The sequence below is a fragment of the Krasilnikoviella flava genome (genome assembly GCF_900167525.1).
Taxonomy (GTDB): Bacteria; Actinomycetota; Actinomycetes; order Actinomycetales; family Cellulomonadaceae; genus Isoptericola; species Isoptericola flavus.
This window is the reverse complement of sequence record NZ_FUZQ01000001.1, coordinates 912,137-965,952: the sequence shown is the minus strand read 5'-3', so window position 1 is coordinate 965,952 and position 53,816 is coordinate 912,137. Positions and strand designations below refer to the sequence as shown.

The 53,816-nt window shown below is 73.2% G+C and carries 58 protein-coding genes, 1 tRNA gene and 1 pseudogene (2 of these 60 running past the window's edge); 29 read left to right on the top strand and 31 right to left on the bottom strand.

The genetic code is table 11. From position 1 onward, the window contains the following. Both B5Y66_RS04255 and B5Y66_RS04250 read right to left on the bottom strand, forming a co-directional pair. Positions 1–103, bottom strand: partial view of a hypothetical protein gene (locus B5Y66_RS04255; RefSeq protein ID WP_079571350.1) — the 5' portion only. Its footprint begins 95 nt before the window's first position; only the first 103 of its 198 coding nucleotides appear in the window; it begins with the start codon at positions 101–103; the stop codon falls past the left edge of the window. Beyond that, complete coding sequence (locus B5Y66_RS04250; protein ID WP_139820707.1) at positions 70–396, bottom strand: hypothetical protein; 327 nt, start codon at positions 394–396, stop codon at positions 70–72. Before B5Y66_RS04250 ends, B5Y66_RS04255 begins: the two co-directional genes overlap by 34 nt. 145 nt (positions 397–541) lie before the next feature. Here B5Y66_RS04250 and B5Y66_RS04245 point away from each other — a divergent pair, with 145 nt between their 5' ends. Continuing rightward, entirely contained in the window at positions 542–1,018 is a 477-nt protein-coding gene (locus B5Y66_RS04245; protein WP_079571345.1) for a GNAT family N-acetyltransferase, read from the top strand. 21 nt (positions 1,019–1,039) lie between these two features. Here B5Y66_RS04245 and B5Y66_RS04240 read toward each other — a convergent pair whose 3' ends face one another. Beyond that, positions 1,040–1,555 carry a DinB family protein gene (locus B5Y66_RS04240; RefSeq protein WP_079571342.1) on the bottom strand — a complete coding sequence of 172 codons (516 nt, stop codon included), beginning with the start codon at positions 1,553–1,555 and terminating at the stop codon, positions 1,040–1,042. Positions 1,556–1,709: 154 nt separating this feature from the next. Here B5Y66_RS04240 and B5Y66_RS23105 point away from each other — a divergent pair, with 154 nt between their 5' ends. Then, positions 1,710–2,639: a cold-shock protein gene (locus tag B5Y66_RS23105; protein ID WP_079571340.1), complete on the top strand. Its 930-nt coding sequence runs from the start codon at positions 1,710–1,712 to the stop codon at positions 2,637–2,639. Positions 2,640–2,688: 49 nt separating this feature from the next. Here B5Y66_RS23105 and B5Y66_RS04230 read toward each other — a convergent pair whose 3' ends face one another. Further along, positions 2,689–3,066, bottom strand: a complete 378-nt coding sequence (locus tag B5Y66_RS04230) for a TetR-like C-terminal domain-containing protein (protein ID WP_217700710.1) — start codon at positions 3,064–3,066, stop codon at positions 2,689–2,691. 140 nt (positions 3,067–3,206) lie between these two features. Between B5Y66_RS04230 and B5Y66_RS04225 the strand changes: the two are divergent. From B5Y66_RS04225 to B5Y66_RS04200, 6 genes and pseudogenes are all read left to right on the top strand, one after another. Further along, positions 3,207–3,647: pseudogene (locus B5Y66_RS04225) on the top strand (alpha/beta hydrolase); the annotation flags it as partial. 257 nt (positions 3,648–3,904) lie between these two features. Further along, positions 3,905–5,788 carry a molecular chaperone DnaK gene (dnaK, locus tag B5Y66_RS04220; protein ID WP_079571335.1) on the top strand — a complete coding sequence of 628 codons (1,884 nt, stop codon included), beginning with the start codon at positions 3,905–3,907 and terminating at the stop codon, positions 5,786–5,788. After that, a complete protein-coding gene (gene grpE / locus B5Y66_RS04215; protein WP_079571334.1) occupies positions 5,785–6,423 on the top strand; it encodes a nucleotide exchange factor GrpE in 639 nt (212 codons plus the stop codon). The genes dnaK and grpE overlap by 4 nt, the downstream gene beginning before the upstream one ends. Positions 6,424–6,550: 127 nt before the next feature. Further along, the gene (locus B5Y66_RS04210) at positions 6,551–7,567 is read left to right on the top strand and encodes a DnaJ C-terminal domain-containing protein (RefSeq protein WP_079571333.1); all 1,017 of its coding nucleotides are present in this window, start codon (positions 6,551–6,553) and stop codon (positions 7,565–7,567) included. A gap of 35 nt (positions 7,568–7,602) precedes the next feature. Next, positions 7,603–8,031, top strand: a complete 429-nt coding sequence (locus B5Y66_RS04205) for a heat shock protein transcriptional repressor HspR (RefSeq protein WP_079571330.1) — start codon at positions 7,603–7,605, stop codon at positions 8,029–8,031. A gap of 166 nt (positions 8,032–8,197) precedes the next feature. Continuing rightward, positions 8,198–8,506 carry a DUF1540 domain-containing protein gene (locus B5Y66_RS04200; RefSeq protein ID WP_079571327.1) on the top strand — a complete coding sequence of 103 codons (309 nt, stop codon included), beginning with the start codon at positions 8,198–8,200 and terminating at the stop codon, positions 8,504–8,506. 43 nt (positions 8,507–8,549) lie between these two features. Here the strand turns inward: B5Y66_RS04200 and B5Y66_RS04195 are convergent, their stop codons facing one another. Then, entirely contained in the window at positions 8,550–9,356 is an 807-nt protein-coding gene (locus B5Y66_RS04195) for a hypothetical protein (RefSeq protein ID WP_245806906.1), read from the bottom strand. A gap of 190 nt (positions 9,357–9,546) precedes the next feature. On the opposite strand from B5Y66_RS04195, the gene B5Y66_RS04190 reads away from it, so the two are divergent. Beyond that, positions 9,547–13,455 (top strand): sigma-70 family RNA polymerase sigma factor, encoded by a 3,909-nt coding sequence (locus tag B5Y66_RS04190; RefSeq protein WP_079571322.1) that lies wholly within the window; start codon positions 9,547–9,549, stop codon positions 13,453–13,455. Between the two features lie 27 nt (positions 13,456–13,482). Here B5Y66_RS04190 and upp read toward each other — a convergent pair whose 3' ends face one another. Beyond that, a complete protein-coding gene (gene upp, locus B5Y66_RS04185; protein WP_079571319.1) occupies positions 13,483–14,118 on the bottom strand; it encodes a uracil phosphoribosyltransferase in 636 nt (211 codons plus the stop codon). 58 nt (positions 14,119–14,176) lie between these two features. On the opposite strand from upp, the gene B5Y66_RS04180 reads away from it, so the two are divergent. Both B5Y66_RS04180 and B5Y66_RS04175 read left to right on the top strand, forming a co-directional pair. Further along, positions 14,177–14,722, top strand: coding sequence for a nucleoside deaminase (locus B5Y66_RS04180; RefSeq protein ID WP_322788687.1), 546 nt, complete (start codon positions 14,177–14,179; stop codon positions 14,720–14,722). 54 nt (positions 14,723–14,776) lie between these two features. After that, on the top strand, positions 14,777–15,790 hold the full coding sequence (locus B5Y66_RS04175; RefSeq protein WP_079571816.1) for a transglutaminase domain-containing protein: 1,014 nt from the start codon (positions 14,777–14,779) through the stop codon (positions 15,788–15,790). 26 nt (positions 15,791–15,816) lie between these two features. On the opposite strand, the gene B5Y66_RS04170 is transcribed toward B5Y66_RS04175, so the two are convergent. Beyond that, positions 15,817–17,409: a phytoene desaturase family protein gene (locus tag B5Y66_RS04170; RefSeq protein ID WP_079571316.1), complete on the bottom strand. Its 1,593-nt coding sequence runs from the start codon at positions 17,407–17,409 to the stop codon at positions 15,817–15,819. A gap of 113 nt (positions 17,410–17,522) precedes the next feature. Between B5Y66_RS04170 and B5Y66_RS04165 the strand changes: the two genes are divergently transcribed. The 3 genes from B5Y66_RS04165 to B5Y66_RS04155 are packed head-to-tail and all read left to right on the top strand — an operon-like array spanning position 17,523 to position 20,373. Beyond that, positions 17,523–18,875: a sensor histidine kinase gene (locus tag B5Y66_RS04165; RefSeq protein WP_079571314.1), complete on the top strand. Its 1,353-nt coding sequence runs from the start codon at positions 17,523–17,525 to the stop codon at positions 18,873–18,875. Further along, positions 18,863–19,525, top strand: a complete 663-nt coding sequence (locus B5Y66_RS04160) for a response regulator transcription factor (protein WP_079571311.1) — start codon at positions 18,863–18,865, stop codon at positions 19,523–19,525. Before B5Y66_RS04165 ends, B5Y66_RS04160 begins: the two co-directional genes overlap by 13 nt. Further along, entirely contained in the window at positions 19,522–20,373 is an 852-nt protein-coding gene (locus B5Y66_RS04155) for a DUF4097 family beta strand repeat-containing protein (protein WP_079571307.1), read from the top strand. Before B5Y66_RS04160 ends, B5Y66_RS04155 begins: the two co-directional genes overlap by 4 nt. A 16-nt stretch (positions 20,374–20,389) precedes the next feature. On the opposite strand, the gene B5Y66_RS04150 is transcribed toward B5Y66_RS04155, so the two are convergent. From B5Y66_RS04150 to B5Y66_RS04135, 4 genes are all read right to left on the bottom strand, one after another. Next, on the bottom strand, positions 20,390–21,298 hold the full coding sequence (locus B5Y66_RS04150) for an NAD-dependent protein deacetylase (protein WP_139820706.1): 909 nt from the start codon (positions 21,296–21,298) through the stop codon (positions 20,390–20,392). A 168-nt stretch (positions 21,299–21,466) separates the two neighbouring features. Further along, a complete protein-coding gene (locus B5Y66_RS04145) occupies positions 21,467–23,266 on the bottom strand; it encodes a carbohydrate-binding domain-containing protein (RefSeq protein WP_079571305.1) in 1,800 nt (599 codons plus the stop codon). A gap of 26 nt (positions 23,267–23,292) precedes the next feature. Beyond that, positions 23,293–24,123 carry a polyphosphate polymerase domain-containing protein gene (locus tag B5Y66_RS04140; RefSeq protein WP_079571299.1) on the bottom strand — a complete coding sequence of 277 codons (831 nt, stop codon included), beginning with the start codon at positions 24,121–24,123 and terminating at the stop codon, positions 23,293–23,295. Further along, a complete protein-coding gene (locus B5Y66_RS04135) occupies positions 24,120–24,728 on the bottom strand; it encodes a DUF4956 domain-containing protein (protein ID WP_079571296.1) in 609 nt (202 codons plus the stop codon). Before B5Y66_RS04135 ends, B5Y66_RS04140 begins: the two co-directional genes overlap by 4 nt. A gap of 607 nt (positions 24,729–25,335) precedes the next feature. On the opposite strand from B5Y66_RS04135, the gene B5Y66_RS04130 reads away from it, so the two are divergent. Then, the gene (locus B5Y66_RS04130; RefSeq protein WP_079571293.1) at positions 25,336–26,001 is read left to right on the top strand and encodes a PAS and ANTAR domain-containing protein; all 666 of its coding nucleotides are present in this window, start codon (positions 25,336–25,338) and stop codon (positions 25,999–26,001) included. 6 nt (positions 26,002–26,007) lie between these two features. Here the strand turns inward: B5Y66_RS04130 and B5Y66_RS04125 are convergent, their stop codons facing one another. Next, positions 26,008–26,580 (bottom strand): DUF2231 domain-containing protein, encoded by a 573-nt coding sequence (locus tag B5Y66_RS04125; protein WP_079571290.1) that lies wholly within the window; start codon positions 26,578–26,580, stop codon positions 26,008–26,010. Positions 26,581–26,819: 239 nt separating this feature from the next. Between B5Y66_RS04125 and B5Y66_RS04120 the strand changes: the two genes are divergently transcribed. The 4 genes from B5Y66_RS04120 (at position 26,820) to B5Y66_RS04105 (ending at position 29,200) form a co-directional block, all read left to right on the top strand. Next, a complete protein-coding gene (locus B5Y66_RS04120; protein ID WP_079571288.1) occupies positions 26,820–27,002 on the top strand; it encodes a hypothetical protein in 183 nt (60 codons plus the stop codon). Positions 27,003–27,093: 91 nt separating this feature from the next. Then, positions 27,094–27,804 carry a PAS and ANTAR domain-containing protein gene (locus B5Y66_RS04115; protein WP_079571286.1) on the top strand — a complete coding sequence of 237 codons (711 nt, stop codon included), beginning with the start codon at positions 27,094–27,096 and terminating at the stop codon, positions 27,802–27,804. A gap of 104 nt (positions 27,805–27,908) precedes the next feature. Next, complete coding sequence (locus B5Y66_RS04110; RefSeq protein ID WP_079571811.1) at positions 27,909–28,709, top strand: SDR family oxidoreductase; 801 nt, start codon at positions 27,909–27,911, stop codon at positions 28,707–28,709. Between the two features lie 44 nt (positions 28,710–28,753). After that, complete coding sequence (locus B5Y66_RS04105; protein WP_245806905.1) at positions 28,754–29,200, top strand: DUF6098 family protein; 447 nt, start codon at positions 28,754–28,756, stop codon at positions 29,198–29,200. Between the two features lie 54 nt (positions 29,201–29,254). Here B5Y66_RS04105 and B5Y66_RS04100 read toward each other — a convergent pair whose 3' ends face one another. Further along, positions 29,255–30,763: a glycerophosphodiester phosphodiesterase family protein gene (locus tag B5Y66_RS04100; protein ID WP_079571284.1), complete on the bottom strand. Its 1,509-nt coding sequence runs from the start codon at positions 30,761–30,763 to the stop codon at positions 29,255–29,257. A 145-nt stretch (positions 30,764–30,908) separates the two neighbouring features. Here B5Y66_RS04100 and B5Y66_RS04095 point away from each other — a divergent pair. Beyond that, positions 30,909–30,998, top strand: a tRNA-Ser gene (locus B5Y66_RS04095). A gap of 66 nt (positions 30,999–31,064) precedes the next feature. Here the strand turns inward: B5Y66_RS04095 and B5Y66_RS04090 are convergent. The 6 genes from B5Y66_RS04090 to B5Y66_RS04065 all read right to left on the bottom strand — a co-directional run bounded on the left by B5Y66_RS04090 (position 31,065) and on the right by B5Y66_RS04065 (position 36,978). Next, positions 31,065–32,477: a tyrosine-type recombinase/integrase gene (locus B5Y66_RS04090; RefSeq protein WP_176168772.1), complete on the bottom strand. Its 1,413-nt coding sequence runs from the start codon at positions 32,475–32,477 to the stop codon at positions 31,065–31,067. 237 nt (positions 32,478–32,714) lie between these two features. Beyond that, positions 32,715–32,942, bottom strand: a complete 228-nt coding sequence (locus tag B5Y66_RS04085; RefSeq protein WP_079571278.1) for a helix-turn-helix domain-containing protein — start codon at positions 32,940–32,942, stop codon at positions 32,715–32,717. A gap of 187 nt (positions 32,943–33,129) precedes the next feature. Beyond that, positions 33,130–34,590: a replication initiator gene (locus B5Y66_RS04080; RefSeq protein ID WP_176168771.1), complete on the bottom strand. Its 1,461-nt coding sequence runs from the start codon at positions 34,588–34,590 to the stop codon at positions 33,130–33,132. Positions 34,591–34,688: 98 nt separating this feature from the next. Continuing rightward, on the bottom strand, positions 34,689–36,179 hold the full coding sequence (locus tag B5Y66_RS04075) for an FtsK/SpoIIIE domain-containing protein (RefSeq protein WP_079571272.1): 1,491 nt from the start codon (positions 36,177–36,179) through the stop codon (positions 34,689–34,691). After that, positions 36,179–36,544 carry a hypothetical protein gene (locus tag B5Y66_RS04070; RefSeq protein WP_079571269.1) on the bottom strand — a complete coding sequence of 122 codons (366 nt, stop codon included), beginning with the start codon at positions 36,542–36,544 and terminating at the stop codon, positions 36,179–36,181. The genes B5Y66_RS04075 and B5Y66_RS04070 overlap by 1 nt, the downstream gene beginning before the upstream one ends. Further along, the gene (locus B5Y66_RS04065; protein ID WP_079571267.1) at positions 36,544–36,978 is read right to left on the bottom strand and encodes a hypothetical protein; all 435 of its coding nucleotides are present in this window, start codon (positions 36,976–36,978) and stop codon (positions 36,544–36,546) included. Before B5Y66_RS04065 ends, B5Y66_RS04070 begins: the two co-directional genes overlap by 1 nt. Before the next feature lie 161 nt (positions 36,979–37,139). Here B5Y66_RS04065 and B5Y66_RS04060 point away from each other — a divergent pair, with 161 nt between their 5' ends. Both B5Y66_RS04060 and B5Y66_RS04055 read left to right on the top strand, forming a co-directional pair. Next, entirely contained in the window at positions 37,140–37,907 is a 768-nt protein-coding gene (locus tag B5Y66_RS04060) for a GntR family transcriptional regulator (protein ID WP_079571264.1), read from the top strand. Positions 37,908–37,920: 13 nt separating this feature from the next. After that, positions 37,921–38,586, top strand: coding sequence for a YdcF family protein (locus B5Y66_RS04055; protein ID WP_139820704.1), 666 nt, complete (start codon positions 37,921–37,923; stop codon positions 38,584–38,586). Between the two features lie 21 nt (positions 38,587–38,607). On the opposite strand, the gene B5Y66_RS04050 is transcribed toward B5Y66_RS04055, so the two are convergent. The 5 genes from B5Y66_RS04050 to B5Y66_RS04030 form a co-directional block, all read right to left on the bottom strand. Beyond that, positions 38,608–39,417: a hypothetical protein gene (locus B5Y66_RS04050; protein WP_139820703.1), complete on the bottom strand. Its 810-nt coding sequence runs from the start codon at positions 39,415–39,417 to the stop codon at positions 38,608–38,610. Positions 39,418–39,838: 421 nt separating this feature from the next. Then, positions 39,839–40,597, bottom strand: coding sequence for a DUF3800 domain-containing protein (locus B5Y66_RS04045; protein WP_079571259.1), 759 nt, complete (start codon positions 40,595–40,597; stop codon positions 39,839–39,841). Between the two features lie 399 nt (positions 40,598–40,996). Next, complete coding sequence (locus B5Y66_RS04040) at positions 40,997–41,272, bottom strand: hypothetical protein (protein WP_079571256.1); 276 nt, start codon at positions 41,270–41,272, stop codon at positions 40,997–40,999. 426 nt (positions 41,273–41,698) lie between these two features. Beyond that, a complete protein-coding gene (locus B5Y66_RS04035; protein ID WP_139820702.1) occupies positions 41,699–42,262 on the bottom strand; it encodes a hypothetical protein in 564 nt (187 codons plus the stop codon). A 31-nt stretch (positions 42,263–42,293) separates the two neighbouring features. After that, positions 42,294–42,866 carry a GNAT family N-acetyltransferase gene (locus B5Y66_RS04030; protein WP_079571251.1) on the bottom strand — a complete coding sequence of 191 codons (573 nt, stop codon included), beginning with the start codon at positions 42,864–42,866 and terminating at the stop codon, positions 42,294–42,296. A gap of 128 nt (positions 42,867–42,994) precedes the next feature. Between B5Y66_RS04030 and B5Y66_RS04025 the strand changes: the two genes are divergently transcribed. From B5Y66_RS04025 to B5Y66_RS04015, 3 genes are all read left to right on the top strand, one after another. Then, positions 42,995–43,663, top strand: coding sequence for a Type 1 glutamine amidotransferase-like domain-containing protein (locus tag B5Y66_RS04025; RefSeq protein WP_079571247.1), 669 nt, complete (start codon positions 42,995–42,997; stop codon positions 43,661–43,663). Positions 43,664–43,747: 84 nt separating this feature from the next. Further along, positions 43,748–44,071 (top strand): hypothetical protein, encoded by a 324-nt coding sequence (locus tag B5Y66_RS04020; RefSeq protein WP_079571245.1) that lies wholly within the window; start codon positions 43,748–43,750, stop codon positions 44,069–44,071. Positions 44,072–44,132: 61 nt separating this feature from the next. Then, positions 44,133–44,843, top strand: coding sequence for a hypothetical protein (locus tag B5Y66_RS04015; protein ID WP_079571242.1), 711 nt, complete (start codon positions 44,133–44,135; stop codon positions 44,841–44,843). Here the strand turns inward: B5Y66_RS04015 and B5Y66_RS04010 are convergent. From B5Y66_RS04010 to B5Y66_RS04000, 3 genes are read right to left on the bottom strand one after another with little or no spacing between them, the layout of a single operon-like run. Next, positions 44,825–45,424 (bottom strand): dihydrofolate reductase family protein, encoded by a 600-nt coding sequence (locus tag B5Y66_RS04010; RefSeq protein ID WP_079571239.1) that lies wholly within the window; start codon positions 45,422–45,424, stop codon positions 44,825–44,827. The genes B5Y66_RS04015 and B5Y66_RS04010 overlap by 19 nt on opposite strands. A gap of 49 nt (positions 45,425–45,473) precedes the next feature. Continuing rightward, entirely contained in the window at positions 45,474–46,010 is a 537-nt protein-coding gene (locus B5Y66_RS04005) for a P-loop NTPase family protein (protein ID WP_079571236.1), read from the bottom strand. A gap of 41 nt (positions 46,011–46,051) precedes the next feature. After that, positions 46,052–46,411, bottom strand: coding sequence for a hypothetical protein (locus tag B5Y66_RS04000; RefSeq protein WP_079571234.1), 360 nt, complete (start codon positions 46,409–46,411; stop codon positions 46,052–46,054). Between the two features lie 254 nt (positions 46,412–46,665). Between B5Y66_RS04000 and B5Y66_RS03995 the strand changes: the two genes are divergently transcribed. Continuing rightward, a complete protein-coding gene (locus B5Y66_RS03995; protein WP_079571231.1) occupies positions 46,666–47,214 on the top strand; it encodes a hypothetical protein in 549 nt (182 codons plus the stop codon). 6 nt (positions 47,215–47,220) lie between these two features. On the opposite strand, the gene B5Y66_RS03990 is transcribed toward B5Y66_RS03995, so the two are convergent. Continuing rightward, a complete protein-coding gene (locus B5Y66_RS03990) occupies positions 47,221–48,285 on the bottom strand; it encodes a serine hydrolase domain-containing protein (RefSeq protein WP_176168770.1) in 1,065 nt (354 codons plus the stop codon). Positions 48,286–48,369: 84 nt separating this feature from the next. Here B5Y66_RS03990 and B5Y66_RS03985 point away from each other — a divergent pair, with 84 nt between their 5' ends. Together B5Y66_RS03985 and B5Y66_RS03980 are read left to right on the top strand one after the other, a co-directional pair. Further along, entirely contained in the window at positions 48,370–48,903 is a 534-nt protein-coding gene (locus tag B5Y66_RS03985) for a PadR family transcriptional regulator (protein WP_079571226.1), read from the top strand. A 98-nt stretch (positions 48,904–49,001) separates the two neighbouring features. Beyond that, a complete protein-coding gene (locus B5Y66_RS03980; protein ID WP_176168769.1) occupies positions 49,002–49,619 on the top strand; it encodes a PAS and ANTAR domain-containing protein in 618 nt (205 codons plus the stop codon). Positions 49,620–49,637: 18 nt separating this feature from the next. On the opposite strand, the gene B5Y66_RS03975 is transcribed toward B5Y66_RS03980, so the two are convergent. From B5Y66_RS03975 to B5Y66_RS03965, 3 genes are all read right to left on the bottom strand, one after another. Beyond that, a complete protein-coding gene (locus B5Y66_RS03975; RefSeq protein WP_079571221.1) occupies positions 49,638–50,345 on the bottom strand; it encodes a GAF and ANTAR domain-containing protein in 708 nt (235 codons plus the stop codon). Between the two features lie 82 nt (positions 50,346–50,427). Further along, on the bottom strand, positions 50,428–51,099 hold the full coding sequence (locus tag B5Y66_RS03970; RefSeq protein WP_079571219.1) for an ANTAR domain-containing protein: 672 nt from the start codon (positions 51,097–51,099) through the stop codon (positions 50,428–50,430). Positions 51,100–51,109: 10 nt separating this feature from the next. Then, positions 51,110–52,393 (bottom strand): glycosyltransferase 87 family protein, encoded by a 1,284-nt coding sequence (locus tag B5Y66_RS03965; protein ID WP_079571216.1) that lies wholly within the window; start codon positions 52,391–52,393, stop codon positions 51,110–51,112. 113 nt (positions 52,394–52,506) lie between these two features. Between B5Y66_RS03965 and B5Y66_RS03960 the strand changes: the two genes are divergently transcribed. Then, positions 52,507–53,816, top strand: the 5' portion of a protein-coding gene (locus B5Y66_RS03960; protein WP_407656362.1) for an Nramp family divalent metal transporter. It continues 58 nt past the right edge of the window; 1,310 of the gene's 1,368 nt are visible here — the first part of the coding sequence; the start codon lies at positions 52,507–52,509; its stop codon lies beyond the right edge, outside the window.

The following is a 53,816-nucleotide window of genomic DNA, read 5'->3' as shown; positions in this document are numbered from 1 at the left end:
TCCCGGGCCACGCGCGATGCACTCGCCAGGCCGTCACGACGGGGCTCGAGACGTCGCGACGACCGTGGATCAGCACGCCCGGCACGCCTGCGAGCCGGTCCATGCGGCCGAGGATCTCGTCGCCCCCGAAGCCGGAATGGGACGCCACCCGGGCCCCAGGGAGACGTGCACGTCCTCCCACATTCCCCAGGCCTCCGCCGCGCTCGCCCGGACCTCGGCCGCGGGGTCGCGCAGCGCGCGGGCGTACGCATCCACGACGCGCTCGCCGGGTGTGCGACCGACGGCGGCGGTGAACCGGTCCCACTCCTCAGGGAAGACCCGGCCCATGGCCTCGGTGATCCGCTCGACCTCGGCGGTCGAGGTGCTGGTGACGGCGAACAGCGCGATGCCGGTCACGCGCTCTGGATGTGCCTGGGGGTAGGCGAGGGCCAGAACGTCGCGCGGCCGGTCCCTGCCGCCGGCCTCCGGATCCTCGCTCGCTCGGTGCCCGCCGAGGCCGCCCGGGCCCCGTTCGTCCGCCGGCCTGTGCCAGCATGCCCGCATGACGACGGTGACGCTGCGCCCGATGACCCCGGCCGAGTTCGACGAGTGGCAGACCGCGCTCGCCGAGGACTACGCGGCGGAGCAGGTCGCGTCGGGCCGGTGGCCGTGGGAAGGGGCGGTGCGGCGCGCCCGCGACGAGTCCGCGCAGCTCCTCCCGCAGGGTCCCGACACCGAGCGGATGCTCGTCCGGCTCGCCGTGGGCGCCGACGGGGAGCCGGTGGGCCGCTCCTGGGTGGCGCTGGAGCCGCCGCACTGCCTGCCGGGGATCGCGTTCCTCTACGACATCGAGGTGCTCGAGCCGCGGCGCGGACAGGGCCTCGGGCGCGCGCTCCTCACGGCGACGGAGGACGCCGCCCGGCAGGCGGGTGCCACCGCGCTCGAGCTGAACGTCTTCGGGCGCAACGCCGCCGCCGTCGCGCTGTACGACTCCGCCGGGTACGCCGTCGTCACCCAGCAGATGCGCAAGGCGCTCTGACCGTCCCGCCGACGTGCACGGCTAGACCCCGGTCTGCCCGTCCACGAGCTCGCGCACGACGTCGAGGTGGCCGTTGTGGCGGGACGTCTCCTCGATGAGGTGGAGCATCACCCAGCGGAGGTCGGCGTGGCGGCCGTCGCCGAGGGGGCGCGCGGCCGGCGCGTCGAGATCGGTCTCGGCGACCAGACGGCGGTAGCGGGCGCTCTGCTCCTCGTAGTCGGCGAGCAGGGTGGGCAGCGGGACGTCGACGGCGAGCCGCATCTCGGGGTCGGGGTCGTCGTCCGTGGCCAGGGTGAGCGGCCCCTCGGGCTCGTCTCCCAGGAACATCACCTGGAACCAGTGGTGCTCCACCCATCGCAGGTGGCTGATCAACCCGCACAGGGTCATCAGGGGGGAGCCCGGGAGCGGGGCCCTGCGGGCGTCGTTCGGCGACGCTCCCTCGCACTTGGCCCGCGCGGTGTCGCGGGCGTAGTCGAGGTACGTGGCCAGCTGGGTGCGTTCGTCCCAGGTCGGGGGCGTGTCGGTGCGCGTCGTCACCGGGGGAGTGTTCCGCACCGCGAGGGCCGGTGTCGCCTCGATTCCCCGGCCCCCCGGACGGAGACGGGGCGCGGCAGGCTTCCGGACACACCGTCCGCTGATCTGTCGGGGACACTGGGAGACAGCAATGTCTGGCAAGACGAGGAGTAACAAGGTGCCCCAGGGAACTGTCCGATGGTTCGACGCCGACCGAGGGTTCGGCTTCATCGACCTCGGGAACGAGGCCGAGGACCTGTTCGTACATGCGTCCGAGATCGTCGGCGACGACGGACCGAAGCTGCTCCGCGAGGGGCAGGTCGTCGAGTTCGAGGTGGGCGAGGGCGACCGTGGCCCGCAGGCTCGCCGCGTCCGTGTCACGGGCGACCGGGCCGCCGACGCGCCCGTGGGCGTGCTCGGCACCGTCACCTGGTACGAGCCGGCCAAGGGGTACGGCTTCGTCACGCCCGAGGACGGTGGCGCCGAGATCTTCGTGCACAGCTCGGCCATCGTCGGCGGCGGTGTGATCTCGGAGGGGCAGCGGGTGGCGTTCCTCGTCGTCGACGGGGAGAAGGGGCCGCAGGCGGACCACCTGCTGCCGCTCGGTGCGGAGGTGGCACGGCCGGCGTCCGACGGCGCGGACGGCACGGTGGCCTGGTACGACGACACCAAGGGCTTCGGGTTCGTCACCCCTGACTCGGGTGGCGAGGACATCTTCGTCCACGTCCGTGCGCTCGGCTCAGGGTTGAGCGAGCTCGCCGAGGGTGCGCGCGTGACGTACGACGTCGTCGACGGCGACAAGGGCCCGAACGCCCGCAACGTGCAGCTCGTGCGCGGCTCCGGGAGCCCGCGCGCGGCCACCGACCGCGGTCGGACGAGCCGTCCCGCGGCGTCCGGAGGGCCGGTGCGCGGAGGCGAGGGCACCGTCGCGCGCTACGACGCGGACCGCGGGTTCGGCTTCATCACGCCCGACGGCGGGGGCGCGGACCTGTTCGTGCACGTGTCGGTCGTGCGGGGCGTCGAGTTCCTGGAGGAGGGCGACCGGGTCCGGTTCAAGGTGCGCCAGAGCGACCGCGGCCCGCAGGCCGACGGCGTCGAGCTGGCGTGAGCGGCGCCCCCGCCGGGCCGTCGGTGTGACGGTCGGGGCGCGCCTGGCCTCACGACGAGGGCTCGGCGCGCCCCTCGACCCCGTGGAGCACGGTGCGGACGATCTCGTCGAGCTCTGCTCCGGTCGGAGCCTCCCCGCCGCGGACGACGACGCGGAACCGGACGGCCCCGGCGAGGAGATCCATGACGGTGCGAAGGTCGACGTCCGCGACGGGGTCGCCCCTCTGGGCCGCCCGCTCGAGCACGGGCTGCTCGCGCACGAGGCGGTCGCCGAAGAAGGCGCGTGACACCGCGGCGAGTTCGGGTCGTTCGACGCCGGCGGACAGCAGTGCCGCGGCGATCGGCGCCGTCACCGGATCGGTCAGCAGCTCGGCGACCCGACCCGTGAGCGCACGCAGGTCTCCCTGCAGGGACCCGGTGTCGGGCACACCGCCTCCATGGCGAGGCCCTCGTACCCGCGCTCGACGAGCAGGTCGAGTGCCGCCCGAAAGATGTCGTGCACCCGTCGCGGGACGCCTGACCTCGACTCACCGGACCTCGACTTGCCTGACCGCCCGCACGGTGTCCCGCGGTGGCGATCGACCTCCCCGGCCATGGCGCGCACCGCGGGCAGAGGTTCTCGTTCGAGGCGGCCGGGGACCTGCTGCGCGACGAGATCGACCGCGTCGGTGGGCGGGCCGTCGTCGCCGGCCACTCGCTCGGCGGGTACGCGGCGATGGTGTACGCCGCGCGCGAGCCCGAGCGGGTCGCGGGTCTCGTCGTCGCCGGTGCCACGTGCGTGCCGACGTCGGGCGCGACCGCCCCGTTCCTGGTCGCGCACCGTGTCCTCTCGAGCTGGGCGGACGGCGGGGAACGGGTGAGCGCCCGCGTCCTGCGCGCCACGCTTCCCCGGCGCACGGCCGGCGAGGTCGCGCGCGCCGGCATCGCGTCGGAGGTGATCCCTGACGTCGTCGCCGCCCTGCGCGCGTCGCGGCCGCTCGACCACGTCGCGGCCACTACCTGCCCATGACGCGGCCGCGATCCTTCGCGCGCGAGCTCGACGTGTTCGCCTCTGTGGCATGACCCGGCCGGGCGACGCAGCGTTCGCTCACGGCGAACGGCTGGGCCTGCCTGCGGGAATGCCGGCGCCCCGAGCAATGTTGAGCCATACAGACTCAACTTTGGCGCCCGCGGTTTGCGAGGCGGGGACGCCGAGATTTACGTTGAGTGCAGTTGACTCAACCTCGGGCGCACAGGCGTCCGGACGTACGCATGGAGGCAGCACACATGGCTCGAGCAGTCGGTATCGACCTGGGCACCACCAACTCGGTGGTCACCGTCCTGGAGGGCGGGGAGCCCACCGTCATCGCGAACGCGGAGGGGTCGCGCACGACGCCGTCCGTCGTCGCCTTCTCCAAGACCGGCGAGGTCCTCGTCGGTGAGGTGGCCAAGCGTCAGGCGGTCACCAACGTCGACCGCACCATCTCGTCGGTCAAGCGCCACATGGGCACCGACTGGTCGGTCGAGATCGACGACAAGAAGTACACCGCGCAGGAGATCTCCGCGCGCGTGCTCGGCAAGCTCAAGCGCGACGCCGAGGAGTACCTGGGCGAGCCCGTCACCGACGCGGTCATCACCGTCCCGGCGTACTTCAACGACGCCGAGCGCCAGGCGACCAAGGACGCGGGCCAGATCGCGGGCCTCAACGTGACGCGCATCGTCAACGAGCCCACCGCGGCGGCCCTCGCCTACGGCCTGGAGAAGGGCAAGGAGGACGAGCTCATCCTGGTCTTCGACCTGGGCGGCGGCACGTTCGACGTCTCGCTCCTCGAGGTCGGCAAGGACGAGGACGACTTCTCCACCATCCAGGTCCGCGCGACCTCCGGCGACAACCGCCTCGGCGGCGACGACTGGGACCAGCGCATCGTGGAGCACCTCATCAAGCAGGTGAAGAACAGCGCGGGCGTCGACCTGTCCAAGGACAAGATCGCCCTGCAGCGTCTGCGCGAGGCGGCCGAGCAGGCCAAGAAGGAGCTCTCGTCCGCGACGAGCACCAACATCTCGATGCAGTACCTGTCGATGAGCGAGAACGGCCCCGTCCACCTGGACGAGAAGCTCACGCGGGCGCAGTTCCAGCAGATGACGCAGGACCTCATCGACCGCACCAAGGCGCCGTTCCACGCGGTCATCCGCGACGCCGGCATCTCGGTCTCCGACATCGACCACGTCGTGCTCGTGGGTGGCTCCACCCGTATGCCGGCCGTGTCCGAGGTCGTCAAGGAGCTCACGGGCGGCCGGGACGCCAACAAGGGCGTCAACCCCGACGAGGTCGTGGCCGTGGGCGCCGCGCTGCAGGCCGGCGTCATCGGCGGCGAGCGCAAGGACGTGCTGCTCATCGACGTCACCCCCCTGTCCCTCGGTATCGAGACCAAGGGCGGCGTGATGACCAAGCTCATCGAGCGCAACACGGCCATCCCGACCAAGCGCAGCGAGATCTTCTCCACGGCGGAGGACAACCAGCCGTCCGTGGCGATCCAGGTCTTCCAGGGCGAGCGCGAGTTCACCCGCGACAACAAGCCGCTGGGCACGTTCGAGCTCACCGGCATCGCCCCGGCGCCGCGCGGCGTCCCGCAGATCGAGGTCACCTTCGACATCGACGCGAACGGCATCGTGCACGTGTCCGCCAAGGACCGCGGCACGGGGACCGAGCAGTCGATGAAGATCACCGGCGGGTCGGCCCTCCCCAAGGAGGACATCGACCGCATGGTGAAGGACGCCGAGGAGCACGCCGCCGAGGACAAGAAGCGTCGTGAGGAGGCCGAGACCCGCAACCAGGCCGAGTCGTTCGCGTACTCGATGGAGAAGCAGATCGCGGACAACCGCGACAAGCTCCCCGCCGAGGTCGTGACCGAGGTCGAGGCCGACATCGCCGGCGTCAAGACCGCCCTGGAGGGCGAGGACGCCGACGCCGTCAAGGCCTCGTACGAGAAGCTCGGCGCGTCCTCGCAGAAGATCGGCCAGGCGCTCTACGCCACGGCCGAGCAGGAGCAGGCCGCGGGCAACCCCGAGGCCGCGGCCGACGACGCCGCCTCTGCGGCCGGTGCGTCCTCCGCGCCGGACGAGGACGTCGTGGACGCCGAGATCGTCGACGACGAGGACGACAAGAAGTGACGGACCAGAACCCGCAGGGGAACCCCGAGCCCACCGAGCCGGAGAACGACGCGGCGGGCTCGGGGGAGACCCCGTTCCAGTTCACCGACAAGCGCAAGGTCGACCCGACGTCGGGCGAGGCCCGTCCGGGCGAGCCGGCCGGCACCTCGGACGACCCGCTGGCGGCGCTCGACTTCGAGCCCGAGGGCGAGGCCGCCGAGAGCGCCGAGGTCCTGGCGGCCAAGGCCCAGGCGGCCGAGCACCTGGACGCGCTGCAGCGCGAGCGGGCGTCGTTCACGAACTACCGCAACCGGTCGCTGCGCGACCAGGAGGCGGCGCGGACCCAGGGCACGCAGGACGTGCTCGCCGCGCTGCTGCCGGTGCTCGACGACATCGAGCGCGCCAAGCAGCACGCTGAGCTGTCCGGGCCCATGGCGGCCATCGCGGAGAAGCTCGACGCGTCGCTGGCGAAGTTCGGCATCGAGCGGTTCGGCCAGGTCGGGGAGGAGTTCGACCCGACCGTGCACGAGGCGCTCATGCACAACGTCGACGCGGAGGCCACCTCCGCCACCGTCAGCCTGGTCGTGGAGCCCGGCTACCGCATCGGTGACAAGGTCGTCCGGGCCGCCCGCGTGGGCGTCGTCGGCCCCGAGTAGGCCCACCCGCCGCCGGTCGAGCCTGTCGAGACCCGGTCTCGGCAGGCTCGACCGGCGGGGCATCGCTCAACCAGCACCCGCACGACGAGGATGATGAGATCACGAGCATGACCAGGAAGGGGGCGTCGTGACAGGCCAGGACTGGATCGAGAAGGACTTCTACTCCGCTCTCGGCGTCCCCAAGGACGCGGACGACGCGGCCGTCAAGAAGGCGTACCGCAAGCTGGCCCGCAGGTACCACCCGGACCAGAACCCGGGTGACGCGGCGGCCGAGGCGAAGTTCAAGGAGATCGGCGAGGCGTACGCGGTCCTCTCCGACGCCGAGCAGCGCCAGCAGTACGACGCCGTGCGCGCCATGGCCGGCGGAGGTGCCCGCTTCGCGGCGGGCCCCGGCGGCGGGGGCAACGGCTTCGAGGACGTCTTCGGCTCGATGTTCGGAGGCGGCGGCGCCGGTCCGAACGTGCGGTACCAGCAGTACCCGCAGGGCGGCGCGGGCGGCGGCGGCTTCGAGGACATCCTCAGCTCGATGCTCGGCGGCCAGGGCGGGCAGGGCGGCTTCCGTAGCGGCGGTCGGCGCGCCGGCTTCACGACGCCGCAGAAGGGGGCGGACGTCGCGGCAGAGACCACGCTGCCGTTCCGCACCGCGGTCGAGGGGGCCACGGTGGAGTTCACGGTGGACGGCCGCAAGGTCAAGACCAAGATCCCGGCGGGCGTCAACGACGGCAGCAAGCTGCGCATCCGCGGCAAGGGCCGCCCCGGCTCGGGCGGCGGCGACGCCGGCGACCTCGTGGTCACGGTGCACGTCGCGCCGCACCCGGTGTTCACGCTCGACGGCGCCAACCTGCGCATGAGCGTGCCCGTCACGTTCGCGGAGGTGGCGCTCGGGACGACGGTGGAGGTGCCGACGCTGGACGGGCACACGGTGCGGCTCAAGGTGCCGGCCGGGACCCCGTCGGGCCGCGTGCTGCGGGTCAAGGGCCGGGGCGTGAAGACGGCCAAGGCGCAGGGCGACCTGCTGGTCACCGTCCAGGTGACCGTGCCGCAGAAGCTCAGCAAGAAGGCGAAGGAGGCGCTCGAGGCGTTCGCCGCCGAGAGCGACCACGAGGACGTCCGGGCGGGTCTCGCGCAACGCGCGGCGGAGTGACGCCGCGGACCGATGTCGGCAGGAGAGAGCGAGCGATGGTCACCGAGGACGCACCGGTGCTGACCGTGTCGCAGGCGGCCCGGCTCGCCGGGATGCACCCGCAGACGCTGCGCCAGTACGACCGGCTCGGGCTGGTCACGCCGCGCCGCACCGCCGGCCGGGGCCGCCGCTACTCCCAGCGCGACGTGTCGCGCCTGCTCGAGGTGCAGCGCCTCGCCCAGGTGGAGGGCATCAACCTCGCCGGCATCCGGCGGATCCTCGACCTGCAGGAGCACGTCGCCCAGCTCGAGAGCCGGCTCGCGGCGCTCGCGATGCAGCCGGGCGGCCGGGTGTTCGCCGCGGGCTCGTCGGGCGACGTCGTCGTCGTGCGGCGCGGCCAGCGCGTGCGCCGGGCCGACCGGGCCGAGCTGGAGGCGGAGGAGGGCGCGCTCGTGCTCTGGCGGCCCCTGCCCCGCCGCGACTGACGTCTTTCCGCAACGCAATTCTTCGCTAATTCGCGGAGCATTGGGTAAGGCATTCCTTATTTGATGCACGGGATATTCGACGGCGCATTCGCTGTGCATTTTCGTGCGAGAGGAATATCGTGGTCGAAGGCGGCGAGAGCCGACGTCGAGCGGCGAGGAGCGCACGATGAGCACCCTGATGGAGATGCCCGAGGTGACGGAGTGCACCGTCGAGGGCTGCGGTTACAACCACCACCACGACTGCCACGCGGGCGCCGTGACGATCGCCGGGCACAGCGGCGACGCGGCGTGCGCCACGTTCATCCCGCTGAGCGCCAAGGGCGGCCTCGAGAAGGTCGTCGCCCATGTGGGCGCCTGCCAGCGCGGTGACTGCATCCACAACACCGACCTCGAGTGCGCGGCGTCGGCCATCCGCGTCGGGCCCGGCATGGACGACGAGAGCCACGCCGACTGCCTGACCTACGCGCAGCACTGAGCCTTCGCCGGGCGAGTCTTTCTCCGGTCGAGCCTGTCGGACCTCAGCGCGCCAGCTGGCTCAGCAGCTCGACCGCGGCGCCGTGCGACGTCGGGAGGCGCTCCACCCACACCCGGGTGGGGCGCCTCAGTGCGTCCGCGAGCCCCATGAGCGCGGCGTTGCGCTCCACGACGCTGCGGGTGGCCTTGGCCAGGTCGGGCACCCCGGTCTCGCGCAGCGCGAGGACGGCGAAGACGCCGTCGGTGAGGGCGGCCATCGGGTGCCCCTCGCCGAAGACCTGCTCCAGGGCGCGCCCCACGGTCGCGGACCGTGCCGCGCGGTCCCAGGGGGCGAGCCCGTCGACCGCGACGTCGACGACGACGAGGCAGTGGGTGGTCGGCACGTCCCGGTCGGCGCCGACGGCGGCGCCGTAGGTCTCCCGCAGCCGCTCGGCCAGGTACTCGCGGGTCGGCAGGCCGGTGCCGGGATCGCGCACGGCGCCCAGCGTGGGCTCCGCGTCGCGCCCGCGCACCCAGCCGACGGACACCGCGCGGATCGCCTCGGGGTCGGGGTCGCGCTGGGCTGCGCGGTACAGGCACTCGACGTCGTCCAGCGTCTCCCCGAGCCCGACGCCGGCACGTCCGCGCGCGGCGCCGAGGCGGTGCGCCGCGGCGTGGGGGGAACGGCCCTCGTGAAGGGCCTCGACGAGAGCGTCGACGGCGGGGTGGTACCAGTCGTCCGGGCGCAGCCACACCTCGGCGAGGCTCGTCGCGCGCCAGCGGTCGATCACGTCCGCCGGGTGCTCGGGCGCGTCGGGAGGGCCGCTCGTGGACCGGTTCATGATGAAGAGACCGCCATGGACAGCCATCATGACGCAGTTGTGCGGCAATGACGCCGACGAATTGTTTCCGGAGAGCCCTCTCCGCTGCCCGGGGCACGAAAAACTGCGGAAATCCTAGGCTGATCCTAGGGAATTTCACCCCTGAGCCTGTGGTCGGGAGCACGTACAGTACGTGAGTCTGCGCGGTTCGACGCGCAACGCAGTCAGAGCGAGGTCGGCCATGACGGACGTCTACGTGGGATCGGACGACTCGGCGCGCAGCGACGCCGAGCTGATCCTCGACGTGCGCGGTGGTGACCTCGAGGCGTTCGGCGCCCTCTACACGCGGCACGTGCCCGCCGCCCGCGCCGTGGCCCGCCAGTACGTGCGCTCCCCCTCCGACGCGGACGACCTCGTGTCCGAGGCGTTCCACCGGGTGCTCGAGGTGCTGCAGCACGGCGGCGGCCCTGACGCGACGTTCCGTGCCTACCTGCTGACGGTCGTCCGACGGCTGGCGGCCGACCTGGCGCGCGGCGTGAAGCGCACCCGCCCGACGGCCGACGACGGCACGTTCGAGGCCGCGCTCGGCCTGGTGGACCCCACCGACGTCTCCACGTTCGAGGGCTTCGAGCACTCCGTGGTGAAGAACGCCTACCAGGCGCTCCCGGAGCGTTGGCAGGCCGTGCTCTGGTACACGGAGATCGAGGGCCGTACGCCGGCCGAGGTGGCGCCGGTCCTCGGCCTGACGCCCAACGGCGTCTCGGCCCTCGCGTACCGCGCCCGCGAAGGGCTGCGGGTCGGGTACCTGCAGGAGCACCTGACGCACGCGCCGACCGACGGGTGCCGCGGCGTGAACTCACTCCTCGGTGCGTACGTGCGCGGCGGCCTCGCCCGGCGCGAGATCGCGAAGGTCGACGCGCACCTCGAGTCGTGCGGCGAGTGCCGGTCCCTCGTGCTGGAGCTCGGGGACATCGCGCACGGCATGCGGGCGGTCGTGGCCCCGCTGATCGTGGGGCTCGCGGGCCTCGCCGTGGTGGGAGCGCTACCCCTCGGTGGCGCGCTCGGCGGCGCGGGAGGCGTCGCCGGGGCAGGTGCCGGAGCCGCGGTCGGCGCGGGCAGCACCGCGGGTACGGGCGGCGCCGTCGGCGCCGGCGGTGCGTCCGTCGGCACGGTGACGGGCACCAGCACCGCCGCGACCGGCACGGTCGGCGCCACGGCCGCAGGCGGCGCGAGCATCACGACCGGGGCGACGGCGGGCACGACAGCGGCCGCCTCGGGCGCCGCCGCGACGGGCGCCACGACCGGCGCGACGTCGCTGGCGGTCTCGGGCGTCGCGACAGGGTCGGCGGCGACCGCCGCCACGGCGGGCACCGCGGCCGCCGCGAGCGCCGTCGTCGGCACGGCGAGCGTCGCGGCGGCGGCGAGCGCGGTCGCGGTCGCGACGGTCGGGGTCGTCACCGTGCTCAACGCCCTCGGGTCCGGCGACGAGCCGCCGGTGGCCTCCCCGCCCGCTCCCGTGACGATCCAGGGCAACCCGTGGGTCCCGCCGGGGGAGCAGCCCGGCGACGGCGCCGTCGAGCCGGCCGACAAGGACGTCACTCCGTCCGACCCGACCGTCGACCCCACGAGCCCGGTCAACCTGCTCGTCACCCCGTTCGCGCCGGTCGCCGACCTCGTGGTCTCGACCGCCGCGGCCCCGCTCGAGCCGCGCACGACGGCGCCCCTGGTCCTCACCGTCGCCAACACGGGCGAGGCGACGGCCAGCGAGACCGTCATCGAGGTCGCGCTCCCGGACGGGGTCGACCTGGCGCTGCCGGACGCGACGGTCGGGGCCGCGGTCGGCGGTACCTTCGGCGCCGACGCGCTCCCGTGCACGGCCGGGGACGCCGACGGGCGGACGGCGCGGTGCACGATCGGCACGCTCGAGCCGGGTCAGTCCCGGTCCGGGTCGGTGCCGGTGCGCGCGCACGCCGGCGGCAGCTATCTGATCGGGGGGTCGGTCTGGGCGGACGGCGTCGCGCCGCGGACGCTCGCCCTGCCGCCCACCACGGTGCTGTCCTACGGCGCCGAGCTCACGGCCTCCACCGGCGACGCCGTCCCTGTCTCGAACCCCGGCGCGGCCTGGGTGCCGGTCACGGTGCGGAACACGGGCGACCAGGCCGCGACGGCCTGGTCGGTGCAGCTGAGCGTGCCTGCGGGTCTGCGGCCGGTGACCTCCGACGGTGACCTCACGTGCGTGCCCGGCGGCGGGTCGGACGGCGCCGGCGCCGTCTGGACGTGCGTCGCCGTGCCCGGCGCCGCTCCGTTGGCGCCCGGCGAGCAGCGGTCGGTACGGCTGCGGGTCGTGGCCGACGGCTCCGCCGCCCCCGGGCCGGTGTCGGTCGCCGCGGCCCCGCAGCTGCCCGGCTCCGAGCACGCCGTGGGCGGAAGCACCGCGGTGACGGTCGCGCAGCCGTGGGCGGGTGCCGCCGCCGGGACGCAGGCGGTCCAGGCCCGCTGCACCGTCGTCGGTGGCGTCAGCAGCGCGTCCGCCGTCGTCGAGGGCACGTACGTCAACCTCACCGACCAGACCCTGGCGGTGCGGCTCGACGCCGCCGGGGGCTCCGCGACGGCGTCGCGGGACGTCGCGCCGGGGGAGTCGGTCACCGTGCGGGTGCCCGACGGGCTCCGGGTGCCTGCGGGCACGGCGACCTGGGACGTGGCCACGACCCTCGGCGGTCAGACGTACCGCACCAGCGTCCCCGCCGGGCCGCACCGGGCGGCGGAGTGCTACGACCCGCGCTGGGACGTCTCGACGTCGGCCGAGACGACGAACGTCGACGGCCGCCTGCAGGTGCGCGGCACGCTGACCAATACCAGCGACGAGGCCATGCGGGTCGGGATGACGGCCGCCGGCGTCACCGTCGACCAGAAGCGGCTCGCGCCGGGGGAGAGCACCACGTTCGTCGCCGCGACCGACCGCACCTCGCTCGGTGCGGGCGCCGCCGAGTTCCACCTGTACCGCTGGGTGGCCGACGGCGACGGCGACGAGCCCGCGCAGGGCGTCGTGCCGGCTGTCGCGCCGACCGCCCCCTACGCGGCGGCGACGCTCGCCCCCGCCGCGGGCGGGCCGGTGACCCTCACCGCGGCCGAGTGCCGGTTCGACGCCTCCGCCGACACGTCGTGGCGCACCGTGACCGTCCCGCTGGACAACACCGCCTCCACGCACGCGGTGCGGTTCGCCGTGCCGGGCGACGCCGCGGTGGTCGGGGCCGGGGCGACGGGGACGCTGACGGTGTCCGTGCCCTGGGGCAAGCGCAGCCTGGCGGTCACCGCCGACGGCCGCGACCTCACGACGGTGGACGTGCCCGGCTTCGAGAGCTGCGCCACCGCGACGTGGCCCGGTGCGGTGGACCTGGACGTTGCCACCCGGTGCGTCGACGACCGCGCCCAGGTGGTGGTCGACGTGCGCAACGGCGGTGCGGTCCCGTGGAGGGCCCGGCTCGCGGGCAGCGGCGACGGGTCCGTCGTCGAGCCCGGCTCCGACGCCGCGCTCACGACGACGGTCGGCGGCGTCCAGGCGGACGCGGGCTCGGTGACCGTGCGGCTCGCGCGGACGGTCGAGGGCAAGGAGCTCTCCGTCGAGCGGACCGTCGACCACGACGCGGTCTCGTGCGTCGTCATCGACCCGCAGGCGCAGCTCGACCCGGGCGCCGTGGAGGTGGAGAAGCGCCGATGGCGCTCGACGTCCACCCGGCCCGTGACGGTCGTGCTGGACAACACCGGCTCGTCGGTGCCGCAGGAGTTCACGGTGGAGGGCACGAACGGCGCGTCCGTCGCGACGACCGTGCCCGCGCGGCAGAGCGTGCGCGCCGACGTCGGCACCGCGCGCGGGCGCGACGGCGCCACCTACACGGTGCGTGCCGGCGACTGGTCCGCCGAGCTCGCCGTCGAGCCCTTCACCGGCACCCCCGGCTGGTGCGCCGACCGGTTCCGGTGGGGCGGCCAGTACGAGGTCGGCGACGTCGCGTCGTGGCGCGGCGCGAACCACCGGTACGTGGGCCGCGACGCCGGGTCGGACGACCCGGGCCGCGGGGCGGGCAACGGTCGTTGGTCCGGCCACCACGGGCGCAGCGCGTGGGAGCGGGTCGGGGACTGCGAGTACCGCTGACCCCGCCGGACGACGCTCGGACGCTGCTCAGACGATGCCGTACAGCCGGTCCCCGGCGTCGCCGAGACCCGGCACGATGTACTTCTGGTCGTTGAGGCGCTCGTCGACGGCGGCCACGACGATCTGCACGTCGACCCGTTCCCCGATGGACTCCTCGAGCACCTTCAGCCCCTCGGGCGTGGCCAGGAGGCAGACGGCGGTCACGTCGCGCGCGCCGCGCTCCAGCACGTAGTCGATCGCCGCGACCAGGGTGCCGCCGGTCGCGAGCATCGGGTCGAGCAGGAACACCTGCCGGTCGGTGAGGTCGTCGGGCAGGCGGTTGGCGTACGTGACGGCCTCGTAGGTGGTCTCGTCGCGCTGCAGGCCGAGGAAGCCGACCTCCGCCGTCGGGATCATGCGGGTCATGCCCTCGAGCATCCCGAGCCCGGCGCGCAGGATGGGGATGACGATGGGGCTCGGGTCGCTCAGCCGCACGCCCGTGGTCGTGGTGACCGGGGTGCGGATCTCCTTCGGTTCGGTGCGCACGTGCCGCGTCGCCTCGTAGGCGAGCAGGGTCACGAGCTCGTCGACGAGGAGACGGAACGTCGCCGACGGGGTGTTCTCATCACGCAGGACGGTGAGCTTGTGGTCCACCAGCGGGTGGTCGGCGACGTGCAGGCGCATGGGCCCCACGGTACCGGCGCGAGGGCCCGCGGCACCTCCCCGCCGTTAGCCTGGGCCTGTGACGTCCGACGCCGAGCCCGGCCGCGCAGCATCCGGCCTCGCCCTGCCGTGGGCCGACGGCGAGTTCCCCCCGCCCACGGTCAGCGGCCGGCGGCAGGTGTGGGACGCGCTCATGGGGATGGCGCTGCACGAGGCGTCGCACGCGCTGGCCAGCGACGACGTGCCCGTGGGGGCGCTCGTCGTCGACGCGGACGGCCGGCTCGTCGGGCTCGGCCGCAACCGCCGCGAGGAGGCCGGCGACCCGACGGCGCACGCCGAGGTGCTCGCGCTGCGGCAGGCCGCCCTGACCCGGGGCGAGTGGCGGCTCGAGGGCTGCACGCTCGTCGTCACCCTCGAGCCGTGCGTGATGTGCGCGGGCGCGCTCGTGGCCGCGCGGGTGCGGCGGCTCGTGCTCGGGGCCTGGGACCCGAAGGCCGGCGCCACCGGCTCCGTCTGGGACCTGGTGCGCGACCAGCGCGCCAACCACGCCGTCGAGGTGGTCGGCGGGGTCCGCGAGGACGAGTGTGGGCGGATCCTGCGAGACTTCTTCGAGTCCCGCCGCTGACGACGACGTGCGTGCGGGCCGATGAGCCCGGACGACGACGGAGGTCACCACGGCATGGACGCGACAGCACGCACGACGGCGAGCACGGCGGCACCGACGTTGGCCGACTACGCCCGGCACAGCGCGTACTCCGACCCCGGCCCGCACGCTGACCTGCTCGCCGCCGTCGCGCCCGACCGGGCCGAGATCGGCCGGGCCGCGTGCGCGACGATCGTGCACTACCGCGCCGGCGGGGTGCCGCTGCGTGACGAGCAGCGCGCGGACATCGACCGCTGGTGGCTGGCGTCGACCCTCGACGCCGCCACCGAGCGCCGCCCCGGACCGTTGACGGAGGGTCGGGCGCCGGGCCAGATGGTCGCGGGCTGCTGCCGCGACCACACCCTGTTCTCCCTCGCCGTGCTGCGCCAGCACGGCGTGCCGGCCCGGTCGCGGATCGGGTTCGCCGCGTACTTCGAGCCGCCGTTCTTCCACGACCACGTCGTCGTCGAGCACTGGGACGCGGCGGGGGAGCGGTGGGTGCGCTGGGACCCGGAGCTGACCCCCGACGGGTCCTGGGAGTTCGACGTGCGCGACATGCCCACCGGGCCCGCGTCGCCGTTCCCCACCGCCGCCGAGGTGTGGCGCGCGATCCGCGCGGGCGAGGTGGACCCGGCGTCGTACGGCGTCGGGCCGGAGCTGCCCGAGCTGTGCGGCAAGGACTTCGTGCGCGGCTACGTGATGCTCGAGCTGGCGCACCGGATGCGCGACGAGGTGCTGCTGTGGGACGTGTGGGGCGTCGTGCCCGACGACGTCCCGGGCGTCGCGGCGCTCTGGGCACAGGCGCGCGAGGACGGTCCCGAGCCGTCGTCGGCCTCGGCGCCCGAGCCGACCTCGGAGGAGCTGGACGCGCTCGCCGACGAGCTCGCCGCGCTGCTGGTCGCCGCCGACGCCGGTGACCCCGCGGCGGAGGCGGCGCTCGCGGCCCGCTACGCCGGCCGGTGGGCCGCACGCGGGCTGGTCACGACGCTCTCGCCGACCGGGCGGGTCGGGATCACCGACCTGCGCGGGCGCGCGACCACGTGGGCCTGACGGGGGCTGACGAGAGCCGGCGGGCGTCAGAGGGCCGCGACGCGGATCCCGAAGACGTCGCGCAGCGCGCGGCGGGCCGCGTGCCACCCGCCCATCCCGTGCACGCCGGGGCCGGGCGGCGCCGACGCGGAGCAGAGGTACACGCCGCCGGCCATGCGGTACGGGTCCGGGCGCAGGGTGGGACGGGCCAGCATCTGCCACATCGTCGCGGCGCCGGCGGAGATGTCCCCGCCGACGTAGTTCTCGTTGTGCTCCGCCATCCGGGTGGCGGGGATGCCGCGCACGCCGACGACGAGGTCGCGGAACCCCGGCGCGAACCGCTCGATCTGGGCGGTGACGGTCTCGGTGACGTCCACGTCGGAGCCCGCGGGCACGTGCGTGTACGTCCACAGGGGGCGCAGCTCGCCGTCGGGCGTGGTGCGCCGGCGCGAGGTGTCGACGACCGTCGGGTCGCTGACCAGGCAGACGGGCCGTGGCGCGTGCCGGCCCGCGGCGACCTCGTTCTCGGCCCGCGCCATCTCGGCGCGCGTGCCGCCCACGTGCACCGTGCCGGCACGGCCGACCGCCGGGTCGGCCCACGGCACCGGGCCGGAGAGCACGTAGTCCACCTTGGCGGCGGCGTTGCCGTACCGGAACCCCTCGAGCGCGCGCCGCAGACCGGGCGGGACGGCGGGGCCGAGCACGTCGAGCAGGGTGCGGGGCGTCGTGTCGAACAGGACGACGCGCGCGGCGGGCAGGTCCGCCGGGCTGAGCACCCGGTGCCCCGTGACGACCGTGCCGCCGTGGGCCTCCAGGTCGGCGACGAGCGCGGCCGTGATCGCCCCGGACCCGCCACGGGGGATCGCCCACCCGCCGTCGAACCCGCGAGGTCGAGGCGAGCGCCCGAGGTCGAGGTCCGGGACATCGACCTCGGGCTCCCCGCCTCGATCTCGGCGTGCCGGGGCCGCGTGCGCGAGCGCGCCGAGCAGCAGCGAGGTGCCCGCCGCGGACAGCGACGGCAGCCGGACGATCGTGTGCGCGGCGATGCCGCTGAGGAGTGCGGGCGCCGCCTCGAGGGTGAACCGCGCGTCCCACGCACGGGTGCCCTGCTCCGCGAGGCCCAGACCGAACCGGGCGGCTGCCAGCACGGCGCGCGCCGGGTCGGCGCCGTCGAGCACGCCGGGAGGCACGGAGCGCCGGTCACCCAGCGCGACGGCCACGACCGCCTCCCACTGCTCGGCGAGCGGGCCCAGCAGCGCGCGCCACGCGGCGCCGTCCGGGCCGAGCCGCTCCGCCGTGCGCTCCAGCGAGCGGTAGGCGACGCCCGCGGGGCCGTCCGGCAGCGGCTGCGCGTACGACGCCTCGGGGGTGAGCAGCTCGACGCCGTACGCCGGCAGGTCGAAGGCGCGGAAGAACGGCGACGCCCACGCCATGGGGTGCCCGGCGGAGCAGACGTCGTGCACGACGCCCTCCGGCAGGCCGGCGAGCAGGTCGCCGTCGTCCCCGGGCGCCAGGGTGCGGGCCCCGCCGCCGGGCGTCGCGTTGGCCTCCAGCACCGTCACCGAGAGCCCGGCCCGGGCCAGGGTGACGGCCGCCGCGAGCCCGTTGGGGCCCGACCCGACCACGACGGCATCAAGCATGTCGCCTCCTTCCGGCCGTCGTCCCGGGACCCCGGCGGCGTGGGATTTCCCTACCGTGACGACGTGGGTGCGCGGACTGTCCGGCCGATACGCCGCAGCCTAGTCTCGAGAGCATGACCAGCACGGACGCTCCCGGCCGCAGGGTCGACGCCGCCCCGGCCCTGACCTCCCGGGCCGGGCTGCTGCGCGCGCCCGTGGACCCGGCGACGGGCCGCGCGGTCGCGCAGCTCGCCGTCGGCACGGTGTGGCTCGCGAGCGCCGGCGTCGTCGTGTGGGTGCTCGTCGTGGTGTCGTCCGCCCTCGTCCCCGCCCTCGGGCTGGGGCTGCTCGCCCTCGGGGTCACCCTCTCCGCGGCCCGGTGGTTCGCCGCCCTCGAGCGGGCGCGGCTCGCCGCCCAGACCGGCGTCGTGGTGCCCGGACCGCGCCCGGCCGCGGCCGGGCTGCCCCGGTCGTGGGCCTCCCTCCGGGCGAGGCTGCGCGACGGGCGGGCGTGGGCGGCCGCGGGGTACGCGTTCGTCGCCATGCCGGTGTCGGCCGCCTTCCTCGCCGCCGTGGTCGGGCTCGTCGCGGGCGCGATCGCGTTCGTCGTCGTCATGGCGCGTGGCGGGATCGGCGCCCTCGGCGGCGAGGCAGGGCTCGCGTGGCCGGTCGCGCTGGTCGGCGGCGCCCTCGGCGCCGCCCTCCTGCTGTGGCTCGGGGCGGCGGTCGCCCAGGCCGGCACCACGCTCGTGCTGTGGCTGGCGCAGGCGTGCCTCGGGCCGTCCGCCGCGGACCTCGCCCGGGAGCGGGCGCGCGACGCCGAGCACGCGGCGACGGCGGCGCGGGAGCGCGCCGTCGTCCTCAGCGAGACCCGGTCGCAGGCCGTCGCCGCGGCCGACGCCGAACGCCGCCGCATCGAGCGCGACCTGCACGACGGCGCCCAGCAGCGGCTCGTCGCGCTGGGCGTGGAGCTCGGCGTCGCCCGCCGGCTCGCCGAGCGCGACCCGGCCGCGTCCGCCGCGGCCCTCGAGCATGCGCACGACGAGGTCAAGGCGACGCTCGCCGAGCTGCGCGACCTCGTGCGCGGCATCCACCCCGCCGTCCTGTCCGACCGCGGTCTGGACGCGGCCCTGTCCGCGCTGGCGGCCCGCAGCCCCGTGCCGGTGCGGGTCGAGTCGTCGCCCGACGTCTCCCGGGCAGGTTCGGCCGCGCAGGCGGCGGCCTACTTCGTCGTCGCCGAGGCGCTCACCAACGTGGCCAAGCACGCCGCAGCCGACACCGTCCGGGTGCGCGCCGACGTCACGGACGACGGCGCCCGCCTGCGCGTCGTCGTGGAGGACGACGGGCGCGGCGGCGCGGAGCCGTCGCCCGGCAGCGGACTCGCCGGTCTGCGGGGGCGCGTCGCCGCGCTCGACGGGGCCTTCGCGCTCGACAGCCCGCCCGGCGCGGGCACCCGACTCACCGTGGAGGTGCCGTGCGCATCGTGATCACCGAGGACTCCGTGCTCCTCCTGGACGGCCTCACCCGGCTGCTGGCCGCCGAGGGCCACACGGTGACGGGCCACCGCACCGCCGACGAGCTGGTCGCCGCCCTCTCGCGGCCTGATGTCGGGCTGCCCGACCTGCTGGTCACGGACGTCCGGATGCCGCCGTCGCACACCGACGAAGGGCTGCGCGCCGCGCTGCACCTGCGCAGCCTGCACCCCGAGCTGCCCGTGCTGGTGCTCTCGCAGTACGTGGAGCAGCGTTACGCCGCCGAGCTGTTCGCCCGCGGCGCCCGCGGGCTCGGGTACGTGCTCAAGGACCGGGTGGCCGACGTCGACGCCTTCCTCGACGCCGTCGACCGGGTCGCCGCCGGCGGCACCGTCATCGACCCCGAGGTGGTCTCGCAGGTCATCGCCCGCAGTCGCCGCTCCGACCTCGACCAGCTCACCCGGCGCGAGCGCGAGGTGCTCGCGCTCATGGCCGAGGGCCGCTCCAACACGGCCATCGCGGACCGTCTCGTCGTCGGGATGCCCGCCGTCGAGAAGCACGTCACCAGCATCCTCACCAAGCTCGGGCTGCCGCCCGACGCCGACGACAACCGCCGCGTCCTCGCCGTCCTGCGGTGGCTCGACGAGAACGGAGCCCGACCATGACCGCGACCGGACCCGCCCCCGTGCCCGCCCCGCCGGAGCCGCACCGCAGCCCCGTGGCGCGCGCGCTGCTCGTCACCGGCGCCGCCGTCGCCGTCCTGGCCGTGCTGTGGGGCGCGGTGTTCCTCGTCGACCGCGCGATGGCGAGCACGACGACGCAGCACGAGACGTACGGGTCCGTCCCCACGGTCGAGCTGGTCGCCGACGGGGACGTGACCGTCAAGGCCACCGACGGCGGCCAGGTCGAGGTCGACCGGATCGCACGCCACGGCCTCACCAGCCCCACCTACCGGGCCGACGAGGGCGCGGACCGGCTCGTCGTGACCCACGAGTGCCAGCGCTGGCAGTGGATCGCCAGCCGCTGCGCCGGGGACCTCGCCGTCACCCTCCCCGCCGACACCGCGCTGGTCGTGCGCACGTCCAACGGCGACGTCGTCGCGTCCGGCGTCGTGGGCGGCGCCGAGCTGCGGTCGAGCAACGGCGACGTCCAGGTCGCGGGCGCGGGCGGCGGGCTCGACGCCGGCTCCAGCAACGGCGACGTCGTCGTGGACGAGGCGGTCGGCGACGTCGTCGCGACGTCGTCGAACGGGTCGATCGAGGTGACGGGCGTCGACGGCTCCCTCGAGGCGGACACGAGCAACGGCCGGGTGGAGGTCGCCGGCGTGACCGGGGACGTCCGGGCCGAGTCCAGCAACGGCGACGTCACCGTCGTCGGCGACGGCGAGCCCGTGCGGCTCACGATCGAGACGTCGAACGGCGGGCAGACCACCGAGGGGCCGACCGACCCCGGCGCGGACCGCAGCGTGGAGGTCCGGTCGTCCAACGGGGACGTGGCGTACCTGCTGCCCTGAGGCCGCGCCGCGGCCGTCAGAGCCGGTCGGCCAGCGCGACGAGCGTCTCGGTGACGCCGTCGTCGACCTTGATCGTGGCGAGCGGGTCCCCGCGCGTCTCGCCGCGATTGACGATGACGACCGGCTTGTCCGCCTTCGCCGCGTGCCGCACGAACCGCAGCCCGCTCATCACGGTGAGCGACGTGCCCGCCACCAGCAGCGCGTCGGCGTCGTCGACCAGGGCGTACGCGCGCTGCACCCGCTCGCGCGGCACGTTCTCGCCGAAGTACACGATCTCCGGCTTGAGCACCCCGCCGCAGAACTCGCACGGCGCCGGCACGAAGTGGCTGGTCTGCTCGATGACGGCGTCCGCGTCCGGCGCGGTCTCGATGTCCGCGACGGTCGCGCCGTCGTCGAGCACGGACTCGACGAAGCCCGGGTTGAGCGCGTCCAGCCGCTCGGCCAGGTGCGCGCGGGAGATCACGCGCCCGCACTGCAGGCAGATCACCCGGTCGTAGCGGCCGTGCAGGTCGATGACGTGCCGTGAGCCTGCGTCCTCGTGCAGCAGGTCCACGTTCTGCGTGATGACGCCGCGCAGCACACGGCGGTCCTCCAGCCGGGCGAGCGCGCGGTGCCCCGCGTTCGGCTCCGTGCGGTGCACCACCTGCCAGCCCACGTGGTTGCGCGCCCAGTAGTGGCGGCGGAACGCCTCGTCGGCCACGAACTGCTGGTACGTCATCGGCGCGCGCTTCGGTGAGTCCGGGCTGCGGTAGTCCGGGATGCCCGAGTCCGTCGACACGCCCGCACCCGTCAGCGCCGTGACCGTGCGTCCTGTCAGCAGGCGGACGGCGTCGTCGATCGTGCCGTGGTGCACCACGGCGTCGGGCGGGAGCTCCCACCGCCGGTCCTGGTACGTCGGGGCGAGCGGCCGGGGCACGGGTTGCACGCCTCCGAGCGTACGTCGCGGGACGGGAGGCCACCCGTCCCGCCGAGGTAGTCCGGATCCTGCCGAGGTAGTCCATCTCTCCGCGAGGTAGTTCAGATCCTGCCGAGGTAGTTCGAACTACCTCGGCAGGACCTGAACTACCTCGGCAGGATCTGAACTACCTCGCGATCAGCTCGTGGTGGTGGACGACGACTGGTCGGCCTGGGTGCTCTGGTCGGTCGAGTCGTCCTGGGTGCCCGGCCGGCCCTGGCCGCCGCCGGGGCCGCCCATGCCTCCTGCGGGGGCCTCGCCCGCGGTGGCGGTGCCGATCTCCTCGCCGTCGGCGGTGAGCGTGTACGTGTCGCCGTCGGTGATCTCGGGGCCGCTGTAGACGACGGACTGGGCCGTCCTGGCGAGCGTGATCGTGGCGACCTCGGTGCCGTCGGCGTCCACGACCGCCACCTCGGTGCCGGCCTCGAGCGTCGAGTCGGCGGTGAGCGCCACCCAGCCCTGCGACGAGTCGTCGCCGGGGGCCTCGGCCATGCCCGACGAGCCGACCGCGAGCACCGTGCCGCCCGAGACGGTGAGGCCGCCGGCGGAGTCGAGCGCGCCGTTGCCGCCGTTCGTCGGGCCCTCGACGACGACGTCGCCGCCGCTGATCTCCGCGACGCCGTTGGAGTCCAGCCCGTCGCCCTCGGCGTCCACGTGCAGCGTGCCGCCCGTGATCGTCAGCGACGCGCCGTCCTGGACCTCGCCCATCCCGCCGCCCTGCGGCACCTGGCCGTCGGTGGGTGCCTGGCCGTCCGTCGGCGGCTCGCCGGCCGGCATCTCACCGGCCGGCATCTCGCCGTCGGCGGGCGGCTCCGGCGCAGTGCCCTGGTCCTGCGCCTGCTGGTCATCGGTTGAGCCCGTCGTCGAGTCGGTCGAGTCGTCGCTCGCGTCGTCGGCGGCGGTGTCGTCCTCCGCCTCCTTGACCGTCGCGTTGAGGCCGTCGTCGGTGGAGGTGATGTCGACGTCGCCGCCGGAGAGGGCGATGGTCGCGGCCTCGATGCCCTCCTCGGAGCCGGTGACGGCGAGCGTGCCGTCCGTGATCGCGACGTCGGTGAAGCCCTGCACGCCGTCGGAGCCGGCGTCCACGGTGAGCTCGCCGCCGGTGAGCGCGACGTACCCGGCGGTGGCGTCGTCGTCGGCGTCGGACTTCAGCCCGTCGCCGCCGGCGGTGACGTCGATCGTGCCGCCGGAGACGACGAGGTAGTCCTTGCCGCGGATCGCGTCGTCGGCGGCGTCGACGGAGATGCTGCCGCTCGCGATGACGAGCCCGTCCTTGCCGGTGATGCCGTCGCCTCCGTTGCCGACCACCTCGAGGGAGCCGTCGCCGGAGATCGCCAGGTCCGCGGTCGAGTAGAGGGCGGCGCTGGCCGCGTTGTCCGACGTCGTGTCGGCGTACTCCTGCGCGTCCTCCAGACGGTTCGTGGAGCCGTCGGCGAGCACGACGGACACCTGGTCGGCGTCCTGGACGTCGATCGCGGCGCCGGTGGAGCTGGTGACGTCCGCGCCGTCGAGCACGAGACGCACGACGCCGTCGGTCGACGAGTCGACCACGACCTGGCCGTCATCGAGGGTGCCGGAGAGCCGGTAGGTGCCGGGCTCGGTGATGGTGACGGTCGACCCGTCGACGGTGACGCCGTCGCCGGAGGCCGACGCGGTGTCGCCGTCGAGCGAGACGGCGACCTCGTCGGCCGCGTCCCAGGTCGCGTCGGCCAGGGCTGCCGTCTCGTCGGACGACAGGTTCTCCGCGAGGACGTCCTGCGCGGACCGGCCGGAGTTGTCCGTCGCAGAGATCTCGGCGGTGGTGCCGGAGCCGTCGGTCGTCGCGGACGTGGCGGAGCCGGCGTCGCACGCGGCGAGCGCGCCGACGGTCAGGGTGCCGGCGGCGGCGAGCGCCAGGGTGCGGGTCCAGAGGGTCTTCTTCGGGCGGGGGATGCGCATGGTTCGGTCCTCTCGGGGTGGGGAGGTCAGGCGACGCCGAGCCGCTCGCGCCGCAGGCGGCGCCAGGGGTGGTCGGGCAGGTCGGGCCGCAGGGTGGCGAGCCCGGTCGCGTACTTGGAGATGCGGTCGGGGCGGTGGCCGGCGCGCCACAGGGCGCGGTCGGCGGACGACGGCGCGGTGCCGGCCTTGGTCTCGACGACCACGAGGTCGCCGACGTCGGCCGTGCGGTCGCGGTGCGGGTCGGTGTCCGGGCCGGTGCCCGGGCCGGTGGACGCGAGCCGCCAGAGCAGGCCGGTGTCGAGCGTCATGCGGGCGTCGGGCAGCAGCACGGTGGTGCGCCGGTAGGCGGAGCGCAGCACGGGGGCGAGCTGCGCGGACGGGGGAGCGTCGAGGCGGGCGGCCGCGAGCCGGTCGTCGACGAACGCGAGGCCCGCCCCGTCCAGCGGGGCGGCGAGCTCCCACGGGCAGCGCTCCTTGACGGTGACGCCGCGTGCGGCGCGGGTCTTGACCTCCAGGAACGTCGTGTTCCCGGTGTCGACGTAGGTGCGGGTGCGCACCTTGAACCGGCGGCGACGGCGCCGGGCCGCCATCCGGAAGGTCAGCAGGTCGGCCGTGTCGTAGTAGGTGGAGTCGTACGTGAACGCGCGCTCGCCGTCGATCTCCAGCACGCGCGGGCATGCCCGCCCGGCGAGGGTGGCCAGCAGCGCGGCCACCTCGCCGGTGGTGAGCACGTACTTGCGGTCCACGCGCGTCTGCAGCGCGGCGGCGTCGTCGAGCTCCTCGAGGGTGACGGCGTCGCAGCCGGCCAGGCCCTGCGCGACGGCGGCCTCCGAGGCGCCCAGGGTGGTCGCCGTCATCGGGCCGCCGCCATCGCGCGCTGCTCGGGCTCGGCCTGCGCGGCCGAGGGCCGGGACCCCTCGCGGGGCAGCTCGTAGCGGACCTCGACGCGCGTGGTGTCGTCCGCGAGGTCGAGCTCCTGGACGTTGACGGACGTCACGCGGGCGCCGAGCAGCGCCTCGAGGTGGGCGGTGAGCTCGTCACGGTCGGCCACGGCGCGGTCCAGGACGATCGTCTGGCTGGCGTGGCGGGAGAGCAGCCGCGGGTGGTCGGCCACGGCCATGACCAGCAGGATGAGGCCCGTGCCGGCGAGGCTCATCCAGCCGCCCGACGTGCCGAGCCCGCCCAGCAGCCCCAGGGCCAGCGCCGCGAAGTAGTACGCCACCTCTCGCTGCGACAGCTCGTTGGACCGCAGCCGGATGATCGACAGCACGCCGAACAGGCCCAGCCCGAGACCGGCGGCGATCGAGCTCGACGCCAGCACGGCCGAGACCGCCAGCACCCCGACGTTGACCCCGAGGTACGCGACCACGAGGTCGCGGCGGCGGTGCCGGGGGAAGTAGAGGGCGAACGTCAGGATCGACACGGCGACGAGGTCGACGGCGTACAGGGCTGCGGGAGGCATGCGGGCTCCGGGGTCGTGGGGACCGTTCACGGTCAGTCGGTGGGGACGTCACCCAGTGGACACCGCCCGCTGAGGGAAGTGCTGGGCCCGGCCTGGGAGCGGACTGCGAGCGATGGGCGACGGCTGGGAACGCGCCTGAGCAGGCCCGACGTGCGGGCACTCGCGGGTCGTGCTGATCGTCCAGGCGTGACGAGGTCGACGGGACGACGGCGGGTCGCGGCGGGTGTGGTCGCCCTCGCCGTCGTGCCGCCCGACGCGGCGTCGTCGGACCGGCACCTCTACGCCCTCGTCGCCGGAGGTGCTCGCCGGCCACCCGCAGGAGCTCCTGGACGGACAGCTCCCGCACGAGCAGCCCTGACACCACGCAGGTGCCCGGGTACCGGGTGCCGCGCTGCTGGACATCCGGCCCGCGGCGCCCGCCGAAGGGTCGCCGCACGGACGATGGTGCAGGCCTCGGCGAGATGGTCGCCACTCGAGCGCGGGGAGCCTGCCTCCGACCCTGCCCCCGACCCCGCCGCTGTCCTCCCGTGGCGAAGGACGCTACGGTCGGGGTGAGTCATGAGGCGGCTTGATCTCCAGCGGCGTGAGCCACGACGGGAGGATCCACATGACCGACACCACATCATGGGACATCGAGGGCACCCTGGCCCTCGGCACCAGCCATCCGGTGGGCCGGTACCGGCACGATCTCGCCACGGGCACGTGGTGGTGGTCGGACGAGACGTACCGCATCCACGGCTTCGAGCCGGGCGACGTCGTCCCGACCACCGAGCTCATCCTGGCGCACAAGCACCCTGACGACCGGGACCGGGTCAGCCAGGTGCTGCGACGTGCCTGCGCCACCGGCGAGCCCTTCAGCAGCGTGCACCGCATCATGGACGCCCACGGCGAGGAGCGGACCCTGGCGGTCGTGGGGGAGGGGCACACCGACGCCGCGGGCGCCGTCTGCGAGCTGGTCGGCTACTTCACCGACGTCACCCCCGCGGTCACGCGCATCGCCGACGTACGGGCGACCCGGAGCATCCGGGCGTCGGCCGAGAGCCGTGCCACGATCGAGCAGGCCAAGGGTGTCGTCATGTGCGCGGTCCGCACCGATATCGAGGGCGCGTTCGAGTGGCTCAAGGAGGCCTCGAACCACTCGAACGTGCCGCTGCGCGAGATCTCGTCGCGGATCGTGGAGCTCGCCGCCGCCGGCAACGGGGACATGCGCCAGATCGCCGTCGAGCTGGCGGACCTCCTCACGAACCGGTCGGAGACCCCGGGCCCGCGCTGAGCGGCCTCACCCCGCCGTCCCGGGCACGTGCCGTGGCTCGCGCATGGCCTGTGCGACGTGGCCGCCCAGGTACCCGGCCGCCCCGACCACGCCCATGCCCGCGAGGGTCAACACGCTGCCGAGACCGTCGTGGCCGCTGCGCCGGGCACGCCACGACGCGAGCGCCAGGACGGTGCCGATCCCGTTGCACGTCGCGTGCACCGCGGCCACGCGGCGGGCGGGCTCGCTGAGCGCCCGGTAGTCGGCGAGGCCGGTGAGCGCCGTCGGCGGGGCGGCGAGCAGCCCCAGCCCGACGAGACGACGGGCGGCGGTGGCGTGCCCGTCCGGCCGGGTGACGTCGAGCGCGAGGGCGCTCGTCCACAGCCCGATCGGCAGGTCGGTGAGCACGCTGTGCACGGGGTGGCCGACGGAGCGGCCGCGGAGCTCGTCGTGCACCCGGCCCGGTGACGGCACCACGGTGCGGGAGATCCGGTCGTACAGGCCCGCCAACGGGTCGAGGCGCGTCGCGCGTTCGAGCGCCGCGGCAAGGCGCGGCAGCGGCCGGTCGGTGGGCGGTGGTGCGGGCTGGTGCGCGGGCATCGTGCCTCCTCGGGGCGACGGCGGCAGGGCCGGGCGGTCGCGGGGGTCGGCCGGGGCGCCCCTCCTTGACGCCGTCCCTCGACCGTAGGGCGCGTGCCCGGTGCTCGCCCTCCCGGGTCCGGGTGCGGGGTGCGCGCACCCGGCCCAGGGTGGGACGACGCGTCATGCACCCCCGCGAATGCCGCGTGACGTTGCCCGAAGGTCCTGACACCCTGTTCCCGAGAGCTGAGGAGAAGCCCATGAGCGAGCACCCCACCGAGCGCGACCGCCCGGACGAGGACGACCCGCGCCACCAGGCCGAGCGCGAGCGAGCCGTGCACGACGGCGACGCCGGCCAGGCTGCCGACGTCGGGGCCGTGCCCGGCGAGAAGCCGAAGGACGACCCCGACGAGGAGGGCGAGGACCGCTTCGACGCCGGGTGAGGACGGCGAGGTGGCCGTCCCCGGGCGGTGGCGCTAGCGTGGGAGGCCGGCGTCAGGAAGCGGCACCGACCCTCCCCATTCGGAGGTCACGATGACGACAACCTCACCTGCCGACACCGACCAGCTCGCCTCGGCGCTCGCCGTCGGCACCCATCTGCTGACCGGCTCCTACCGGGCCGAGGCAGGGACCGGGCGCTGGTCGTGGTCCGACGAGGTCGATGCGATGCTCGGCCAGCAGCCGGGCGCGATCGAGCCCGGCCCGGAGGCCCTCGAGTCCCGGCTCCATCCCGACGACCGCGACCGTGTGGTGCACGACGCCGTCCGCGTGCTGAGCACCGGCGGCCCCGTGGTCACGGCGCGCCGGGTGGTGGACTCCCACGGCCGCACGCGGACCCTGCTGGTCACGGCCCAGGCGCGGCGGACCCGCGACGGCGAGCCGCCCGAGGTGGCGGGCTACGTGGTGGACGTGACGCCGGTGCAGCGCGAGGCGGTGCAGCGCGACGTCCGCCGCGCCCTCGACAGCGCGTTCGTGTCGGCGGCCGCCATCGAGCGGGCCAAGGGCGTGCTCATGGCCGTGCACGGCGTGGACGAGGGGGCTGCGGAGAGCCTGCTCACGGAGGCGGCCGGCGCGACCGGCGCCACGCTGCGCGAGGCGGCCACCCAGATGATGGCGCACCTGGCGGACGGCGAAGGCTTCGGCCGCGGTGCCAAGGAGGCGGTGCGCGACGCGCTCGCCGCCGTGAAGCCCGCCAAGCGCCCGCACGTGCACGAGGCGCAGCTCGCGCGCCGTCGCGCGGCGTGACGCCCGCCCCTGACCCGACCCGCACGACCGAGGAGGACAGCTTGGCCGACGATCAGCAGTCGTTCCCCGCCCAGCAGCAGGAACCGCCCGGGCTCACCGGCGCGATGACCCCCACCCCCGACCACGGCGAGCAGAGCTACCGCGGGTCGGGGCGGCTCGACGGGCTGCGCGCCCTCGTGACCGGCGGTGACTCCGGCATCGGACGGGCCGTGGCGATCGCGTTCGCACGCGAGGGCGCCGACGTCGCGATCGGGTACCTGCCCGAGGAGGAGGAGGACGCTCAGGAGACCGCGAGGTGGATCCGCGAGGCGGGGCGCAGGGCGGCCCTGGTGCCGGGCGACCTCACCGACGAGGCGACGGCGCGCGGTCTGCCGGACCGGGCGGTGCAGGAGCTCGGCGGCCTCGACGTCCTGGTGAACAACGCGGGGTTCCAGATGGCGCGTCGCGACTCGGTCGAGGACGTCACGACCGACGAGCTCGACCGCGTGCTCAAGACCAACCTCTACGCGCTGGTGTGGGTCACGCAGTCGGCGCTGAAGCACCTGGGCGAGGGGGCGAGCATCATCAACAACTCGTCCATCCAGGCGTACGAGCCGTCGTCGTCGCTGCTCGACTACGCGTCGACCAAGGCCGCGATCAACAACCTCACGGTGAACCTGGCCGGCGAGCTCGGAGCGCGCGGCATCCGCGTGAACGCCGTCGCCCCCGGGCCGATCTGGACTCCGCTGCAGCCCGCCACCCAGCCGGAGGAGAAGGTGCAGAAGTTCGGGCAGGACACCCCGCTCGGGCGTGCGGGGCAGCCGGCCGAGGTGGCGCCCGCGTTCGTGTTCCTCGCCTCCCCGCGGGACGCGAGCTACGTCTCGGCGACCGTGGTCGGCGTCACGGGCGGCAAGCCGGTGTTCTGACCGCCGCGCCCGACGGCGCGACCGACCGTGTCGAGGAGGCGGACGTGGCGCTGCACGTGCCGGGCGGCCCCATCACGCTCGACGACGTCCCCCGCCTGCGGGCCCTGGGGGACGTCGTCGAGCTGCTCGCCGTCGCGACGCCGCTGTACGTGCGGTTCAGCGCGGGGCCGCTCGCCGACTCCTCGGCCGAGAGCCGCGACCACGAGAGCGGTTGCCTGCTGCCCGGGCTGAGCGTGAACCCGCTGGACCCGGAGCCGTGGTGGGACCGCCCCGTGGAGCACTGGGTGGCGCGGCAGCTGTGCCAGTACGCGCACCTCATGACGCCCGAGCGGTTCCCGTGGGCGCTCACGGGCGACGTCGCCGGGCGCGGGCCGGACTGCGAGCCGCTCCTCGTGGCGACCGTGCCGCTGGCGTCGATCGACGCCACCGTGGTGAGCGAGGCCGCGGCGCTCTATCCGCGGGTCTTCGACGCCGGAAACGACGGCACCTGACACCGCCGGTCGAGCCTGTCGAGATCGACGTCGGCAGGCTCGACCGGCGTGGCCTCAGCGCGAGACCGGGTCGAACTGCAGGTAGTCGAGGTTCCAGTTCTGGTACGCGTCGTCGGGAAGGCTCACGCGCACCGTGTGCGTGCCCTTCGTGAGGCGCTGCACCACGCCGCTGGCCTGCAGCTCCTGCTTGTTGTGGCTCGTGGTGCTCAGCACGGCGACACGCTCGCTCTCCGTGCCGCCGTCGAACGACACGGTGTACGCGCCGGCGGGCGTGTACGGGGAGGAGACGCGCGCGGACAGCTCGTAGCGGCCGGTGCGTGGCACGTCGACCTCGTACGTCAGCCACTCGCCGCCGCGCAGCCACGACACGCGCACGTTCCCGTCGGCGTCGGAGATGTCGACGTCCTCCCCAGGGCGCATGTCGAGCCCGCCGCGGTTGCCGGCGTCGACGTCGTGGTAGGCGACTCCCTCGCCGCCGGGGGCGAAGTCCTCGGCCTGCACGCGCACGCTGCCGCGCGGGGCACGATCTCCCTCGCCGGTGCGCAGCCAGCGTTCGAGGGCGACGACGTCGTCCGTCTGGATCATCGATGCGCGGAACGTGGTGACGAGGGACTCCCAGCCGCGGCTCGGGTCGATCAGCGACGCCTCGTCGGTGAGGTGGTCGGCGAGGCCGTTCCACATCGAGTTGATCCAGACCCGGGACCCGCCGGCGAGGCGCTCGAGGAACGGCGCCCGGGCGACGGCATCTTGCTCCGTGCCGAACACGACCTCGTAGCCGACGGGCTGGTCGTCGCCGAACTCGTCGAACGACGCGAGGTTGGCGTCGCTGATCATGTGCAGGTAGAGCGCGCCCGGGTGCGCCTCGCGGAACGCCTCGACCTCCGCGACCGGCGCGTCCGACTTGAACAGCCCGTTGCGCACCGTGCCGGTGTCGGCCAGGACGTCCCAGATCTCCTCGCGCGCCGGCCAGCCCTTGTCGAGGTTGACGAGGCCACGGTCGGCGGCGACCTCCATGGCCTCCGCGAGGGTGGGGACGCGCTCGTCGGTGAGGGCGGTCTGCGCCCCGCCGAGGTGCTCCTTGAGCCGCAGCTCGCGGATCTCGGCCAGGGTGAACGACGAGACCGCGCCGCTGCCGTCGGTGGTGCGGTCGACGGTCTCGTCGTGCATGAGGACGGGGACGCCGTCAGAGGTGAGCCGCACGTCGAGCTCGACGATCTCCGCGCCGTCGTCGAACGCCGCCTCGATGGCGGGCAGCGAGTTCTCGGGGGCGTCGCGCCACTGGCCGCGGTGCGCGGCGGTGAGGATCTTGGCGTCGTCGTCGTGGTCCAGCAGGTCGCGGTACGCGCGCTCGGCGTCCGTCCTCCCGCCGTGACCCTTGCCGCCGAACGCGAGGGCGGGGGAGGAGGCGGGCGTCGTCGTGACGCGCGTCTCGGCCGTCGTCTCGGCCGTGCTGGCGGCGTCGGTGCCGTGGGTGACGGCCGTCGTGCCGCCCACCGCAGCGGCGGCGGTGAGCGCGACGGCGAGGGCGGACGTGGCAGTGCGTCGAAGGCGTGTGGAGGGCATGTCCGCGACGCTAGGGTCCGCGGGCTACCCGGCGCGGGACCGCCGGGCGACGCCTGGGTGAAGACTGGACGAACTCGGCCGCCGCGGGACGATTTCGGGTCTGCGGTTCCGTTGGGTATCCTCGGACGGCCGGTTCTTCCGGCGAGGTAGCGTGTCCGAGCGGCCTAAGGAGCACGCCTCGAAAGCGTGTGTGGGTGAAAGTCCACCGTGGGTTCAAATCCCACCGCTACCGCCACCCGAAGGGCCCCACCCGCGAGATTCTGCGGCTGTGGGGTCCTTCGTCGTTCCCCGTACTCCTTTTTCACTCCGTTTTCCCTTCCGGGAGAGAACCCGTCGATGCCGTGGCGCCACCGGGACGGAGCCCGTGAATCGCCACGACGGTCGCCTCTCCGAGTCGCTTCAGCGAGCCCGCCGTGACCAGCACGAGGCGATCCCCAGGAGCCGTTGCTTCCCACTCCTTGAGCACGATGGGGTACAAACGGGCAACGGCCACCTCTCCTGCTGCCACGGCAGTTCGGCTAGCGAGGATGAGCGGGGCTTCCCTGACGTCGCGGTACAGCAGGGCGTCCGGATATCGCAGGCCATCCCATTGCGCGCGGTATCCGGACTGGATCGGCCGAGGGTGCGCGTCGCCAGCTCTGCCCGCCATGCGGAGTTCGACGTCGACGGTCACCGAGTGTCTGACCAGGCGTGACCAGCCGAAGTCGGTCGGTTCGGCCATCACGGTGCCGCCCCCTTCGGTGCATCGTCCGTCGCGGATGCCGAAGCCTGAGTGACCAGCTGATCGATCACTTCTCGCAGGTCCGGCGCCACGTGGGTCCGCTTCACATAGTGCCGCACGGGTGGTGCCCTCGTCGGCGTGGCCAAGCAAGGCGGTCGCGTTGGCGATGGTGGTCGAGTTGGCGACCTGGGTGGCGACGGTGCGGCGGAAGTCGTGCGGCGTGACCTTGGTGCCGATGGCGGCCTGGGCGTCGCGGAGCTGGTCGCGGATCCGGCTCGGTGCGCGCGGCGTGGCGTTGGTCGACGGGAACACGAGGTCGTCCGGCCCGCCGTCGAGCCCGAGGTCCAGCGCCTCGGTGATGGCGGCGACGACGAAGGCCGGCAGCGTGATGGTGCGCCGCGACGTGTCCGACTTGGGCTTGGACTGCCGCAGCAGCCGGCCCTCGACTCGAACGATGGTGCCCGTGACGGTGAGCGTCGGGACCGGCGCGTCGAGGTCGAGGTCCGCCTCCCGTAGCGCCAGGCACTCACCGATCCGCAGGCCGGTGCCGAGCATCGTGTCCACGATCTGCGGCAGCAGCGTGATATTCCGGCGACCTCGAGGAAGCGCGGGACGGTCCTCCCACTCGCGCACGGCCTTGCGCAGCAGGGCGATGTCCTCCAGCCCGAGGGCACGGACCTCGTCGCGTCGCGGCTTGCGCACCGTCACGGCGTCTCGCACCGGGTTGAACGGCGCGGCCCCGTACCGGACGCACATCATCATCACCTGCGACAGCACGTTGCGGGCCTGCCGGGCGGTGTCGAACTTCCGCGCCGCGCTCAGCGCCATGAGCACCCGGTTCACAGCGACCGGGGTGACCTCGCGCACCCGTAGCGCGCCGAACGCCGGACGCAGGTCCCGCTCCAGCACGCCGAGATACGTCGCGAGCGACTGCGGCGTGATCTGACCCTCGACCTGCTTCTCTGACACCCACTGGTCGAAGACGACCGTCATCCGGGACTCCGGCGTGATCGTGGCACCGCCGCCGCTCGTGCCGTCCGTGCTCGCACGGTGCAGCCTGTCCTCCAGGCGACGCTGCGCTGCGGCACCGGACGGTCCACGGGACTCGTACTTGTGGAGCACGCCCGTGAAGTCGCGGTAGAGCGCCTGCGCCCGCCAGACGCCGGGGGAGATCTCACGGCGGCGGATCTGCCCCCAACGTCCCGGCTCGATGGGCTTGCGAGGCATCGGTCAGCCAACCGCGCGGTCGTCGGTGACGCGATCGAGCCACGCCTCGACGTCGTCGGGCCGATAACGCAGCCGGGCGCCGACGCGGACCACGTTCGGCCCACCGCCGCGGCTCGACCATGCGTAGACGCAGTGCAGGCTCACGCCCAGGTACTCGGCCAGCTCGTCCGGCGTCATCAGGCGCCGACGGGTGGTCGTCCGGTCGATCTGGCTCACGCTCGTGGTGCTCATGGTTCTTCCTCCTACGCCGTCGTGGTGGACCTGCAGATCACTTCTTCGAATGCCTTAGCTCGGGTCTGGACCGGTGAGCTAGCGTCATGCCAGCCCGCCCAAGGCGCGCCCAAGAGGTAAAGGCGCGTCCTGCCCGCAGTTGGAGAGGGTGGCTGCCCGTTCGAGCCGGGCCGGGTCCAGGAGTCCCTCATGCTGCGGGCGTGATCGGGACTTCACCGCCGCGGGTGCGCGCCTTCCACTGTGCGTACTCGCGAGCACGCGCGGCTGCGGCGTCGGCGAGAGCCTTGTCTCCGGGGTTGGTCCAGCCGGTGCCGGCGTAGGTCCAGTGCCCGATGACGAGCGTGGTGTCTTCGTCGTCGGCGAGGAGGCGGTTCTCGAGGTCGGCGGTGTCCATCGGGGTGCCGTCGCGGTCGGCGTCGGCCTTGAGCTTCTGGAACCGGGCGCGAGCCCGGCGGAGGTGACCGAGCGGGATCGAGTAGCGCTGGGACTTGCTGGAGAAGTGGCCGCGGAAGCCGAGCATGTGGGCCCACTTGGCGAGCAGACGGTATGGGCTGTCGGCGCAGTGGCCGCAGAGGCAGCCGTCGTCGTCCTCGGGGTCCGGGCCTGCGAGCCCACGGCACGCGGTGCGGGCGCGTTCGGCGAGCCAGCGGCAGGTGCGGATGAGGCGCTGGTGGTGCGGTCGCGGCGCGGACGGGTCGGTGCCGGTGCCCTTGGTGGAGTACTTGGCGAGGTAACCGGCTACCTGTTCGGGGCGCAGGTCGTCGGTGCCATCGTCGTTGTCCGGCACGCCGGAGCGCACGCACCGCACGTCGAGCTGCTTGCCGAAGCGCAGCACGCGCGGGACGTCGCCGCCGTCCACCGGGGGAGCGGTGACGACAACGGCCTGGGCGGCTTCCTTGGCGGCTTGCGCCAGGGCCTCGCCGTCGAGGGGTGCGGGGGAGCCGGGGCCGTCGGGTCCGTCGAGGCGGATGAGGGCGTGGAAGTGCACGAGGCCGCGCACCTGGTACTCGGCGACCTTGGCGAACTGCACCGACGCGACGTCGCGCAGGGCGGATTCGCGGACTCCGAGCAGGTCTGCCACGTGGCGGCGCAGGGCGATGGTGAAGCGGCGCCACAGCTCGGGGGCGTGCCACTGCCACACGACGGCGGAGTGCCAGTCGTAGCAGGCGTCGCACAGCGGCCCACCCACGATGGGGTCGGTGTCGGAGTGCTGGGCGGTGCACGAGCGCGGACGGCCGTGGGCGCAGATGCCGGTGCCGTGGGGTCGGCATCGTCCGCCGCGGTGCTTGCCTCCGGTGCCGTGGACGTGGCCGAACGAGGGCGCTGTGAGGGTGGCGAACACGAGCGGGTTGTCCGCGACGGTGTCGGGGACGCTCTTGCCGCCGAGCAGGCCGGCGCGGATCATCTCGAACGTGTCGCGGGCGTAGACGCGGGAGCAGGCGGGGCAGACGGACTCGCGCCGGTTGCCGCACGCCCGGTACAGGGTGCCGAGCGGGGCTTCGATGGAGCTGAACTGCGACAGCACCTCACCCGTCGCCGCGTCGATCGTGGTCGAGGTGCCCTGCAGCCGGATGGGGTGGGAGCAGTAGCCGGTGCGGGCAGCCGCTTCGGCGAAGGCGCCCGCCGTGCGGTCGCGCAGGCGGGCCACGATTCCAGCAGCCTGCGCGACCGTGAGGTCGGCCAGGTCGAGGGGGACCTCGGGGGAGTGCCCCCAGAAGCCCTAAGCCGTCGCCGTGGCTGCGTTCATCAGGCGACCTCGGCGTCCTGCTCGACGGTCGACCTGCGGGGGGACCGCTTGCGCGGCGTGCGCGGACGCGGCGCTTTCTCGACCGGCTCGCCGGGAGCCTCAGCCGGGAGGTCGTCGCCCGCAGGGGAGTCCGTCTCGGCTTCGGTAGGCAGCGGGGGCGCAGGCGGTGCCGGGTAGGTGGCAGCGACCATGCGGATGAAGTCGTCGGCCCAGTAGTCCGTGCGCACGCGCTCGACATGTCCGTCGTCCCCGACGAGGTACCCGGCGCCGGGCATCGTGGTCGCGACGTGGTGGGCGGGCGCGGCGGAGGCCATGCCCTCTCCGAGAACCATGCGCGTCTCGGACGCGGACGCCAGGCGCAGCGCGATGGTCTGGGTGAACAGATCCCGCATGCCCACGGTCTCCTTGCGCGGGTCCTGCACGAACGCGACGACCATGACCCCGAACGCGCGCCCCTGGGTCAGGATCAGCTTCAACAGCGTCGCCGCCTCGTTGACGACGTCCTTGGAGGCGTAGGCGGTCAGCACGGCGAGCTCGTCGATCATCAGCACGTGCACGGGGTCACCCGGCGTCGGGGTGAACGTGCGCGACAGGCCACGCATGACGCTCTGCCGGTGGACGATCACGCGGTGCAGGTCGCCGAGGAGCCGGACGGCGTCTGGCTCGTTCATGGCGACGTGGGAGAACATCGGCGCCCCAACCGAGACCTCAACGCCGCCCTTCAGGTCGACGCCCCACAGCTGGACCATCCCGGCGTGTGAGGCCGGAGCGAGGTTCCCAGCGATGCCCCAGAAGATCGACCCCTTCCCTGATCCGGAGCGGCCGACGACGAGGGTGTGCCGGGCTGTGAGATCGAGGTGCCAGGGTGATCCGTCCGAGGTGCGCCCGAGGGTGACCGCGCCAGTCTCGATCGCGGACGGGATGACCGGCAGGGTCGGCACGTGCAGCAGCTCGCGCATCGTCAAGACCAGCTCGAGCCACCCGCCGCCGATCCGGCGAGTCTCGACCGCCTCGGCACCGACCGACGTCGCAATGGCTTCGGCCGCGGCGGCGACGTCGTCGACGGTGTGCCCGACGCGGGCCCGGACCCGGAAGGTGAGCGTGTTCGCCGAGGTGCGCACACGGCGCAGGCGGGGGATCACCCGTGCCCCGTCGTCGGAGTCCGAGGTCGCCAGGCCGCAGCGGTCGGCAATCGTCGACCATCGCTTGCGCAGGTGACGTCGCCATCCGCGACGCCGGATCGGCCCACCGAGCACCGCCTCGTAGGTCAGCGGGTGCACGACGGACCAGACCGCGCGCAGCAGGCAGAACGCCGGGACGCACCAGATGACCGCGTAGCCGGCGAGGCGCTGGTCGAGGATGAGCAGGACGTTGCCCAGCACGACGCAGGCCAGCAGCAGCCGCCAGGACCGCAGCGTCCACCAGACCAGGTGCCACGCCGCCCCGGCGGCCGTCCGGGTGATGGCCCACGCCGTGCCGAGCGCGTCCATCACGCCGCCTCCGCCTCATCAGACGGGCGGTCGTCGAGGTCGTCCCACCACGGCTCGGTCGGAGGGAAAGCGCGCACCGGGCGGACGAGCTCGCCGGCGTAGTGCACCGCGAATCGCGGCTCGATCCCGGACATCGAGGACCAGACCGTGAACCCTCGGGCGTGGTCCTCGGGCGGGTACTCGGTCACCTCGCCCAGGGACAGCAGGCGGGCCAGGTGCTCGGCGTCTGCCTGGGAGTCGACGTGCACGCTCACGCACGTGCGCCCCAACGCGAGATAGCCGACCCGGCCGCCGACCCACTCGACCAGGTCTCCGGCTACCTGCAGCAGCTCCGCGGGAGCGAGCCCGCCAGTGGGCGCGGACATCAGGCCGCAGCCTTCGCCGTGGGCGGCTTCGCGTCCGTGAGGTCCTGTCCGGGAGCGACCATGCCCGACGCCCGGAACGACCAGGACAGGCGCGGGCGCGGACCGGAGTCGTCGATCCAGGGCAGCGCGGTCAGGCCGGTGAACTCCACGGGCGTCCACGGCAGGGGAGAGGTGTTCTTCGGCGGGACCGGCTGGACCTCGGCCGCGAACTTCACGCTCACGCCGATGTCCTTGCGGTTCGCGTCGTCGTCGGCATCGATGACCGTGCACTGCCACAGAGGCAGTCCGGTCTTCTTGTCCCGCTGCTGCGGGCGGGAGCCGTCGGCCCGCTTCTCGCCGTTGAAGTCCGCGACCGGCTCCACGTAGCCGCGCAGGAACGCCCCGTTGGGGAAGACCATCGCGTGAGCGATGGGGAAACGCTTGGCAATCGCCATGACTGCTCTCCTTCGATGCGTGCCCGTCCGGGCGACCCCTCCCGATTAGAGGTGGCTCTAATTGGACGGTAGCACTCAGGCTGCGATAGAACCACCTCTAACAGCAGATCGTGCGCCACCAGTGCGGATACCGCTAGCCTTAACGGTCAGGAGGTGGCGACTTGGCCCACGGCTACAAGGAACTCGCGGCGGTACTGCGCGACGGCATCCAGAGCGGGCAGTACCTACCGGGCGCGACGCTGCCCAAGCAGGCCGACCTGGCCGACGAGTACGGCGTCAACATCAAGACCGTCCGCAACGCCGTGGCACTGCTCGAATCAGAGGGGCTGGTCACGCCGGTCCGGCGACGCGGGACGGTCGTGAGGTCACGCCCGCCGATGCGACGCCTCGGCTCCGAGAGGTACGCCAAGAGCAATTGGAAGTTCGGCGACCGGGTCGCGTTCGTGGCCGACCGTGAGGCCAGCGGCCAGACCTGGAAGCCGACCGACCAGACGCAGACCGTCGAGCGCACCACCGCACCTGCCCAAGTCGCCGAGGCGCTCGGCATCGAGCCGGGGGACGAGGTGTACGTCCGCGCCCGCACCGTCCGGCAGGGCGGCGAACCCACCCACACACTCACGAGCTACTACCGGATACAGGACGTGCAGGGCACCCCGCTCGTCGACCCCAGCCCCGGCCCGGCCGGACCTGGTGGAGGCTTCGCCGTGCTCACGCTGCAAGGGCTCGAGCCAGACCACGTCACCGAGACCCTGACAGCGCGCATGCCCACGCCCGATGAAGCACAGGCACTAGACCTGCCAGCTGGTGAGCCCGTGGTGATCCTGCACCGCGTCACGCGGACGAAGGACGGGCGGGTGGTTGAGTACGCGGAGGGCGTGCACGCTGCGTCGCGATTCGCCTGGACCTACTCATTCAAGATGCCCGACTGACGGACGGAGCCTCATGAGCGTGATGGACGATGCCCAGATCCTCTGGGACTACCACCAGCTGCACCACGAGCCCCGCAACACCGACATCGGCATCGGTCTCGGAAGCCATGACATCGGCGTCGCCGAGCATGCCGCGGAACTCTGGCACAAGGGACGCTTCCCGCTGATCGTCTTCACCGGTGCCAACGCGCCGACGACCGTCCAGGTCTTTCCCCACGGCGAGGCCGTGCACTACGCCGAACGGGCACGCGAGCTCGGAGTGCCAGCCGACGCGATCCTGACCGAGACGCGGGCGACCAACACCGGCGAGAACTTCACCCTTACGCGTGAGCTGCTGGACGCCCTAGGGATCCATCCAGCATCAGCCACGATCATAAGCAGGCCGTACCAGCAGCGCCGCGCCTACGCGACGGCCCGCAAACTCTGGCCCGAACTCGACTTCGTATGTTCGGCCCGCGCGCAGTCGCTCGACGGCTACATCGCCGCCATCGGCGACGTCGACCGCGTCCTCAACATGCTCGTAGGCGACACCCAGCGCATCTGGGTCTATGCCGACGCTGGATTCGCCGAGAAGCAAGCGATCGATGAGCGGACAGTTAGCGCCTACGACCGACTTCGAGGCCGTGGCTATACTTCTCGAATCATCCCGGATCTGCCGATTGATCCAGCTTCGATGTGAAGAGCAAATTGCGTCTATCGGTCAAACCACCGAAGCCCACCCGGGTGTAAACGGGAAGAGCGTGCGATTTCCGCCTGTGAATGGACTCGTGTCGGCAGGGCGCAGCGGGAGTTCGCGTGCCTCTACCTGGTATCGATCGTCATTTGAAGAAAGCTGCTTGGCGACATCCTTGTCGACGCGCACCATGTTCAGCCGATACCTGGCAGGCTCGAGTCCCTTCCCCCAAGGCGCTGTGCGGTCCGCCTTCCTGTGAAGGGCCACGCGCATTCCGCGCGCGACGTTCCTCTTGCCCGCGACGCCCACAAGGAATGCTTCATCGACCAACTGGGGATGAAGCGAGTACAGGTGTCCTTTTCGGGCAATGTATCGGCGTCGCGCAGCTGTCCAAAGATTGTGCACCGCGATGGCGACGAGCTGGACGATCAGGAAGTCTGACTCAATATCGACGATGTCGGTCTGCGCTGCCCAAGCCTTGCTCGGATACTCGCGCAAGAGGTAGGTGACCCCGCGGCCCTCCGCGACGTCCAACGATGGACCGCCTTCGCTTGACATACTCCACTTCGCCACTTCCCCTGGCACGCCAACAAGGCCATGCTTCGCCGCGTTGTAAAGCGACGCCTGCTCCAGGATGCGCTCGGAGGTTCGGCGCACCAGTTCTTTGAGCGCATCGACCGACTGCGCCCACTCGTCCTCGCTCATCGCAACACCAGAGGTCCCAAGGTCGCTCCCGCCCAAGAAGACCTCTTCAATTTGGGCCGGACGCCACACGTGAGTCGCCTTGGCGTACTCGGCGGCCTTCGACTTGACCTCCCGAAAATCCAGTTTGGCCACCTTTAGCCAAGGGCAATCAGACTTCTCCGAGTGCGCAATGAAGAGTCTTAGCAAGCTCTCGCTAGCATGATGAACTAGCATCGTACTTTCGAGAGCGATTGCCTGCTCTCGCTCCTCGCGACTAAACGTATAGGAGTGCCCGGATTCTAACAATCCATACGCCCAGGGCGTCGACTCGGTCGATTCGTCGTCTTGATTGTGCATTGTTACGAGAGTGTGAAGTCTGAAGCGCAGGTATGTGGCGGGGTCCGACTCGTAGAGCGTTGCGTTCAGTTCCGGAAATTGCTCGCTCGCTAGTGTCGCATGAGGGGCTGAGTTCTGATTCGCTCCGCCCTGTGCCTTTCGTGTAATGATTGCCACCAACTTCCCTCGATGTGTTGAAGCGCCCCTCTGCGCGGCCTTATGCGAGATTCGCGGACATCTATGGAACGGCCGCGGGCGGAGGCGCCTGCGGTGGCGGCCATGGCATGCGATAGGTAGCCGTGGCTTGACCTATTGCTTCGGCCATTCGGTTGACGGCAGCCGCGGCTTCGGGATGTCCTTGGCTGTCCCGATCCGCACGCTGGAGTATGTACGCGACGATGTCCGCAAGCTGCACGCCTGAGCTGTGTATTGACTCTACAAAGTGCATCGAGTCGATGATCGTGTTGAGGCGCTCTCCTGGAACAACTCCCACACTCCACTCTTGGAGGTCCGCAACCATTTTAATCGCGCGAACTCGCTCTTGTTTGGCTTCGTCGGCTATTAGTACGCGGAAGGGTCGGGGCGGCGTCCATGGCCATCGGTCGAGTTTTTCGAGCATGAACTGAAGTGCGAGGCGATAGGCTTCGCTGTCGTAATGCCCATCGTATTTGTCCCGCAAGGCCTCCTTGTTGATCGTGGCGTGGACGACAGATAATTCTAGTTCTGCAAGCAGGCCGATCAGCGCCTCGAGGGTTCCGAGAAGTTCTGTGGGAGATTTTGAGTGCCAGTGTGACCGCCCGTGCCAAACGTCCACTCCGTGGAATTCGAACTCCGCGGGCCGCCAGCCAAGGTGGGTCATTGCGATTTCGTACATGCGTTGGGCCAGAGGTCGCACCATGGACTCGTCAACGACGACGGCGACTAGCCGCAGGTAGGGCTGCTCCTTGGCGCCCTTACCTACTGAGCCTGTTTCGTCTATGTACACCAACTCGGCCACAGGGAGAGCCTGTCACAGATGGCTGGTCGCAGTCGGGTGAAGTCGACGGTACCTGGCCGGTTCGGTCTCGGGCGCCGGAGACCAGTGACCAACTTCCGAATCGAGGCCCGCACGCGTCGAAGGAGTGCACGACGCTTTGCGATCTACGAGTCGGGCGGGTGCCCCTTGCGCGCGGTGTTGAAGTGGACTGGTGTCGTGAAGAGTTTCCTTACTGACTCAAGCGCGCGGCTCCGCCGCGGGCCGGCCTCCCGGGCGGGGCCCCGCGCTCCGGCGCTTCGCGCCTCCGCGCACCCCACCCGTCCGGCCGGCCTGGACGACGAAGGCGGCCCCAGTCGCCCCGGTGCCGCCCTCTTCGCATGATTCCGAATCGCCCGATCCGCCAATGGCCGATGTCCGCTGCTACAGCCCGTCGATCGCGCCGCCCAGGTCGCGGCCGTACGAGCCCCAGCAGATCACCGCACCGCGGGCGTCGGTCTGTCCCATGTACCAGTCATCGTCGTCCCGTACGAGGACCAGACCCCCAACCTTGACGATCGCCGAGGGCTGGAGGTGGACGCGGATACTGCCGTCGTCGAAGTGCGCGTCCCGGTCGAGCGACAGCTCGGTCGCGGTTGGGTCGTTCGCGTAGTCGCGCACCCGTTCGATGGTCCAGCCGTCCCCGAGTTCAGAGCTCATCTGGGAATTGTGCCGCCCGCTGCACCGTCTCACGGTCCGTCTCCGCACCGACAGCCGAGCATCCGGCCGGCTCCGGACCGCGTCAAGGGCGCCTACGGCGCCGCTACGCGATGGCCTGCGGCCACCCTTGACCCGGACCTCCGCCGACCTCTGGTGCTCCGCTATCGGTACGGCGCCTCCGAGTGTCCCCACCCGCCGAGGTGCCGACAGGTCGCCGGATTGCCTCCGTTTTGGAGGGCGGATCGGTGCTGGCGGGAGCAAACCGATCCAACGGGCGGCGCCGTAAAAGACCAGGTCAGATGCCAGAACGACCCGGGCGAGCAGGGTGGGCCAACGCGCCGTTTTGAAGCCCACCGCTACCGCTCCGAGACAATGGCCCCTGACAGTCAGCGTGCCGGTCGGGGACCCTTCGTCGTTCCCGCGCGTTCACTCCGCGCGGGCGGCTTCCGTCCCGAGGGTCGGGCGGCGCTGGGACCGTGGCGTCCACCGACGCGGCCAGAGAGCGTGGGCGCAGAAGAAGGCCAGCAGGAGCCATCCCACGAGGAGTAGCACACCGTGCGGCTGGTAGACGGCGAGCTCGATGCCGTCGGCGTCCACGGTGTCCGGGTGGCCCAGCACGAATGCCGTGACGATCAGCGCGGCGCCGAGGAGTGCGCCGAGCAGCATGAGCTCACCGTTGCCCCGCCACCATGCACGGAGGCGCGGGACGAGCCGGAGCGGTACCCCGACCGCGAGGGCGCAGCCCGTGGTGACCAGGGCGATGACGGCGCTCCAGAACAGCCACCCGACCACGGACAGCAAGTCCTCGTACGGGCCGGAGAGCACCGCGACCACGAGTCCGGTCGTGAACATGAGGGCGAACGTCGCGACGGCCTGCGCGCCGGCAACGGCTACTGCCGACAGCACCCCGCGAGCCCGCGTCCAGTCCTTCGACGGCACGGTGGGGGCGGACAGCTGCGGACGCGGCCCAGGCGCCCCTTGGTGCTCCACGGCGGCGAGCATAGCGCTGGCGCGGTCCACGTCAGTGCGCCGGCGTCGCCACTTCCAACGGCTGCCACTCCCGCCTGAGCAGCCCGAAGACCCACGAGTCGGAGACGTCGCCGTTCACGACACAGTCCTCGCGCAGCGTTCCTTCACGCACGAACCCGAGCTTCTGCAGGACGCGGGCGGAGGCCGCGTTGCGGGTGTCGGTCTCGGACTGGACCCGGTTGAGGTCGAGCGTGTCGAAGGCCCACCGCAGCAGGGCATGGGCGGCCTCCGTCGCGTAACCGTGACCCCACGTCGCCTCGCCGAGGCAGTAGCCCAACGTCGCGGAGCGGAAGTCCGGGTACCAGTCGAACAGGCCGCACCAGCCGACGAAGGCGCCGTCGGAGGCCCGGTCGATGGCCACCCGGGCCCCGGTCCCGTCCTCCTCGATCTTTCGGCACATCGCGACGAAGCGGTCGGCGCGTGCCCGGTCGGTCCAGGGCGGGGAGTCCCAGTAGCGCAGCACGTGGGCGCTGCTGTGCAGCGCGAACAGGTCGTCGCCGTCGGCCTCGGTGAAGGGTCGCAGTCGCAGACGAGCGGTGGGCAGCGTGGGGGTGGCCAACGACATGCGCACCATCCTGGGCTTCGGCGACGCGGGGGAACAGCGAATACCCGGTCCGGCCGCTCCGCACCGCGGCGATGAGTCTCCGACCGCGGCCCCGTCTGCATGATGTCCGTCGAACCGAGAGGCGCGCCATGAAGCTCTTGCTCACGTCCGCAGGCGTCCGGAACCCGAGCATCCGGGCCGCGCTGGACGACCTGCTCGGGCGGCCGGTCGCCGACTGCACCGCCCTGTGCATCCCGACCGCGCTGTACGGGCACCCGTGGGTCGGACCCGGGCTCAACGCCTGGAACTTCATCACCGGGACCACCGACCACATGACCGGCATCGGCTGGAAGTCCGTCGGCGTGCTCGAGCTGACCGCGCTGCCGAGCATCCCGCAGGAGCGCTGGGTGCCGCTGGTGCGGGAGACCGACGTCCTGCTGGCCGCGGGCGGCGACGCCCTCTACCTCGCGTACTGGATGCGCCGTTCCGGCCTGGCGGACCTGCTGCCCTCGCTCGACGACAGCGTGTACGTGGGGATGAGCGGCGGCAGCATGGTGATGACGCCGCGGGTCGGGGAGGAGTTCGTCGGCTGGACGGCGCCGGACGGCGACGACGTCACCACGCTCGGCGTCGTCGACTTCTCGATGTTCCCCCACCTCGACAACCCGGAGCTCCCGGACAACACGCAGGCCGCGGCCGAGCGGTGGGCCGCCCGCCTGGGCGGGCCCGCGTACGCGGTCGACGACGAGACGGCGTTCGTGGTCGACGGCGGCGTCGTCGACGTCGTGTCCGAGGGGACGTGGCGGAAGCTGGCCTGAGCCGCAGCCGCGGGGCGCTGTACCTTGGCCTGCGGCCCCCGACGCGGGTCGGCCGGACCCTCGATCCCAGGAGAGCACCACCGCATGGCGACGGACCAGCACGGATACCACGACGGGCAGGGCCCGGACCCGCTCCGTGCAGCAGCGGTGATCGGCGTCGCCCTCATCCAGGCCGGGCTCGCGGGGCTGTTCGTGACCACGTGGTGGCGACACGCCCAGAACATCGTCGCGTCGCCCGAGGTGGGGTCGGCGCTGTGGCGGGTGCTGTCCGCCGTCCTGTTCGTCTGGGTCGTCGTCGCGGAGGTCCGTGGGCTGGTACGGGGCCGCAGGTCGCCGTTGCTGGTGGTCTCGCTCGCCGCGGCCGCGACGGTCGTCGTGGTGCTGCTCGAGGTGCTCGCGCCGCGCTGACGCGGTGCCCGCGGGCAGAAACAACCTGACGGCGCGGGCGCGCACCACGGATGCTGGGCCCGTGCTCCCGACGCTCGCTCCCGACACCACCGCGGCCGAGGCGCGCGCCGCCCTCGACGAAGCAGGCTGGCGGGAGGTCGGCACCGGCGACTGGGCATGGGTGCTCGCCTCCCCCGACGACCGGCTCGCCGCGCGCGTCACCCCGTTCGACCCGGCGTTCCGGATGTTCGCGGACTCGTGCCTCACGGGGCGACCGAACCCGTTCCTCGTGCGCATCGACGACGTCGTGCCGCTGCGCCGCAAGGGCTACGTCGTCGTCATGGAACGCCTGCACCCGGCCGACGAGGCGCAGGCGAAGGGGCTCGTCGCGTCCCTCGGCATCGCCACCTCGACGGACCCGGCGCCGGACGACGGCGAGTCCGCGGCCCTCGCCGACCACCCCGACGTCGTCGACCTGCGGCGCCGGATCCAGGAGCTCCTCGCCGAGGGCGCGCGCCGCTTCCGGCTCTGGGGCGGCGCCGACGTGAAGCCCGGCAACGTGCTGCAGACCGCGGACGGCCGCCTGCGGCTCACCGACCCCGTGTTCGTGCGCGGGTTCGACATGTTCCGGGCCATCCGGGACGGCCGCGGCGACCTGCTCGGCGACTTCTCCCGCGCCGACCTGGAGGACTTCCTGACGATCCCGGTCTTCGAGCCCGGCCCGGAGACCGACGCCCTGCGCCGCACGGTGGCCGGCCTCGCGCTGGGCGACGCTCAGCGCATTACGTCGTAGACGACGTGCACCGCCGTCGTCGACGGCGTCACCGTCCGCTGCACGAGTGTGTGCCCGCGACCCCCGACGAACAGCGGCGTCCCGTCACCGAGGACGACGGGGGAGAGGTGCAGGCTCAGGACGTCGAGCAGGCCCGCGTCCAGCGCGGAGCCGACGGTCGCGCCGCCGCCCATGAGGACGACGTCCCGGTCGCCACCGCCGGCCTCGGCCGCGTCGCGCGCCTGGGATACGGCGTCGCGCAGCCCCATGGTGACGAAGGTCCAGAACGACAGGCGGGTGCGGGCGGGCGGGTCGCTCGTGACGACGAAGAACGGCGGCCGCCCGACCTCGCGCGCGCCGTACCCCACCTCGTCGTCCCAGCCCTGCGGCCCGTCGACGACGTCGAACAGGTGCCGCCCCAGGACGACGGCGCCGCTGCTCGCCGTGGCCGTGCGCAGCTGCTCCCGGTCGACCGGGTCGTCGCTGAACGCCCACGCGTGCAGCGCCTCGCCGCCGTCGCCCAGGCCGTTCTCGGGCCCAGGGTTCGGGCCGGTGACGAACCCGTCCAGCGAGATCGAGATGTCGCCCACCACTCTGGTCATGGGTGGTGGACCCCCGCGGCGGCCGGAACTCGTCGCCGGCACGCGTGCCTCAGCGAGCGCCGGCCAGGAAGACGTCGACGTCGTCGCGCGACCGCAGCCGGCGGAACTCGAGGTGCGCGTGCGCGGGGTCGGCCATCGCGGCTCCGTACCGCCCGGGGTAGCGGTCCAGCTGCTCCCACGACCAGCGGACGATGGAGCTCTTGCGCCACGGCGCGAGGACGTCGCGCCAGGGCTGCCGGTTGCCGGTGCCCGGCCACAGCTCCGTGCGGTCCAGCGCTCGCGCCAGCGTGCGGCGGTACACCTGCGTCATGACGGCCCACCGCGGCGGGTCGAGCCAGACGACGGCGTCGGCGCGGGCCCAGACCTCCTCCTGCAGGCGCGAGTAGTTGCCGTCGATCACCCAAGCGTCCGAGGCGATCGCGGCCCGGGCGTCGGCCTCGAAGTCGTCGCGCGGCCGCGGCGTCCAGTCCCGGCCCCAGAACATCGCGTCCAGCTCGACGTGCGGCGTCCCGAGCCTGTCCGCCAGGCGCCGTCCGAGGGTGGACTTCCCCGATCCGGCCGCCCCGACCACCGACACCCTGCGCATCGCGGCAACCTAGCAGCCCGTCTCGGTCCAGGGTGGCCGGCTCAGCCGACGACGTCGACGGCCGCGAACGGGTCGGGCGCACACGATGCGCTGGGGTCGATCTCGCAGAGTGTCTTGGCGCCCTGGAGGTCGACGGAGATCCGCGCCTCGCCGACGGGCATGTCGTCCGGCACGCGGACGGTGGCCTCTGCGGCACCCGCGTCGTCGGGGTCGAGGACCACGAGGCCGGCGGAGTAGTAGCGGCTGCCGCGGTCGTCGTTGCCGGTCCCGTCCACCCGCGAGCCGATCGAGATCTCGTACCGAGCACGGCCCGGTAGCGTCGAGGAGCACTCGGGATGGTGCCCGACCCCGCTGATCATGACCTGGACCGCGTCGCCAGCGGTGACGCTCGTCGGAGTCACGACAGGGTCCTCCGGGGAACAGTAGGCGGTGGGGCGCAATGCATCCGCGACGCTGCCGCACCCGGCGAGCGTCGCCGCCGCGGCGACGAGGGCGACGGCGCGCCCGTGCGGACGTCTTCTTCGGCTCGACATGGCCCGAACGTAGCGGGACGAACCCGTCCGTGGGGATCCTGGGGAGGAGCCACGCCGACGGCGCCTCGCGAGAGCGCGCCGTCGTACGATCCGTGAGCCCCCACGAGCCCGCGGAGCCCCTGATGAAGCCACGACCGTCGTCGTCCGTGTCCGTCCCCGCACCGCGGTCGGAGGATGACGCGTGGGCGCGGTGGGGCACGTGGTGGCTACCGCTCGGGCCGGTGCTGGTGGCGTCCTACGCGACGGTCATGGTGCTGACGATCCTCGTGCTGGAGCCGCTGGCGGCGATGCCCGGCATGACGCCGGCGCAGATCTCCGCGGCGCTGGCGGCGGAGGGGATGACGGTGGCGGGCAAGGTGCCGTTCCTGGTCGGGTGGGCGGTGCTGGGCGTCGCGCTGTCGGTCGCGGCGTGCGCCGTCGCGCTCCGACGTCGGGTGGCGCCCGACACGGCGGTCGCGCTCCAGCTCGCCGTGCTCGCCCTGGGCGCCCCGGCATTCTTCTGGGGTGGGTTCGACATGGGCATGGACCTGGCAGACACGTTCGGCATCGTGGGCGGCTACCACTCCGCCGTCCCGCCGCCCCTGTATGCGATCAGCGGCTGGGCGCTCGCGGCACTGGTCGTGCTGCAGGTGCCGCGCGTCGTCAGGCTGCTGCGGGCCGGGCGCGGCTGAGACGGGTCAGCTTTCGGCGAGCAGGCGCGCGATGCGGGCGTGCAGGGCGAAGGACTGGTTCATCCGCCGGTAGGCGTGGAAGTTCAGCACCACGTGGGCGTCCTGCCGCGGGTAGAAGAACATGTGGGTGGCGAAGTGCCCGAGCCCGCCGACGGGCTCGGGCAGGCCGCGCAGGAACGGCGGCGTGAACTCGCCGAACCGGACGGTGACGATCCCCGCGCCGTAGTGGATGCCGCGTCGGCGCCGCCGCCGCGGCGTCGTCATCCAGCGGAGGGTGTCGCGGGAGATCAGGCGCCCGCCGTGCAGGGCCTGCTGGAAGCGCACGAGGTCGGCGGGCGGGGCGACGATGCCGCCGCCGGCCCAGTCGAGGCTCATGCTGAGCGCGTGGCTGAGCTCGTGCCGGCCGAGCCAGAAGGGCGCGACGTCGAGGCCGTCGAGGTCGGCGGGGGTGCGCGCGTCGCCGTACGGGGTGGAGCTGCGCTCCATGCCGCTGGGCCCGAGGACCCGGTCGCGCAGGGCGGCGTCGAACGGCTCGCCCGTCGCCTCCTCGACGATGCGGCCCATCAGCACGTACACGGTGTCGCCGTAGCGGAACCGCTCGCCCGGACGTCCGACGGCGGGCAGGCGGCGCGCCTCGTCGAGCAGCGCGGCCGGCGACCAGTAGCGGTCGGGGTCGGCGGCGGCGGTCCGGACGGACACGCCGGTGCTGGTGCCCCGCGGCGGCTCGAAGTAGTCCGGCAGCCCGCTGGTGTGCGTGAGGAGGTGCTCGAGGGTGACGTCGGTGCGGACGTCGACGCCGGGCGCGACGGGCAGGCCGTCGAGGTCGGCCCCGGGGAGCAGCTTCCCGACGGGCGTGCCGAAGCGGAACCGGCCCTGCTCGACGAGCGTCGCGACGAGCGTCGCCGTCATCACCTTGCCGACGCTCGCCGCATGGAAGGGCTGCGCTCCGCCGGACTCGAGCTCGAGCCTGGGCGACACCACCAGCACCTGGGGCGGAGGCATCGAGGACCGTCGTCGAGCGCCGCGCTCCAGCGACGCCCGCAGCCGTTCGACCGCGTCCTGCCGTGTCATGGGGAACCCCTTCGTCGCGGGAATATCTCTCATAGACATGTCTACTAGACAGGTCTATGAGGGTCAACGGTTTAGGGTCGGCTCATGGCGCACGTGATCCTCGGTCTGCTCCTGATCCGCCCGCAGAGCCTGTACGACCTCGTCAAGGGGTTCGAGGCCGGGGTCTCGCTCTTCTACAGCGCGAGCTCCGGCAGCATCCGGCGCGCGCTCGAGACGCTGCTGGGCGGCGGGCTCATCGAGGTGGACGGTCCCGGCGCCCGCGGCCGCAAGACCTACCGCGTGACCGACGCGGGGCGGGCGGAGTTCCACGCCTGGATGACCGGCCCCGTCACCGGGCCGGACGCGGAGGCCGCCGCCCTTCCGCGGCTGTTCTTCCTCGGCCTGCTGGAGCCCGGCGAGCGGGCGCAGGTGCTGCCGCACCTCACCGCGCGGATCGAGCGGGACGTCGCCCGCCTCGAGGTGGTCGAGGAACAGCTCGACGCGCAGGAGGTGCCCGACGAGCTCCGCGACGTCTTCACCTACCAGCGGGCCACGCTCGACTACGGCCTCGCTTCCGGCCGCTTCGCCGTCGACTGGTTCCGCCGCTACGCCGAGGAGCGCGGGGCCCCGGCGCCGTGAGCGACCCGCGGTGCGCTTGCTAGAGTCGTGCCGCCGGTCAAGCAGTGGCCGGTCCGCTCTGAGCAGTGTCGGAGGCGACCTTGCCCACAGGCACCACCGTGTCCGCTGAGCCTTCGGGCCTCCGCTCGCCACGCCTGGTGGGCTCCTACCGCCTCGACCTCGCGTCCGGTCTGTGGACCTGGTCCGACGCGGTCTACCTGCTGCACGGCTTCGAGCCGCACGAGGTGGTGCCCACCACCGACCTCGTCCTCGCTCACACGCACCCGGAGGACCGGGACGACGTGCGGGTTGCCCTCACGGCGGCGCGGGCCGGCGGCGCGTTCTCGAGCGTGCACCGCGTCGTGACCGCCAGGCGGCGCGAGCTCACGGTCGCCCTCGTCGGCAGCGTGCGCACGGGGGCCGAGACCGGCCCCGACGAGGCGACCGGCTTCTTCCTGGACCTGACGGCCGCCGTCGCGGAGCGGGCGCGAGACCGCGCAGCCGCGGACATCCGTGCCGCGGCCACGAGCCGCGGCGTGATCGAGCAGGCGAAGGGCGTGCTCTCCGTCGTGTACGACGTCGAGATCGACGGCGCCTTCGAGCTGATGCGCACCGCCTCGAACGACCACAACGTGGCGGTACGGGAGCTGTCGCGGGTGATCGTCGACGTCGCGCACCGACGCGACGTCGACCGTCGCGCCGCGCTCGACCTCGTCCTGGGCGGGGGCCGGGGCTGACCGACCGCAGGGGGTCGCTCAGCCCTCCTCGGACCGGCGGGTCTCGACCGCGCCGGCGTCGTCCGCGAAGCTGAGGCGCCGCGCGACCACGTCCTCGGCGACCTCCTCGAGGGTGCTGCCCCGGCCGAACGCGTGCGCGCGCAGGACGGCGAGGGCGTCCGTCGGCTGCACGCGGAGCTGCGCGGACACCATGCCCGTGGCCTGGTCCACCCGCGCCCGCGCCGTCCAGCCGAGGCGGTCGATCTCCCCGAGCACGGCGGTGCCGATCGCGTCCGCGAGGAACTGCGCCTCCTCGGCGTCCCGGGTCAGCTCGTGCCCGGGCCCGACGACGAGGCCCAGCACGCCCACCGGTTGCCCGCCGACCCGCATCGGGACGCCGAACCAGACGCCGCTGCCGGCGGCCTCGCCGGCCAGCTGGGAGAACAGGGGGAACGGGTCGTCTCCCAGCGTGGCGCCCAGGGGTGCGGAGACGATCCGGTCGTCGTCGAACGCCCGGCGCCCGGGTCCCTCGCCGAGCACCTCCTGGATGCTCTCGACCCGTGCCGCGGAGGCGTTCGTGCTGGTCACGGTCACCTGCTCGCCCGGCAGGGTCGCGAGGGTCAGGCTGCCGCCCCGCGCGCCGAGGATCGTCGTGCACGCCCGGCACATCCGCGACGCGACGGACGCTTCGGCGTCGAGGCCCGCGAGGGTCCGCGCGAGCAGGCCCAGCAGCTCGGAGGTGTTCACCGATCGCTCCGTCCTGTCGCTTCCGGCCCAGTTTTCCACCGATGTCCGATGCACGACACGGCGCGGAGGAAGTGGTGGTCGATCAGCGGTCGAGGTCCCCGATGGTGTCGCCCGCGCTGCCGAGGACCAAGGTCCGGACGATCGCCTCGGCGACCTCCCGCTCGCTGAGCCCCCGACGGTCCGCCGCCGCCCGCAGCGTGCCGCGGGCCTCCTCCTCGGGACAGTCGTTCGACGCCATGATCGCGCCCACCGCCTGCTCCACCGCCGCCCGGTCGGACATGGTGCGGTACAGGCCGGCGACGGCGTCCCCGAGGTCCGCGAACTGGAGCTGCAGGCGCACGGCATCCGCCGCGAGCCCGGCGTGGCCCACGGCGGCGTCGACGAGCCCGGCCGGCCAGTCGCCGGCCGCGCGGCTGTACACGTTGATCGCCACGCGTACGCCGGGGCCGACCTCGGCCGGGACGGCGAGCGCCTGGACGAAGCCCTCGGCCTCGGCCGCCGCGCGCCACGCCTGCCACCCGGGCACGTCGTGCGGGACCGCGGTGGTCAGCACCGTGCCCTGCCGCATCGCGTCGATGCACGGGCCGGTGTCGGCTCGCGCCTCGGCCTGGTCGCACCGGCCCGCGCCCGGGGTGCTGCTGCCGGCGCGCAGCGAGATGCCGTGCTCGCGCAGGCTGATGCTCGCCTCCACGCCGTGGCCCAGCACGGTCGCGGCGCGCATCGCGCACTCGTCGAGGTAGTGGGACAGGGCCATGGACCTCACGCTACCCGGGCCCCGCGCCGTCGCGCCCGAGCTGCGCGATCCGCCACACGGCGCCGACGAGCAGCACCACGAGCGCCAGGTTGCGCAGCGCCTCGATCACGACCATCGCGGGCTCGCCGGCGAGGAACTCGCCGTACGCCACCGGGTAGACGACCTGCGTGCCGAGCGCGGCCAGCAGCACCCCGACGGCGGGCGGCCCCCACATCCGCCGCGTGCCCGGTCCGGCGAGCGCGAGCGCGGCGGCCAGCGGCGGCCCGATCCACGCGACGAACTGCGGGGACCCCACCTTGTTGAACACGATGAGGGCGAGCAGCAGGGCGGCGGTGCTGAGCAGCAGGACGTCGCCCGCGTGGTCGGGTCGGTGCCGCGCCGTCCACCACGTGAGGGCGGCGATCAGCAGCACCGCGACGGGCAGCAGCCAGTCGAGGGTGGAGGCGACCTGACGGGCGGCGTCGCCCTGCACCTCGTAGGTGAAGATCACGTCGTTGTAGTCGATCCGTACCGACGGGTCCCACAGCCGCGCCACGCTGAACCAGGTGGCGAACACCGACTCCGCCTGCAGGGTGCGGGCCTCCTGCTGGCCGAACACGCTGAACGCGCGCTGCCCGGCGCCGCCGGCGAGGGCGAGCCCGACGACGACCGCGCTGACCACGGCGCCCGGCACGACGACCTGCCGCAGCAGGTCGCGCCAGCGGGCCCGCGTGGCGGCGAGCGCCACGACCACCGCTCCCGGGGCGATCTTGATCCACGCACCCGCCGTCGCGACCGCGGTCGCCAGCGTCGGGCGGCGGGCCGCCACCACCAGGGAGACGAGGATGAGCGGTGCGACGACGCCGTCCAGGCGCCCGAGGAAGATCGGCCCCAGGCAGAGGAGGAATGCGAACCACCACCAGGCGCCGAGCACCCCGCGGGGGGTGGAGCGCACCAGGACGACGGTGGCGACGGCGTCGAGCGCCACGACCATCGCCGTCCAGGCGATCTCGTACCCGAGCAGGCCGTGGGTCACGAGCGCGGGCAGGGTCACGGGGACGAGCGCCCCGACGGGGTACACCCAGTCGTAGTCGAGCACGGGCCACTGCCCGGTGCTCAGGCCGTTCCGGGCCCACCACTCGTAGAGGGTGACGTCGCCGTAGATCGTGTAGCCCCAGGTGATGGCCTGCTTCACCACCCACGCGTGCACGGCGACGAAACCGAGCGCCAGCAGCCACCGGGAGCGCAGCGCGGCACCGAGAGGGCCGGGGGCTCGCCGCGCGGGGGTGGTCTGCGTGGATGGCACGCCCGACATGGTGACAGACCGACCTCCGCGCCGCCCCGGGAGGCCCAGGGGGGATGCGCGATGCGGCTATCGACGTCTATGGTTTCGGGTATCCGAAAACCGGCCGACCTGGAGGAGACCCCGTGAGCCGACCGAACCTCGCGCGCACCGCCGAGGCCCCGCCCGACGACGCTCCGCCGACCCGGCGCAGGGCGTCGCGGGGCGGCGCGCGCCAGGCCCGGCTGGTGACCCTGCTCGGCCCGGCGTTCGTCGCCGCCATCGCGTACGTGGACCCGGGGAACGTGGCGGCCAACCTCACCGCGGGGGCGCGGTTCGGGTACCTGCTGGTGTGGGTGCTGGTGGCTGCGAACGTCATGGCGGTGCTGGTGCAGTATCTGTCGGCCAAGCTCGGGGTCGTGACGGGGCGCTCGCTGCCCGAGGTGCTCGGTGAGCGGCTCTCCCGTCGAGGCCGTATCGCGTACTGGGTGCAGGCCGAGGTGGTCGCGATGGCCACCGACGTCGCCGAGGTGATCGGCGGCGCCATCGCGCTGCACCTGCTGTTCGGCGTGCCGCTGGTGCTGGGCGGGATCATCACGGGCGTCGTGTCGATGCTGGTGCTGACCGTGCAGCAGCGCCGCGGGCAGCGCGTGTTCGAGACGGTCGTGACGTCGATGCTCGCGGTGCTCACCGTCGGGTTCTGCGCCGGCCTGTTCTTCGCGCCGCCGGACCTGGGCGCGGTGCTCGGCGGCCTCGTGCCGAGGCTCGACGGCCCGGAGTCGGTGCTGCTGGCCGCGTCGATGCTCGGTGCCACGGTCATGCCGCACGCGATCTACCTGCACTCCTCGCTCGCCCGCGACCGCGTGCGGCACGACGCGCGGGTGCAGCGGCGGCACGCCCTCGCGGCCGGGGCGGGGGAGGGGGAAGGCGACGAGGCCGTGCCCGCGACGCCGTCCCCGCCCGTGGTCCGCCGCCTGCTCCTGGCCACGCGGTGGGACGTCGTCGCCGCACTGGTGCTGGCGGGCGGCGTGAACATCGCCATGCTCCTGCTCGCCGCCGCCAACCTGCCGGGCCGCACCGGCACCGACTCGATCGAGGGCGCGCACGCGGCCATCGAGTCCTCGCTCGGCCCGGCCGTGGCCGTGCTGTTCGGGGTGGGGCTGCTCGCGTCGGGGCTGGCGTCCACGTCGGTGGGCGCCTATGCGGGCGCCGAGATCATGTCCGGCCTGCTGCACGTGCGCGTCTCGCTGCTGACCCGCCGGCTCGTCACCCTGGTGCCCGCGATCCTGCTGCTCGCGACCAGCATCTCGCCCACGTGGCTGCTCGTCGTGAGCCAGGTGGTGCTGAGCTTCGGCATCCCGTTCGCGATGATCCCGCTGGTGCGGATCACCCGCGACGCCGGCCTGCTCGGTAGCTTCCGCAACGGCCTCGCCACCCAGGTCGCGTCGTGGGCCGT

What these genes read in the sequence shown, in the direction of transcription:
- B5Y66_RS04190 (WP_079571322.1), top strand. Translation starts at nt 9,547, where the DNA reads ATGACGGACGTCTACGTGGGATCGGACGACTCGGCGCGCAGCGACGCC.
- B5Y66_RS04195 (WP_245806906.1), bottom strand. Translation starts at nt 9,356, where the DNA reads ATGATGGCTGTCCATGGCGGTCTCTTCATCATGAACCGGTCCACGAGC.
- B5Y66_RS04005 (WP_079571236.1), bottom strand. Translation starts at nt 46,010, where the DNA reads ATGCGCAGGGTGTCGGTGGTCGGGGCGGCCGGATCGGGGAAGTCCACC.
- B5Y66_RS04110 (WP_079571811.1), top strand. Translation starts at nt 27,909, where the DNA reads ATGACCCCCACCCCCGACCACGGCGAGCAGAGCTACCGCGGGTCGGGG.
- B5Y66_RS03995 (WP_079571231.1), top strand. Translation starts at nt 46,666, where the DNA reads ATGAAGCCACGACCGTCGTCGTCCGTGTCCGTCCCCGCACCGCGGTCG.
- B5Y66_RS04175 (WP_079571816.1), top strand. Translation starts at nt 14,777, where the DNA reads ATGGACGCGACAGCACGCACGACGGCGAGCACGGCGGCACCGACGTTG.
- B5Y66_RS04145 (WP_079571305.1), bottom strand. Translation starts at nt 23,266, where the DNA reads ATGCGCATCCCCCGCCCGAAGAAGACCCTCTGGACCCGCACCCTGGCG.
- B5Y66_RS04075 (WP_079571272.1), bottom strand. Translation starts at nt 36,179, where the DNA reads ATGGACGCGCTCGGCACGGCGTGGGCCATCACCCGGACGGCCGCCGGG.
- B5Y66_RS04165 (WP_079571314.1), top strand. Translation starts at nt 17,523, where the DNA reads ATGACCAGCACGGACGCTCCCGGCCGCAGGGTCGACGCCGCCCCGGCC.
- B5Y66_RS04040 (WP_079571256.1), bottom strand. Translation starts at nt 41,272, where the DNA reads ATGAGCTCTGAACTCGGGGACGGCTGGACCATCGAACGGGTGCGCGAC.
- B5Y66_RS04140 (WP_079571299.1), bottom strand. Translation starts at nt 24,123, where the DNA reads ATGACGGCGACCACCCTGGGCGCCTCGGAGGCCGCCGTCGCGCAGGGC.
- B5Y66_RS04085 (WP_079571278.1), bottom strand. Translation starts at nt 32,942, where the DNA reads ATGAGCACCACGAGCGTGAGCCAGATCGACCGGACGACCACCCGTCGG.
- B5Y66_RS04055 (WP_139820704.1), top strand. Translation starts at nt 37,921, where the DNA reads ATGAGCGTGATGGACGATGCCCAGATCCTCTGGGACTACCACCAGCTG.
- B5Y66_RS03965 (WP_079571216.1), bottom strand. Translation starts at nt 52,393, where the DNA reads ATGTCGGGCGTGCCATCCACGCAGACCACCCCCGCGCGGCGAGCCCCC.
- B5Y66_RS04020 (WP_079571245.1), top strand. Translation starts at nt 43,748, where the DNA reads ATGGCGACGGACCAGCACGGATACCACGACGGGCAGGGCCCGGACCCG.
- B5Y66_RS04205 (WP_079571330.1), top strand. Translation starts at nt 7,603, where the DNA reads ATGGTCACCGAGGACGCACCGGTGCTGACCGTGTCGCAGGCGGCCCGG.
- B5Y66_RS04245 (WP_079571345.1), top strand. Translation starts at nt 542, where the DNA reads ATGACGACGGTGACGCTGCGCCCGATGACCCCGGCCGAGTTCGACGAG.
- B5Y66_RS04025 (WP_079571247.1), top strand. Translation starts at nt 42,995, where the DNA reads ATGAAGCTCTTGCTCACGTCCGCAGGCGTCCGGAACCCGAGCATCCGG.
- B5Y66_RS04200 (WP_079571327.1), top strand. Translation starts at nt 8,198, where the DNA reads ATGAGCACCCTGATGGAGATGCCCGAGGTGACGGAGTGCACCGTCGAG.
- B5Y66_RS04120 (WP_079571288.1), top strand. Translation starts at nt 26,820, where the DNA reads ATGAGCGAGCACCCCACCGAGCGCGACCGCCCGGACGAGGACGACCCG.
- B5Y66_RS04065 (WP_079571267.1), bottom strand. Translation starts at nt 36,978, where the DNA reads ATGGCGATTGCCAAGCGTTTCCCCATCGCTCACGCGATGGTCTTCCCC.
- B5Y66_RS03985 (WP_079571226.1), top strand. Translation starts at nt 48,370, where the DNA reads ATGGCGCACGTGATCCTCGGTCTGCTCCTGATCCGCCCGCAGAGCCTG.
- B5Y66_RS04155 (WP_079571307.1), top strand. Translation starts at nt 19,522, where the DNA reads ATGACCGCGACCGGACCCGCCCCCGTGCCCGCCCCGCCGGAGCCGCAC.
- B5Y66_RS03970 (WP_079571219.1), bottom strand. Translation starts at nt 51,099, where the DNA reads ATGGCCCTGTCCCACTACCTCGACGAGTGCGCGATGCGCGCCGCGACC.
- dnaK (WP_079571335.1), top strand. Translation starts at nt 3,905, where the DNA reads ATGGCTCGAGCAGTCGGTATCGACCTGGGCACCACCAACTCGGTGGTC.
- B5Y66_RS03990 (WP_176168770.1), bottom strand. Translation starts at nt 48,285, where the DNA reads ATGACACGGCAGGACGCGGTCGAACGGCTGCGGGCGTCGCTGGAGCGC.
- upp (WP_079571319.1), bottom strand. Translation starts at nt 14,118, where the DNA reads ATGCGCCTGCACGTCGCCGACCACCCGCTGGTGGACCACAAGCTCACC.
- B5Y66_RS04030 (WP_079571251.1), bottom strand. Translation starts at nt 42,866, where the DNA reads ATGTCGTTGGCCACCCCCACGCTGCCCACCGCTCGTCTGCGACTGCGA.
- B5Y66_RS04070 (WP_079571269.1), bottom strand. Translation starts at nt 36,544, where the DNA reads ATGTCCGCGCCCACTGGCGGGCTCGCTCCCGCGGAGCTGCTGCAGGTA.
- B5Y66_RS04100 (WP_079571284.1), bottom strand. Translation starts at nt 30,763, where the DNA reads ATGCCCTCCACACGCCTTCGACGCACTGCCACGTCCGCCCTCGCCGTC.
- B5Y66_RS04010 (WP_079571239.1), bottom strand. Translation starts at nt 45,424, where the DNA reads ATGACCAGAGTGGTGGGCGACATCTCGATCTCGCTGGACGGGTTCGTC.
- B5Y66_RS04130 (WP_079571293.1), top strand. Translation starts at nt 25,336, where the DNA reads ATGACCGACACCACATCATGGGACATCGAGGGCACCCTGGCCCTCGGC.
- B5Y66_RS04115 (WP_079571286.1), top strand. Translation starts at nt 27,094, where the DNA reads ATGACGACAACCTCACCTGCCGACACCGACCAGCTCGCCTCGGCGCTC.
- B5Y66_RS04135 (WP_079571296.1), bottom strand. Translation starts at nt 24,728, where the DNA reads ATGCCTCCCGCAGCCCTGTACGCCGTCGACCTCGTCGCCGTGTCGATC.
- B5Y66_RS04125 (WP_079571290.1), bottom strand. Translation starts at nt 26,580, where the DNA reads ATGCCCGCGCACCAGCCCGCACCACCGCCCACCGACCGGCCGCTGCCG.
- B5Y66_RS04090 (WP_176168772.1), bottom strand. Translation starts at nt 32,477, where the DNA reads ATGACGGTCGTCTTCGACCAGTGGGTGTCAGAGAAGCAGGTCGAGGGT.
- B5Y66_RS04170 (WP_079571316.1), bottom strand. Translation starts at nt 17,409, where the DNA reads ATGCTTGATGCCGTCGTGGTCGGGTCGGGCCCCAACGGGCTCGCGGCG.